This is a genomic window from Streptomonospora sediminis (genome assembly GCF_054778995.1).
On sequence record NZ_BAAGYZ010000143.1, the window covers coordinates 1 to 56,701 of the forward strand.

General features: G+C 72.3%; 51 protein-coding genes and 1 tRNA gene (1 of these 52 cut by a window edge). 28 read left to right on the forward strand and 24 right to left on the reverse strand.

All coding sequences use genetic code 11. From position 1 onward, the window contains the following. The 4 genes from ACYVD5_RS26575 to ACYVD5_RS26590 all read right to left on the reverse strand — a co-directional run. On the reverse strand, positions 1-1,379 hold a 1,379-nt coding region (locus ACYVD5_RS26575), incomplete at its 3' end, for a serine/threonine-protein kinase (protein WP_461003895.1). A 284-nt stretch (positions 1,380-1,663) separates the two neighbouring features. Next, positions 1,664-2,845: an oxygenase MpaB family protein gene (locus tag ACYVD5_RS26580; RefSeq protein WP_461003896.1), complete on the reverse strand. Its 1,182-nt coding sequence runs from the start codon at positions 2,843-2,845 to the stop codon at positions 1,664-1,666. Between the two features lie 410 nt (positions 2,846-3,255). Beyond that, a complete protein-coding gene (gene gndA / locus ACYVD5_RS26585; RefSeq protein WP_461003897.1) occupies positions 3,256-4,698 on the reverse strand; it encodes an NADP-dependent phosphogluconate dehydrogenase in 1,443 nt (480 codons plus the stop codon). 240 nt (positions 4,699-4,938) lie between these two features. Beyond that, positions 4,939-5,670, reverse strand: a complete 732-nt coding sequence (locus ACYVD5_RS26590; protein WP_461003898.1) for a sugar isomerase domain-containing protein — start codon at positions 5,668-5,670, stop codon at positions 4,939-4,941. 454 nt (positions 5,671-6,124) lie between these two features. On the opposite strand from ACYVD5_RS26590, the gene ACYVD5_RS26595 reads away from it, so the two are divergent. Beyond that, on the forward strand, positions 6,125-6,796 hold the full coding sequence (locus ACYVD5_RS26595) for a class I SAM-dependent methyltransferase (RefSeq protein ID WP_461003899.1): 672 nt from the start codon (positions 6,125-6,127) through the stop codon (positions 6,794-6,796). Positions 6,797-6,935: 139 nt separating this feature from the next. Beyond that, complete coding sequence (locus ACYVD5_RS26600; protein WP_461003900.1) at positions 6,936-8,294, forward strand: hypothetical protein; 1,359 nt, start codon at positions 6,936-6,938, stop codon at positions 8,292-8,294. Positions 8,295-8,402: 108 nt separating this feature from the next. Here ACYVD5_RS26600 and ACYVD5_RS26605 read toward each other — a convergent pair whose 3' ends face one another. Continuing rightward, entirely contained in the window at positions 8,403-9,587 is a 1,185-nt protein-coding gene (locus ACYVD5_RS26605) for a multidrug effflux MFS transporter (RefSeq protein ID WP_461003901.1), read from the reverse strand. 427 nt (positions 9,588-10,014) lie between these two features. On the opposite strand from ACYVD5_RS26605, the gene ACYVD5_RS26610 reads away from it, so the two are divergent. The 3 genes from ACYVD5_RS26610 to ACYVD5_RS26620 all read left to right on the forward strand — a co-directional run bounded on the left by ACYVD5_RS26610 (position 10,015) and on the right by ACYVD5_RS26620 (position 12,150). After that, positions 10,015-10,224, forward strand: coding sequence for a DUF2795 domain-containing protein (locus ACYVD5_RS26610; RefSeq protein WP_461003902.1), 210 nt, complete (start codon positions 10,015-10,017; stop codon positions 10,222-10,224). A gap of 135 nt (positions 10,225-10,359) precedes the next feature. Continuing rightward, entirely contained in the window at positions 10,360-11,211 is an 852-nt protein-coding gene (locus tag ACYVD5_RS26615; protein ID WP_461003903.1) for an SDR family oxidoreductase, read from the forward strand. Between the two features lie 105 nt (positions 11,212-11,316). Further along, a complete protein-coding gene (locus tag ACYVD5_RS26620; RefSeq protein ID WP_461003904.1) occupies positions 11,317-12,150 on the forward strand; it encodes a hemerythrin domain-containing protein in 834 nt (277 codons plus the stop codon). On the opposite strand, the gene ACYVD5_RS26625 is transcribed toward ACYVD5_RS26620, so the two are convergent. The 3 genes from ACYVD5_RS26625 to ACYVD5_RS26635 all read right to left on the reverse strand — a co-directional run bounded on the left by ACYVD5_RS26625 (position 12,119) and on the right by ACYVD5_RS26635 (position 15,161). Next, positions 12,119-13,144, reverse strand: a complete 1,026-nt coding sequence (locus tag ACYVD5_RS26625; protein WP_461003905.1) for an SDR family NAD(P)-dependent oxidoreductase — start codon at positions 13,142-13,144, stop codon at positions 12,119-12,121. The two genes, ACYVD5_RS26620 and ACYVD5_RS26625, sit on opposite strands and share 32 nt — an antisense overlap. Positions 13,145-13,230: 86 nt before the next feature. Further along, on the reverse strand, positions 13,231-14,427 hold the full coding sequence (locus ACYVD5_RS26630) for a zinc-dependent alcohol dehydrogenase (RefSeq protein WP_461003906.1): 1,197 nt from the start codon (positions 14,425-14,427) through the stop codon (positions 13,231-13,233). A 143-nt stretch (positions 14,428-14,570) separates the two neighbouring features. After that, positions 14,571-15,161 carry a TIGR03086 family metal-binding protein gene (locus tag ACYVD5_RS26635; RefSeq protein WP_461003907.1) on the reverse strand — a complete coding sequence of 197 codons (591 nt, stop codon included), beginning with the start codon at positions 15,159-15,161 and terminating at the stop codon, positions 14,571-14,573. 341 nt (positions 15,162-15,502) lie between these two features. Here ACYVD5_RS26635 and ACYVD5_RS26640 point away from each other — a divergent pair, with 341 nt between their 5' ends. The 4 genes from ACYVD5_RS26640 to ACYVD5_RS26655 all read left to right on the forward strand — a co-directional run bounded on the left by ACYVD5_RS26640 (position 15,503) and on the right by ACYVD5_RS26655 (position 20,740). After that, the gene (locus ACYVD5_RS26640; RefSeq protein ID WP_461003908.1) at positions 15,503-16,492 is read left to right on the forward strand and encodes an LLM class flavin-dependent oxidoreductase; all 990 of its coding nucleotides are present in this window, start codon (positions 15,503-15,505) and stop codon (positions 16,490-16,492) included. Positions 16,493-16,803: 311 nt separating this feature from the next. Next, positions 16,804-19,113 (forward strand): ATP-binding cassette domain-containing protein, encoded by a 2,310-nt coding sequence (locus ACYVD5_RS26645; protein ID WP_461003909.1) that lies wholly within the window; start codon positions 16,804-16,806, stop codon positions 19,111-19,113. Positions 19,114-19,375: 262 nt separating this feature from the next. Next, a complete protein-coding gene (locus ACYVD5_RS26650) occupies positions 19,376-19,699 on the forward strand; it encodes a hypothetical protein (protein WP_461003910.1) in 324 nt (107 codons plus the stop codon). 213 nt (positions 19,700-19,912) lie between these two features. Next, entirely contained in the window at positions 19,913-20,740 is an 828-nt protein-coding gene (locus ACYVD5_RS26655; protein WP_461003911.1) for a nucleotidyltransferase domain-containing protein, read from the forward strand. A gap of 152 nt (positions 20,741-20,892) precedes the next feature. Here the strand turns inward: ACYVD5_RS26655 and ACYVD5_RS26660 are convergent, their stop codons facing one another. Next, entirely contained in the window at positions 20,893-21,756 is an 864-nt protein-coding gene (locus ACYVD5_RS26660; protein ID WP_461003912.1) for an SDR family oxidoreductase, read from the reverse strand. Between the two features lie 91 nt (positions 21,757-21,847). On the opposite strand from ACYVD5_RS26660, the gene ACYVD5_RS26665 reads away from it, so the two are divergent. After that, entirely contained in the window at positions 21,848-22,615 is a 768-nt protein-coding gene (locus ACYVD5_RS26665) for a TetR/AcrR family transcriptional regulator (protein ID WP_461003913.1), read from the forward strand. Positions 22,616-22,872: 257 nt separating this feature from the next. Here ACYVD5_RS26665 and ACYVD5_RS26670 read toward each other — a convergent pair whose 3' ends face one another. The 3 genes from ACYVD5_RS26670 to ACYVD5_RS26680 form a co-directional block, all read right to left on the reverse strand. Next, positions 22,873-23,583 (reverse strand): RDD family protein, encoded by a 711-nt coding sequence (locus tag ACYVD5_RS26670; protein ID WP_461003914.1) that lies wholly within the window; start codon positions 23,581-23,583, stop codon positions 22,873-22,875. 265 nt (positions 23,584-23,848) lie between these two features. Further along, a complete protein-coding gene (locus ACYVD5_RS26675) occupies positions 23,849-23,953 on the reverse strand; it encodes a methionine/alanine import family NSS transporter small subunit (RefSeq protein WP_461003915.1) in 105 nt (34 codons plus the stop codon). Then, complete coding sequence (locus tag ACYVD5_RS26680; RefSeq protein ID WP_461003916.1) at positions 23,953-25,503, reverse strand: sodium-dependent transporter; 1,551 nt, start codon at positions 25,501-25,503, stop codon at positions 23,953-23,955. The genes ACYVD5_RS26675 and ACYVD5_RS26680 overlap by 1 nt, the downstream gene beginning before the upstream one ends. Before the next feature lie 754 nt (positions 25,504-26,257). On the opposite strand from ACYVD5_RS26680, the gene idi reads away from it, so the two are divergent. The 3 genes from idi (at position 26,258) to ACYVD5_RS26695 (ending at position 28,615) form a co-directional block, all read left to right on the forward strand. Beyond that, positions 26,258-26,824 carry an isopentenyl-diphosphate Delta-isomerase gene (idi, locus tag ACYVD5_RS26685; protein ID WP_461003917.1) on the forward strand — a complete coding sequence of 189 codons (567 nt, stop codon included), beginning with the start codon at positions 26,258-26,260 and terminating at the stop codon, positions 26,822-26,824. Between the two features lie 107 nt (positions 26,825-26,931). Beyond that, complete coding sequence (locus ACYVD5_RS26690; protein ID WP_461003918.1) at positions 26,932-27,930, forward strand: alpha/beta fold hydrolase; 999 nt, start codon at positions 26,932-26,934, stop codon at positions 27,928-27,930. A gap of 67 nt (positions 27,931-27,997) precedes the next feature. Further along, positions 27,998-28,615: a TetR/AcrR family transcriptional regulator gene (locus tag ACYVD5_RS26695; protein ID WP_461003919.1), complete on the forward strand. Its 618-nt coding sequence runs from the start codon at positions 27,998-28,000 to the stop codon at positions 28,613-28,615. A gap of 73 nt (positions 28,616-28,688) precedes the next feature. Here the strand turns inward: ACYVD5_RS26695 and ACYVD5_RS26700 are convergent. Continuing rightward, positions 28,689-28,762: transfer RNA gene (locus ACYVD5_RS26700), tRNA-Ile, on the reverse strand. A 322-nt stretch (positions 28,763-29,084) separates the two neighbouring features. On the opposite strand from ACYVD5_RS26700, the gene ACYVD5_RS26705 reads away from it, so the two are divergent. Then, positions 29,085-30,074, forward strand: coding sequence for a malate dehydrogenase (locus ACYVD5_RS26705; RefSeq protein ID WP_461003920.1), 990 nt, complete (start codon positions 29,085-29,087; stop codon positions 30,072-30,074). 240 nt (positions 30,075-30,314) lie between these two features. On the opposite strand, the gene ACYVD5_RS26710 is transcribed toward ACYVD5_RS26705, so the two are convergent. Genes ACYVD5_RS26710 through ACYVD5_RS26720 form a run of 3 tightly spaced genes read right to left on the reverse strand, consistent with a single transcriptional unit; the run spans position 30,315 to position 32,585 of the window. Beyond that, positions 30,315-31,016, reverse strand: coding sequence for a class I SAM-dependent methyltransferase (locus ACYVD5_RS26710; protein WP_461003921.1), 702 nt, complete (start codon positions 31,014-31,016; stop codon positions 30,315-30,317). A gap of 55 nt (positions 31,017-31,071) precedes the next feature. Beyond that, positions 31,072-32,334, reverse strand: coding sequence for a styrene monooxygenase/indole monooxygenase family protein (locus ACYVD5_RS26715; protein WP_461003922.1), 1,263 nt, complete (start codon positions 32,332-32,334; stop codon positions 31,072-31,074). Further along, the gene (locus ACYVD5_RS26720) at positions 32,331-32,585 is read right to left on the reverse strand and encodes a hypothetical protein (protein ID WP_461003923.1); all 255 of its coding nucleotides are present in this window, start codon (positions 32,583-32,585) and stop codon (positions 32,331-32,333) included. Before ACYVD5_RS26720 ends, ACYVD5_RS26715 begins: the two co-directional genes overlap by 4 nt. 758 nt (positions 32,586-33,343) lie before the next feature. On the opposite strand from ACYVD5_RS26720, the gene ACYVD5_RS26725 reads away from it, so the two are divergent. Next, complete coding sequence (locus ACYVD5_RS26725; RefSeq protein ID WP_461003924.1) at positions 33,344-35,857, forward strand: DEAD/DEAH box helicase; 2,514 nt, start codon at positions 33,344-33,346, stop codon at positions 35,855-35,857. Positions 35,858-35,899: 42 nt separating this feature from the next. On the opposite strand, the gene ACYVD5_RS26730 is transcribed toward ACYVD5_RS26725, so the two are convergent. From ACYVD5_RS26730 to ACYVD5_RS26765, 8 genes are all read right to left on the reverse strand, one after another. Then, entirely contained in the window at positions 35,900-36,403 is a 504-nt protein-coding gene (locus ACYVD5_RS26730; RefSeq protein WP_461003925.1) for a deaminase, read from the reverse strand. Next, positions 36,400-37,116 carry a RibD family protein gene (locus ACYVD5_RS26735; protein WP_461003926.1) on the reverse strand — a complete coding sequence of 239 codons (717 nt, stop codon included), beginning with the start codon at positions 37,114-37,116 and terminating at the stop codon, positions 36,400-36,402. The genes ACYVD5_RS26730 and ACYVD5_RS26735 overlap by 4 nt, the downstream gene beginning before the upstream one ends. A gap of 155 nt (positions 37,117-37,271) precedes the next feature. Continuing rightward, a complete protein-coding gene (locus ACYVD5_RS26740) occupies positions 37,272-38,732 on the reverse strand; it encodes an aldehyde dehydrogenase family protein (RefSeq protein ID WP_461003927.1) in 1,461 nt (486 codons plus the stop codon). Between the two features lie 205 nt (positions 38,733-38,937). Next, on the reverse strand, positions 38,938-39,771 hold the full coding sequence (locus ACYVD5_RS26745; protein ID WP_461003951.1) for an ABC transporter ATP-binding protein: 834 nt from the start codon (positions 39,769-39,771) through the stop codon (positions 38,938-38,940). Positions 39,772-39,876: 105 nt separating this feature from the next. After that, positions 39,877-40,701: an ABC transporter permease gene (locus tag ACYVD5_RS26750; protein ID WP_461003928.1), complete on the reverse strand. Its 825-nt coding sequence runs from the start codon at positions 40,699-40,701 to the stop codon at positions 39,877-39,879. Next, positions 40,698-41,555: an ABC transporter permease gene (locus tag ACYVD5_RS26755; RefSeq protein WP_461003929.1), complete on the reverse strand. Its 858-nt coding sequence runs from the start codon at positions 41,553-41,555 to the stop codon at positions 40,698-40,700. Before ACYVD5_RS26755 ends, ACYVD5_RS26750 begins: the two co-directional genes overlap by 4 nt. Next, positions 41,545-42,510, reverse strand: coding sequence for an ABC transporter substrate-binding protein (locus tag ACYVD5_RS26760; RefSeq protein WP_461003930.1), 966 nt, complete (start codon positions 42,508-42,510; stop codon positions 41,545-41,547). Before ACYVD5_RS26760 ends, ACYVD5_RS26755 begins: the two co-directional genes overlap by 11 nt. A 70-nt stretch (positions 42,511-42,580) precedes the next feature. Next, positions 42,581-43,714: a 5-methyltetrahydropteroyltriglutamate--homocysteine S-methyltransferase gene (locus ACYVD5_RS26765; RefSeq protein ID WP_461003931.1), complete on the reverse strand. Its 1,134-nt coding sequence runs from the start codon at positions 43,712-43,714 to the stop codon at positions 42,581-42,583. Between the two features lie 463 nt (positions 43,715-44,177). Here ACYVD5_RS26765 and ACYVD5_RS26770 point away from each other — a divergent pair, with 463 nt between their 5' ends. From ACYVD5_RS26770 to ACYVD5_RS26830, 13 genes are all read left to right on the forward strand, one after another. Further along, positions 44,178-44,993, forward strand: a complete 816-nt coding sequence (locus tag ACYVD5_RS26770) for an IclR family transcriptional regulator (protein WP_461003932.1) — start codon at positions 44,178-44,180, stop codon at positions 44,991-44,993. A 234-nt stretch (positions 44,994-45,227) separates the two neighbouring features. Further along, positions 45,228-46,052: a CoA transferase subunit A gene (locus tag ACYVD5_RS26775; RefSeq protein ID WP_461003952.1), complete on the forward strand. Its 825-nt coding sequence runs from the start codon at positions 45,228-45,230 to the stop codon at positions 46,050-46,052. Next, positions 46,049-46,834 (forward strand): CoA-transferase subunit beta, encoded by a 786-nt coding sequence (locus ACYVD5_RS26780; RefSeq protein WP_461003933.1) that lies wholly within the window; start codon positions 46,049-46,051, stop codon positions 46,832-46,834. The genes ACYVD5_RS26775 and ACYVD5_RS26780 overlap by 4 nt, the downstream gene beginning before the upstream one ends. Positions 46,835-47,131: 297 nt before the next feature. Further along, positions 47,132-47,980, forward strand: a complete 849-nt coding sequence (locus ACYVD5_RS26785) for an RRXRR domain-containing protein (protein ID WP_461003934.1) — start codon at positions 47,132-47,134, stop codon at positions 47,978-47,980. A 28-nt stretch (positions 47,981-48,008) separates the two neighbouring features. Beyond that, entirely contained in the window at positions 48,009-49,184 is a 1,176-nt protein-coding gene (locus tag ACYVD5_RS26790) for a thiolase family protein (RefSeq protein ID WP_461003935.1), read from the forward strand. 141 nt (positions 49,185-49,325) lie between these two features. Beyond that, positions 49,326-50,075 (forward strand): protocatechuate 3,4-dioxygenase subunit beta, encoded by a 750-nt coding sequence (gene pcaH, locus ACYVD5_RS26795; protein WP_461003936.1) that lies wholly within the window; start codon positions 49,326-49,328, stop codon positions 50,073-50,075. Further along, a complete protein-coding gene (pcaG, locus tag ACYVD5_RS26800) occupies positions 50,075-50,641 on the forward strand; it encodes a protocatechuate 3,4-dioxygenase subunit alpha (protein WP_461003937.1) in 567 nt (188 codons plus the stop codon). The genes pcaH and pcaG overlap by 1 nt, the downstream gene beginning before the upstream one ends. A 103-nt stretch (positions 50,642-50,744) precedes the next feature. Continuing rightward, positions 50,745-52,145, forward strand: coding sequence for a 3-carboxy-cis,cis-muconate cycloisomerase (gene pcaB, locus ACYVD5_RS26805; RefSeq protein ID WP_461003938.1), 1,401 nt, complete (start codon positions 50,745-50,747; stop codon positions 52,143-52,145). Between the two features lie 175 nt (positions 52,146-52,320). After that, complete coding sequence (gene pcaD / locus ACYVD5_RS26810) at positions 52,321-53,142, forward strand: 3-oxoadipate enol-lactonase (protein WP_461003939.1); 822 nt, start codon at positions 52,321-52,323, stop codon at positions 53,140-53,142. Positions 53,143-53,155: 13 nt separating this feature from the next. Next, positions 53,156-53,611: a 4-carboxymuconolactone decarboxylase gene (gene pcaC / locus ACYVD5_RS26815; RefSeq protein ID WP_461003940.1), complete on the forward strand. Its 456-nt coding sequence runs from the start codon at positions 53,156-53,158 to the stop codon at positions 53,609-53,611. A gap of 178 nt (positions 53,612-53,789) precedes the next feature. Further along, positions 53,790-54,983, forward strand: a complete 1,194-nt coding sequence (locus tag ACYVD5_RS26820) for a 4-hydroxybenzoate 3-monooxygenase (RefSeq protein WP_461003941.1) — start codon at positions 53,790-53,792, stop codon at positions 54,981-54,983. 228 nt (positions 54,984-55,211) lie between these two features. After that, complete coding sequence (locus ACYVD5_RS26825; RefSeq protein ID WP_461003953.1) at positions 55,212-56,105, forward strand: TetR family transcriptional regulator C-terminal domain-containing protein; 894 nt, start codon at positions 55,212-55,214, stop codon at positions 56,103-56,105. Then, positions 56,102-56,701: the 5' portion of a beta-keto acid cleavage family enzyme gene (locus ACYVD5_RS26830; RefSeq protein ID WP_461003942.1), read on the forward strand. Its footprint extends 300 nt past the window's final position; the window shows 600 of its 900 coding nt (coding positions 1-600); its start codon is at positions 56,102-56,104; its stop codon lies off the right edge, out of view. The genes ACYVD5_RS26825 and ACYVD5_RS26830 overlap by 4 nt, the downstream gene beginning before the upstream one ends.

Consider the following 56,701-nt stretch of genomic DNA (forward strand, 5'->3'; position numbering starts at 1 on the left):
GCGCCCGCTGCTCCGGCACCGCCCGCCGCACCGGAGGTTCCGCCCGCGGTTCCGGCGCCGCCGGCCGCTGTGCCCGCACCGGCGACCGCGCCCACTCCGGCGGCTGCCACGGCCGCCGCACCGGTGCCTGCGGCCGCCGCCCACAACTCGGGGCTGTGCCAGCCGGCGTCGACGTTGCGCCAGTGCTCCCGCAGCAGCGCCCGGAGCCGCTCGGCGGGCGGCGCCGCCCCGAACGCAGTCTCAGCGGTCCGGCCGGGCTCGCCATCGGGCGGGCCGTCATGGCCGTCATGGCCGTCCGGCCGGACGACGCTGCCGGCGACCGCAGCGCCCCGGTCCCGCACCCGGGAATCGGCCGCCGCCGCTGCCTCCGCGCCTGCGCCCGCGCCGACCAGCTCGGCGAAGGCCTCCAGCGCAGCCGGCCGCTGCCGCGGTGTCTTCGCCAGCGCCCGTTCGACCAGCGGCAGCAGGTCGGCGGGCACCCCGTCCAAGTCGGGCCCTGCGTTGAGCACCCGTTCCTGCAGCTCGGCCGGTGTCCCCTTGCCGAAGGGCTCCCGGCCGGTCGCCGCCATGGCCACCAGGCAGCCCCACGCGAAGACGTCGACCGCCGCGGCGGGCGCGGCGCCGCGGTAGCGCTCCGGCGCGATCCAACCGGGGGTGCCGTAAGAGGCGGAGGGGTCGTCGGTGGGGTCCTCATCCGCGGCGGCGGCGATTCCGAAGTCGACGACCTTGGGGCCGTCGGGGGCGAGGATGACGTTGCCCGGTTTGATGTCGCGGTGCACGATGCCGACCGCGTGGAAGGCCGCCAGCGCCTCGGCGGTACCGGCGGCGAAGGCCCGGAGCATGGGTCCGCGCAGCGGGCCGATCTGGCGGATGTGCGTGCGCAGGTTGCGGCCGGGGATGAAGTCGAAGGCCATCCACGGGCTCGGCGCCTCGGGGTCGGCCGCGTGCACCGCCGCGGTGCAGACGCCCCCGGCCCGGCGCAGCAGGTCGACCTCGCGGGCGAACCCGGCGCGGAAGCCGGGGTCGGCGGCGTGGCGGGCGTGCACGGTCTTGACCGCCAGGCAGCGCCCGCGCTCGTCCAGCCCGCCGTAAACAGCGCCCATGCCGCCGGCGCCGAGCCTGCCCACGAGGCGGTAGGGGCCCACCGTGCGCGGGTCGTCGCCGTGCAGCGGGCCCAGTTCGGGCGGCAGCGGCGGCGCGCCCGCCGGGCGTGCGGGGGCCGCGGGGTCGGCGGGTTCGGCCGGTACTGCGGGTTCGGTGCTTCCGGCGGGCCGGACCGGGCGGGTGTCCTGCGGCCCGTGCGGCCGCTCGGGGTGCCGGGGCCGCCGACCGTGCCCGCTGCCGGCGGTCGCGCCGCCGGTGTCGTCTGCGCCCTGCACGACGCTCGCCCTCTCGTGATGGCCGGTGCCGGCTGGTTGCCGCCGCATGTGCCCGCCGCGCTGTGCTGCGCCGTCCGCACCCGGGACGGGCGCGGACGCGCACAACGGCGGAACCGGGCGGGCGCGGGCCGGAGGTGCGCCGCCGGATGGACGGAATCCGGCGGACGCACCCCAGCGCTGCCCGCCGCCGCCCCGATAGGCGGGACGGCCTGCAGCGCAACGCTAGATGACCCTGCTGATCGGCGTCGCGCCGGTGGCCGGAGGCGGCCAGCCGATCGGCCCGTTCAGTCGTCCGCGGCGACCGCGCCGCGGTACTCGGTACCGGGCAAATGGGCGAATTCGGTGCGGCGGTACTCGGTGTGCTCACGCAGCGCCAGTTGCCACGACTCATCGGTGGACCGCTCCCAGCGGCGCACCTGGGCGTTGGCCATGGCCAGCAGCGGAACATAGGGGGCGGGGTCCTCGGCGCGCAGCCCGAGCGCTTCGGCGGCCGCGTCTCCGTGGAACAGCCGGGTGATCGCGTGGAGCAGGCGCTCGACGTCCTCGCCCGGCAGCGGCAGCGCCTCGCCGGCCAGCGCGCCGGCCAGCGCGTCCAGCAGGGCGTGCACGAGAGCGCGCGCACCCTCGTCGGGCTCGCCGTTGGCGGTCTCTACCAGTGCGAGCAGCCGCCCGGCCGAGGCGTGGTCGACCACGTCGGTGTAGAAGCGCGGGTCCAGCCCCATCAGCGCAGCGACGCTGTGCCAGTACCGGTACAGCTCGCGCTCCTCTTCGGCGCCGAGGGTGATGCCGACCTTCTCCAACGCCTGAAACGGCACGATGGTGAAGTCCAGCCAGGTACGTGCCACATCCACCTGGTTGATGGGCACGCCCCACTCTGCGGTGTCCCAGCCGCGCCGCAGCGTCCCCGCGCGTACGCGGGCGTGCAGCAACCGCACCTGGACGGTGTCGGCGTATCCGGGCGCGCCCGGCAGCAGGCCGCCGGGCAGGACGGCGTTGGCGCGCCACAGCCCGGTCTCGGCCAGCCGCCGCCCGGCGGCGGTGGTGAGCTTGCCGGTGCCGGTGAGCACCCGGGCGATGGCGGGGGCGCTGTAGGTGTGCACCAGCGACCCGAGCCCGAACGCCATCCGGCTCCAGAAGGGGTCGGCGGCGATGGTGGCGATGTCGCCGCGCTCCAGCAGTTGCCGGTCGGCGCCTGCCACGGCGTCCTCGGATTCCCGCAGCAGCGCCGCGATCCCCGCGGGCGCAGCGGTCAGGGATGCGGCGCCGCCGCGCAGCCCGGCGGCGAGCGTGCGGCGGGCGCCGGCGCCTCCGGCGGCCAGATCGGCGAATGCGGCGTCGGCAGTCGGGTCGCCGGTGTGCAGGCCCTCGACCAGGAGCGCGAACCGGGAATCGCCGTGGTCGCGGGCCGCCTGATCGGGTCGGCGCACCCGCCGCGGAGGGGTGGCGGATGCGGTTTCGTGGGACATCCGAGCCTTTCTGACGATTGCGTCATTGGCGGTGTGCGGCGCATCCGCGCGGGACCGCGGGACATCCGGGCTGCGGAGCCGCGCAGGAACCTTACCCACGGCGCCGCGCGAACGGTCACCGGATCCGGTTACCGGTACGAGCGGGCCCCGCCGACCCGCCCGGTACCCCCGGTGGCGATGCCTCTGCCGCAGGGCCCCGGGCCGATGCGGGCGGGGCGTTCCTGCACGACACGTGAACGGTTTTGCTGCGCGAGACCGCTCCGGCCGCGGACCGGCCGCGCACCGAAGTGGCCATGCAGAAATACCCAGATTTCAATGCTCAGACGGGCATTGCTGCAGGGTCACCTCCAGCTGCGCCCTCCCCCGGCCCGGCCTACCGGGCCGGCAAAGGGCGCAGTGCCGCGGGCGGCTCAGCCGGCGTTCTCCTCGGAGCGGTCGCCGCCCCAGAGGGTGTGGAACACGCCGTCGCGGTCGGTGCGGCGGTAGGTGTGGGCACCGAAGAAGTCGCGCTGGGCCTGGGTGAGGGCGGCCGGCAGCCGGTCGGCGCGCAGCGCGTCGTAATAGGCCAGCGCGGCCGAGAAACCCGGTGTGGGGATGCCGTGGCGGGTGGCGGTGGCAACCACCGCGCGCCAGTCGCCCTGGGCCCGGCCGATCTCGGCGGAGAACCGGTCGTCGGCGATCAGCGTGGGCAGGCCGGGATCGGCGGCATAAGCGGCGCGGATGTGGTCCAGGAACACCGCGCGGATGATGCACCCGGCCCGCCAGATGGCCGCGACCGAACCCAGGTCGATGTCCCAGCCGTACTCCTCGGCGCCGGCCTGGATCATGTTCCAGCCCTGCGCGTAGGAGACGATCTTCGAGGCGTACAGCGCCTGCTCGACCTGGTCGGCGAAGTGCGCGGCGGCGTCGGTGTCCATCGCCTCGGCCCGGGGGCCGGGCAGGTCGGCGGCAGCCGCGCGCAGCCGGGCGTGGCCCGAAAGCGAGCGGGCGAACACGGCCTCGGCGATCCCCGATACCGGCACGCCCAGTTCCAGGGCGGTCTGCACGGTCCAGCGCCCGGTGCCCTTCTGCTCGGCCTGGTCGGCGACCACGTCGACGAACGGGGCGCCGGTCTCGGCGTCGGTGTGGGCCAGGACCTCGGCCGAGACCTCCATCAGGTAGGAGTCCAGCCGCCCGCCGTTCCAGGTGCGGAACACCTCGGCGATCTGGGCGGGCGAGTAGCCGGCGACGTCGCGCAGCAGGTTGTATGCCTCGCCGATGAGCTGCATGTCGGCGTACTCGATGCCGTTGTGCACCATCTTCACGAAGTGGCCCGCGCCGTCGCTGCCCACGTGGGTGGTGCAGGGGGTGCCGTCGGGGGCCTTGGCGGCGATGCTCTCCAGCATCGGCCCGAGCGAGGCATAAGACTCCGCCGACCCGCCGGGCATGATGCTGGGCCCGTGCAGCGCGCCTTCCTCGCCGCCGGAGATGCCCGCACCCACGAAGTGGATGCCGCGTTCGCGCAGTTCGCTCTCGCGGCGGCGGGTGTCGGCGAAGTGGGCGTTGCCGCCGTCGATGATGACGTCGCCCTCCTCCAGCAGCGGGGCGAACTCGGAGATGACGGCGTCGGTGGCCTTGCCCGCCTTGACCATGATCACCAGGCGGCGCGGGCGCTCCAGCGCGGCGACGAAGTCCTCGGGCGACTCCGCGGGAAGGAAGGTGCCCTCGGCACCGAACTCCTCGACCAGGGCCCTGGTTTTGGCCGGGCTGCGGTTGTGCACCGCGACGGTGTACCCGTTCCGGGCGAAGTTGCGGGCGAGATTGCTCCCCATCACAGCCAAGCCGGTGACACCGATGTCGGCCGATTTGCTCATACTGCTGCTCCCGTAAACGTGTGCGCCGGTCCCGCGCTTCGGAGACCGAGCCGTGCTTGCACAGTAGGCGCTGCCCGCCCGATGCGCCGGGATGCACCGGGCGTTGCGCTGTGTGTCTGGGCACACCGCCGCCGAGCGGCTGCGCGCAGTATGCGGGCGGTGCCGCCCAGTGCCCCCCGATACCGCGCAGTGTGCGGACGGTTCCGCGCGGTGCCCGCCGACGCCCGCCGGCGCGCCCGGTTACTCCAGTTCCGGGATGCGGGGCAGGTAGTGCTCCAGCAGGCCCGCATTGGCGTCGTCGCCGCCGGGCATGTTGGAGGAGCGCCACAGCGGCAGGGTGCACTCGGCCCGGTCGGCGCGCGAGTACAGCTCGGCCAGCAGCAGGTTCCACAGGTAGGTGTTGGCCAGGCTCGACATCGCCCCCGTTTCGGGCCGCTGCGGCGGGTAGGCGACATCGCCGGGGCGCACACCGGTGTCGAGCACGTGGTCGGCCTCCGCGGCGAGGGTGCTGCCGGCGCGCCGGGGCGCGGCGGCGTTGCACTCGGGCGAGGTGACCGCCACGACGGGGATCCTGCGGTCGGCGGCTTCGCGCGCCAACTCGACCGGGTAGAAGTTGACGCCCGATGTGGAGAAGACGAACAGCACGTCGTCGGGGCCGGGTTTGCTGCGGGCCAGGACCTCGGCGGCCAGCCCGGAACGGCGTTCCGCGGCGGTGCTGGCGGAGGCGCCGTTGACCGGCAGCAGCTCGGGCGCATACAGCGGTTTGACGGTGGCCAGCCCGCCGGCGCGGTAGAACGCTTCGGCCACGGCGTTGAAGGAGTGGCCGGCTCCCGCTGCGAGGATGATGCCGCTGCCCCGCACCACCCGCTCCATCAGTATGTCGGCGACCTCGGCCAGGGCCGCCGCGTTGCGGTCCTGGACCAGCGCGAGTTGTTCGCGCATCAGCGCCCCGAAGTCCGCTTCGTTGGTCATTGTGTCCTTTCAGCGTGCAGCGTCCGCATCCGCGCACCGGCCCCGGCCATGCCCGGCCGGGCGCGCGGTCCGGTCTGCCCCGGTTCGCTGCTGTTGACTGCGGTACGGTCCGGTCTATACCAGCCTGGCGCGGTGGTGTTCACCCCGTCAATGAACTCCCGCACATTTCCGCGGATCCGGACCGGGGACCGGCTCCGGCGGCCCCGGCAGGCGCGCGCCGGACGAAGCCGCCTATCCGCCGGCGCGCCGAGCGGGCGCCGCCGGCCCCGCCTGCGCCCGCGTGGTGGTTCTGCCGGTGCCCGGCCGGCGGGTTAGCGTCCCGGTCGGGGCGGGTGCGGGGTGCGAACCGCGCGCGGAACGCCTGCGCCGGTCCAGGCGTTGTCCGAAGCAGGGGTTCAGCCGGAGGGCGGTCGGGCGGCCGCTTCCGGCTCAGACGAACAGGATGGAACCGGCCATGTCGCAATCCCACTCGCAGCATTCGCCCCAGCCCGACGACCCTGCCGCGCCCCTCGAAGCGATGCGCACCCACTGGGACGGCCAGGCCGCCGGATACGACCGGTCGATGGACCGCGTGGAGCGCCGCATCATCGGCGACGGCCGCTCCTGGGTCTGCCGCCAAGCGCGCGGACGCACCCTGGAGGTTGCCGTGGGCACCGGCCGCAACCTGCGGCTCTACGGCGACGACGTCGAACTCACCGGCATCGACCTGAGCCCGCGGATGCTCGAGATCGCACGGCGGCACGCGCGGGGCCTGGATCATGTGGCCGAACTCCGCGAGGCCGACGCCGAGCACCTGCCCTTCCCCGATGGCCGTTTCGACACCGTCGTGGCCACCCTTTCGCTGTGCTCGGTCCCCGATGTCGGCGCCGCCGTCGCCGAGATGCGCCGGGTGCTGCGCCCGGGCGGCCGGCTGCTGCTGCTCGACCACGTGCGCCCGACCTTCCCGCCGCTGCGCTGGGGGCTGCGCGGCCTTGAGTGGCTGACCTCGCGCACGCAGCCGGCGAGCGGCGAGCGTTTCCTGCGCCGCCCGCTGGAGCAGGTGCGCGAGGCGGGTTTCGCCATCGAGGCCAGCGAGCGGTTCAAGGGCGGTGCCGTGGAACGCCTGAGCGCGCTCAAGTCCGCCTGACGCGCGGCTGGTATAGCTGGTGCAGGCGGTGGCCGGTCGCGGTGACCGGTGGCCGGTGACGGTACCGCCGCGGGCCGGGCGCAACCTCCCTCCCGCGGGCGGCGGTCGCAACCCGCACGGAAAGCAGAGGTGGTCCGGAGTGGTCGCGCAGGCGCCCGACGTCTTCTTCGCCGAGTGGCGCGACCGCGGGCCCGGCAGCCGCCGCGACATCCCGCGCGCCGCCGAACTGCTGGCCGCGCTCGGCCTGCCCGACCCCGCCGCGCCCGCGCTGGGGGTCGTGGGCTCCAAGGGCAAGGGCACCTGCGCCACCTACGCCTCGGCCGCCCTGGCGGCCGCCGGCGCCGATGTGGTGACGGTGACCAGCCCGGGCATCCGGGGACCGCGCGACCGCATCCGCTTCAACGGCGCGGCGATCGGCGGTGCGGAACTCTCCCGCCTCGCCGCCGAACTGGAGACGGCCCGCCGCAAACTGCCGCCGCCCCGGAACGGCTACCTCTCACCCAGCGGCCTGTTCCTCGCGGCGGGCGCGCTCTACGGGCGCGAGCGCGGCGCGGACCTGCTCGTGCTGGAAGCGGGCATGGGCGGCCGCAGCGACGAACTCAGCCTGTTCGCGCCCGCAGGGGTCGCGCTCACCGGAGTGTTCGGCGAGCACCTGGGCGTGCTCGGCGACACTCCCGCGCAGATCGCCGCGGAAAAGGCCGGCGTCGCCGGTCCGGGCACGCGCTTTTTCGTGCACGCCCCGTTGGAGGCCGCTTCCGAGGCCGCCGCACACGCCGCTCTTGCCGCCCGGACCGCCGGCCGGGTGCGGCCGGAGGTGCTGCCGGAGGCGCCCGAGGATGCGCTGCCGGTGCCGTCTGTGCTGCCCGCAGGGCTCGGCCGGCCGGCCGCCGCACTCGGGTACGCGGCGGCCCGGCGCCTGCTGGAGGCCACCGGACGCGCCGAACCCGGGCCCGACCGCCTGCGCGAGGTGCTGTCCACCGTCCGGCTGCCCGCCCGGCTCTCCCACCACCGGCTCACCGGCGGCGGGGCGCGGGACGCTGCCCGAGGCGACCAAGCGGATCAGCCCGATCAGCCCGATCAAGCCGATCGCGGCAGCGGAGGGGGCGCAAAGGGCGGGCGCAGCGCGGAAGGCCCCGGCACCGAACTCATCGTGGATTCCGCCGTGGACCGCGTGGGCGCGGCCGCGGCGCTCGACCATGCGCGGCGCCGCTGGGGAGGCGTCGACCATGTGGTGGTGTGCCTGCCCGACCACAAGGATGTGGCGGGCGCCATCGGCGTGCTCGCCGGGCTGCCGGTCACCGCGGCTTCGCTACCTGATGCGCACCTGCGGTTCTCCGCGGCGCTGCCCGGGCGGTGGGGGCGGGTGCGCGCCGAGGAGGTCACCGCGGACCTGCTGGCCGGTCTGGGCCGGCGGATCCTGGTGCTGGGCACGGTGTACTTCACCGGCAGGGTGCTGGATGCGATCGGCGCCGACACCGAAGCGCTGTTCACCCGCTGAAGCGGCCCGCGCGTTCAGCGGGTCGGACATGGTGCTGCGCCGGTGCGGGCCCCTGTGTGCCGCACCGGCGCCGTCGGCTGCAGGCCGCCGCTGCGTCCTGCGCCCGGTTCAGGATGCCGCCGCGGCCCGTTGGGCGGTGCGGCCCCGCAGCAGCGACACCACGAGCAGGGCCAGGGCGACCACCGAGCCGCCCAACATGGTCAGCGCCATGGCCGGCCCGTCGTTGCCGAGCACCCCCACCAGCGGGGCGATGAGCGCGCCCAGCCCGAACTGGGCCGCGCCCAGCAGCGCCGCGGCCGTCCCGGCCGCCTCGCCGTGGCGCGACAGCGCCAGCGCCGGCGCGTTGGGGATCACGAAGCCGATCGAGGCAAGTACGAACCACACCGGCACCATGAATCCGGCCAGACCGCCGAAGCCGGTGACCTGGCACAGTGTCAGCACCACACCGGAAACCACGGCCGCGATCAGCGAGTACAGCACGATCCGCTGCGCCGTCAGCCGGTTCAGCAGCAGCACGTTGAGCTGGGACGCACCGATGACGGCGACCGCGCCGATACCGAACACGATGCCGAACTGCTGCTGGTCCAGCCCGTATTGGCCTTGGAGCACGAACGAGGAACCGGACACGTAGGAGAACATCGCCGACATGCCCAATGCCGCGACCAGGACCATCACCACGAAGTCGCGGTCGGTCAGCAGCGCGCCGTAGGTGCGCAGGACCGGCAGCACCTCGCCGGCGCGGCGGCGCTCCGGCGGCAGGGTTTCGCGCAGCGCGACCGCCGCCACGATCAGCAGCACCACGGCCAGGCCGGCCAGCGCCGCGAACACGCCGCGCCAGTCGCCGGTGAGCAGGATGGCGCTGCCCAGGCTCGGCGCGAGGATCGGGGCGGCGCCCATGACCAGCATCAGCCGGGACATGGCCGTCGCCGCGGAGCGCCCGCTGAACAGGTCGCGGACCACGGCCAGGGCGACCACCATCGCCGCGGCCGCGCCGACTCCCTGCACGACGCGCAGCAGGCCGAGCACCGCGATGTTGGGTGCGATCAGGCACAGCAGGGACGCGCAGATGTGCAGTACGGACCCGCCGATCAGCGGGATCCGGCGGCCCAGCGTGTCCGACAGCGGGCCGATGAGCAGTTGCCCCAGGCCCAGGCCCAGGAGCGTTCCGGTGAGGGTCAGCTGCACCGCCGAGGAGGACGCCTCAAGGTCCGTGCCGATGGCGGGCAGCGCGGGCAGGTAAAGGTCGATGGTGAGCGGGGCGAGCGCGACAAGCGCGCCCAAGACGAGGATCACGCGGAGCCGCTGCAGCCCCGTCGGTTCCGCAGGCGCCGCTGAGGGCGCAGCGCCCGTTGAGCCGTGGTCGCTTTGGGTGGAGGACGTGCTGGATGCCGCCACTTTCTCGTTCCGGCCTTCCCGTAGGTCGAGCAACGTATCGCGAGCAAAAGAAGACGTTTGTCGGAGTTCGACGCGGGCTTCAGCACGGCCGGCCCTCGATGTGTTCCCGCCGCGGCCGCCAAACCCGGTGTGACGCCCGCGACAGCACCCGAGCGCGACGGCCCCATCGCCCAGCGGAACACGGCACCGGCCCGTTCCCGGGCCGCCGCCGTCCGCGGCCCTCCGCTCCCGGCGGCCCCCGAACCATCCGGGTGCCCGGCGCCCGGGCATGGACCCGCAGATCAGGGGTAGCGCGCCCCCTGTCCGCAATCCAAAGGAGGCCGCCGTGGCACAGCCGACGTTCATCGAGGTGCAGAAAGCACTGGCCGGCGCGGAGTACCCGTCCTCGCGCGACGAACTCGTCCAGCACGCCAAGACCAAGCAGGCTGACCGGGGCGTCGTCGACGCACTGCAGAACCTGCCGCGACAGCAGTACGGCGGGCCCGACGAGGTGAGCCGCGACATCTCCGAGGTGACCGGGGAGTCCGCGGGCTGACTGCCGGCGCGGGCGCCGGCCCGGGCGCATCCGGTTCCCGGACGCATCCGTGCCGGCGTCCACCGCGGACCCTGGCACGCCGGCCGCGCCGGCCGGCGGCGCGGGGAGCCGACCACACACTGCAGGGAGCCGAGTATGAGCCAGCAGCCACCCGCACAGCAGCAGCCCTATCCCGGCACGACCGCGCCGATGCGGCCCCGGCCCCGCGACGAGATGGCCGACTACACCGGACGCGACCTGCTCGCGGACAAGAAGGCACTGGTCAGCGGCGGTGATTCCGGTATCGGGCGGGCGGTGTGCGCCGCCTTCGCCAAAGAGGGCGCCGACGTGGCGATCGGTTACCTCAGCGAGGACGCCGACGCCGAGCACACCGCGGAGCTGGTGCGGCGCCAGGGCCGGCGCAGCCTGCGGATCCGCGGCGACGTGGCCGACGAGCAGCACTGCACCGACCTGGTCGAGCAGACCGTACGGGAGTTCGGCCGCATCGACGTACTGGTGGCCCACGCCGCCACCCAGGAACCGGTCGCCGACTTCGCCGAGCTGACCACCGAGCAGCTGCGCCGCACCTACGACGTCAACGTCTTCGGCGTTTTCTGGACCCTGCGCGCGGCTGTGCCGCACCTGGCGCCGGACGCCTCGATCGTCATCACCGGTTCGGTAAACGGGCTGCGCGGCAACAAGTCGCTCATCGACTACGCGACCAGTAAGGCCGCCGTGCACAACCTCACCTATTCGCTGGCCCAGCACTACGTGCGCGACGGCATCCGGGTGAACTGCGTGGCGCCGGGCCCGGTGTGGACGCCGCTGATCCCCTCGACGCTGGACGAGGACTCGGTGCAGGGCTTCGGCGGCCAGGCACCCATGGGCAGGGCCGCCGACCCCGACGAGATCGCGCCGTCCTACGTGTTCTTCGCCAGCAACCGGCTGTCGTCCTATTACACGGGCGAGGTACTGGCGCCCACGGGCGGCGAGATCCAAGCCGGGTGAGCCGTGCAACCGCGCCCGGTTGGCCGGGGCCATCGGGGGCAGTGGGCCCCGCGGCGCAGGGCGCGCCGCAACGATGCAACGTTCGGATACCCCGAGGGAGCGACGATGGCAGAGAGCGGGCAGAGCAACAACCTCATCGAGGTGATCATCTCCGACCACCGCGCGGTCGAAGGGATTTTCAGCCAGCTGGAGCAGGGCGCGGGCGACCCCGCGCAGCGCAAGGGGCTCGTTGACCACGCGATCACCGAGCTGGTCCGCCACTCGGTGGCCGAGGAGCAGTTCATGTACCCGGCGGCGCGCAGGACGCTGCCGGACGGCGACGAAATCGCCGACCACGAGATCAGCGAGCACGCCGAGGCGGAGCGGGTGATGAAGGACCTGTCCGGGCGCGACCCGGGCGACCCGCAGTTCGAGGAGCTGCTCAACACCTTGATGTCGGACATCCGCCACCACGTCGAGGACGAGGAGAACGACCTGCTGCCGCGCCTGCGCGACTCCTGCAGCCGGCAGGAACTGGAGGACCTCGGCGGCAAGATCCTGCGGGCCAAGGAGTCGGCGCCCACGCGGCCGCACCCGAGCGCCCCTGACACCCCGCCGGCCAACCGCATCCTCGACCCGGGCGCCGGCCTGGTGGACCCGCATGCGCGACGCGCTGTCGGCGCGCGCCAGGTAGCGGGCAGCCGAGCGCGGGTTCTCTCCGGACCGGTGCCCGGGGAGAGCCCGCTTCCTCTTCGGCCGCGGCCGGCGGCTCCGTCGGCTCCGCCAGGGAAAACGAAAACGGGGAAACGGAGCGGCACGGCCGTCTCGCAGTCGGCCCCGGCCTTGCCTGCCCCGTGCTCCCAGGCGCCGGCGGACGGGTGCGCGGCGGTTTCTGCGGTGGAGCGGCGGCGGATCGGCGGCGAGTCGGTCAGTCCGGCCGCTGCCGGGCGCACTGGTTGAAGCGCCGGGAGGCGGCGTCGTTGAGTTGCGTCAGCACTCCCGGCAGCGCGCCGGTGTCCTGCCGGGCCGCTGCCCCGGTGCGCGCCCCTTCGCCGCGGTCGCGCGGCAGCAGCCGCGCGCTGACCCGAAGCGCCGTCTGAACGAGGCCGGGGGCGACGCCGTCCGCGATCAGCGCGGCGCGCGCCGCCGGTGTCAGCACCAGGTGCCGCCGCCCGCGCAGGCCGGCGGCAACGATCGCGCGCGCCGCGCGCTCGGCGTCCATCGACAGCAGCGGCAGGCTCGACGCGATCGCGAACCAGGTGTACTCCCGGATCGGCGCGCCGGTGAACTCGGCACCGATGTGGGAACCGGTGCGCATCAGGCCCGGCACCACGGTCGTGAAGCGCACACCGCTTCCGGCTTCCTCGGCGCCCATGCCGCGGGAGAACGCGACCGCGGCGAACTTGGCGCAGGAGTAAGGCAGCAGGTGGGGCACGCTGATCCTGCCGCCGATCGAGGTGATGGTGATGACGTGCCCGCGGCGCTCGCGCAGGCCGGGCAGCAGGGCGCGGGTCAGCCGGTACGGCCCCCAGAACATGGTGTCGGCGGCCTGGACGAAATCGTCCTCGGACATGGCCGCCGCGGGTCCGACACGGATGATGCCGGCGTTGTTGACGAGGACGTCGACGCCGCCGAACTCGCCGTGCACCCGTGCTGCCAAGTCCGCCGTGTCGCCCGCGCGGCTGAGGTCGCAGGTCAGGCCGTGGGCGTCGATGCCCTCGCCGCGCAGGTCGCGCACCGCGTTGTCGAGAGTCGCGGTGGTGCGTCCCACGATCAGTACGCGGCCGCCGGCCCGCCCCAGCTCGCGGGCGATGAGCAGGCCCAAGCCGCGCGATCCACCGGTGACCAGCGCGGTGCGTCCGCTGATCCGGGGCGCGGATAGCATGCGGCGCCACGCGGCGCCGCCGGCAGCGGTCGCGGCGGCCGCGGCGGCCGCTGCTGTACTCCAGTGCACAGTGCCTCCCGCGTTCTCGGTCGGTCGGGTCGGTCGGGTCTGTCGGGTCTGTCGAACCGCGCGGGGAGCCGGGGGCGGTCAGCCGGTCAGACCGGCTGGGGCCGCAGCACCATCTTGATCGCACCGTCGCGCTTGTGCTGGAAGGCTTCGTAGGCGTCGGCCGCCTGTTCCAGCGGCATGACGTGGGTGGCCAGGTCGTCGACGCCCAGCGGATCGGAGCCGGGGTCGGTCAGCAGCGGCAGGATGTCGTCGGTCCACCGGCGCACGTGCGCCTGGCCCATCCGGATCTGCACGCCCTTGTCGAACAGGTCCATCATCGGCATCGGGTCGGCCTGTCCGCCGTAGACGCCGCTGATGGACACCGTGCCGCAGCGCCGCACCAACTCGAAGCAGAGGTGCAGGGCGGCCAGCCGGTCGACCCCGGCGCGTTCGGTCAGCTTCTCGGCCATGCCGTCGGGCAGTATCCGGGCCATGGCCTGGGCGGCCTTGCCCAGCGGCGCGCCGTGGGCCTCCATGCCCACCGCGTCGATGACCGAGTGGGGGCCGCGGCCGTCGGTGCGGTCGCGCACCAGGGCGACCGGGTCGTCCACGGTCCCGGTGTCGACGGTGGTGATGCCGTTGCGTTCGGCCATCGTGAGCCGCTCGGGCACCCGGTCGAGCCCGAAGACCTCGCCGGCGCCCAGGTGGCGGGCGATGCGCGCCGACATCTGGCCGATGGGCCCCAGGCCGACGACCGCCACCGAGCCGCCCTGCGGGATGTCGGCGTAGGCGACGGCCTGCCAGGCGGTGGGCAGCACGTCGGAGAGGAACAGGAAGCGCTCGTCGGGCGGGCCCTCGGGCACCCGGATCGGCCCGAACTGCGCTTGGGGGACGCGCACGTAGTCGGCTTGGCCGCCGGGCACGTGGCCGTAGAGCTTGGTGTAGCCGAACAGCGCGGCTCCGTTGCCGTACTCGCGGACCTGGGTGGTCTCGCACTGGGCGTAGTAGCCGGCGGCGCACATGTGGCAGTGGCCGCAGGAGATGTTGAACGGCATCACCACCCGGTCGCCGGGGCCGATTCCGGAGACCTCGGAGCCCACTTCGCGCACCACTCCCATGGACTCGTGGCCGAGGATGTCCCCCGCCTCCATGAACATGCCCAGCGGCGAATACAGGTGCAGGTCCGAGCCGCAGATCGCGGTGGAGGTCACCTCGACCACCGCGTCCGTGGGCCGCTGGATCTGCGGGTCGGCCACGTCCTGTACCCGCACGTCCGCCACGCCCTGCCACGTCACTGCCCGCATGGGCCCTCCCCTCGTCGTTGCCGTCGCGGGTCCACTGGCCCGCCCGGCGCCCCTGAAACGCGGGAAGCGGACCGGGCGCAACGGCAGCGGCGGCCGGGTGGGTGGGCTGGGCCGCGGCGTGTGGTGCGGGGCGGACCGCGGGATCAGGGCAGCGGCGGGGTCCAGTCGGGGTGGCGGCCGCTGAGCCCCAGCACGCGGTCGAGCAGCGGCGCCTCCTCGGGTACCGGTACGACCGGCCCGAACAGTCCTGCGCGCGCGTTGCGGTCGTCGGGGACCTCGGAGACGAAGGCGTAGCCCGCCTCAACACTGGCCGGGTCGCCGAGGTAGGACTGGTCGGTGGCCCGCGCCAGGTCCCAGCCGTGCAGCAGCAGTTCGTTGAGCGCCACCGTGCCCGCGTCTTCGCCGCTGAGCTCCACTCCCCCGGCGGCGGTGCTGCCCTGCCAGGCGGCGGGGTCGCGCCAGGCCGCCACCAGGGCGTCCAGGCGCCGGTCCAGTTCGCCGCGCCAGTCGGCGGGCAGGTTCTGCGCCGAGGGCTCGGGCGGGGTGGTGCCGGGGACCGCGGTCTTCTCGGCCGCGTGGCGGAATGCCTCGCTCAGGGTGAGGATGTGGTCGAGCAGGGCGCCCACCGTCATGTCCTCGCAGGGGGTGGGGGCGTCGAGGTCGCCGTCCCGCACTCCCCGCGCCGCCTCTTTCATGCGCTGCGCTACAGGTTCCAGGTCCGCACCGGTGCTCATTGCTTCTCCTCTGCGCGCGGGGCGCCGTCGTCGTCGGTTTCCGCGCCGGCCGCGGCCGGCGCCTGTCTGCCGTCCTACCGCATTCCGCGGCGGGACGGCAGCACGCCCACCTGCCCGTGTCCCGATCGATGGCTCGGTTTTCCGCGCGGCGGACGGCCGCGCCGCACGCGCGGGCCGCCCGGGCCGCTGTCCCGCACGCGCCCGCGTTGCACACGCCGGCACCCCGGAGCGGAACAAACCGATCGATCCGTGCTGTTTCCTTCCAAGTGACGAGGTGGACCGAACCACCCGGGCCCGGTGCCGCCACCGGGCGCCCCACCGCCGCGACGAAAGGCCGACCCGTGTCCGTCCCGATCTCCCTGCTCGACCTGGCGCACATCACCGAGGGCATGACCGTCCGCGACAGCCTCGACGCCAGCCTGACCCTGGCCAAAAGCGCCGACGAGCTGGGATACCGGCGGATCTGGTATGCCGAGCACCACAACATGGCGACCATCGCCTCTTCGGCCACCAGCGTCCTCATCGCCCACATCGCCGCGCACACCGAACGCATCCGGCTCGGCGCCGGCGGGGTCATGCTGCCCAACCACGCGCCGCTGACCATCGCCGAACAGTTCGGCACGCTGGCCACGCTGCACCCCGACCGCATCGACCTCGGGCTCGGCCGCGCACCCGGCAGCGACCAGAACACGATGCGGGCGCTGCGGCGCGACCCCTCCTCCGCCGACACCTTCCCCAAGGACGTGCAGGAGCTGCAGGGCTACCTGGCCGGCGAGAGCCTCATCCCCGGTGTCAACGCCGTGCCCGGCAAGGACACCAACGTGCCGCTCTACATCCTCGGCTCCTCGCTGTTCGGCGCCAAGCTCGCGGCCGTCCTGGGCCTGCCCTACTCGTTCGCCTCGCATTTCGCCCCCGCAGCGCTGGAGGAGGCGGTCGGCGCGTACCGGCGCGAGTTCAAGCCCTCCGAGCAGCACAGCCGGCCCTACGTCATCGCCGGGGTCAACGTCACCGCCGCCGACACCTCCGAGCAGGCGGCCGAAGAGTCGCGGCTGGCCAAGCGGCGTATGGCCCAGCAGCTGCTGGGGCGCGGCCGCACCCTTTCCGCGGCCGAGGCCGATGCCGCGCTCGACTCCCCCGCCGGGCGGCAGGTGATGCAGATGGCCACCTACTCGGCGGTGGGCCAACCGCACGAGGTCAGGGAGTACCTGGACTGGTTCGCCGACCACGCGCGCGCCGACGAGCTGATCATCGCCCCGCAGGCCGGCACGATCGACGGCCGGCTGCGCACCCTGAACCTGACCGCCAAGGCCATGGAGTCCGCGCCGGCGTAACGCGCCAACCGGTCTGCAGAACGCCCGAGGGCCGGGCGGGGGCCGCGGCCCCCGCCCGGCCCTTGCTTGCCGGCCCGCTGGGAAATCCGCCGCCGCGGCGCGGCAGCAGCGCACCCGAGCCGGGCCGGGTGCGCCGCGACGGTGGTCAACGTTTCCGCATTTTCGCAGGTCAGCGAAACATGAACGTACGGTTCGCGTTTGCTTTCCGCGGCGCCCTGTGCCCAAAGTGGGGGTCTTCCGCCTTCTTTGCCCGCCGAGGAATGTCCTCGGTGCGCGGCAGGATGTCCGCGACCACCCTGAGGAGCCCCCCAATGGTCCTGCCCGTCTCTTCCCACTCCGGTGAACCAGCGGCGGCGATGGCGGCCGACACCCCGCAGCCGATCGTCGTCCAGGGCGCACGGGTGCACAATCTCAAGGACGTATCCGTCGAAATCCCCCGCAACCGGATCGTCGTCTTCACCGGCGTGTCCGGTTCGGGCAAGTCGTCGCTGGTCTTCGGCACCGTCGCCACCGAGGCCCAGCGCCAGCTCAACGACACCTACCCGCTGTTCATCCGCGGCCAGCTGCCCAAGTACGAGAAACCCGAGGCGGACCGGGTCGACAACCTCTCGGCGGCGATCGTCGTCGACCAGAAACCGGTCGGCGGCGACTCCCGGTCCACCGTCGGCACGATGACCGACATCCACCCGCAGCTGCGGCTGCTGTTCTCCCGCATGGGCGCGCCTGCGGCCGGGATGTCCTCGGCCTACTCGTTCAACACGCCCGCCGGTGCCTGCCCAGAGTGCCACGGCCTGGGCCGCACCGTGGGCATCGACAACGACGCGTTCTTCGACATGTCCCGGCCCCTCAACGGCGGCGCCGTCCGGTTCCGGCTGATCGAGGGCGGCATGTGGTCGGGGGTCTTCGACGGCGACAAGCCGCTGGCCGACTTCACCGAGCGGGAGTGGCGGACACTGCTGCACGGCGGACCCGACGCCCCCGGCAAGATGCCCGTCGAGACCGGCAACGGCACCTACCACATGAACTTCGAGGGCCTGGCCGACCGCTTCACCCGCCTCTACCTCAAGCGCGACCTGTCGGGCATGAGCAAACGCACCCGCGAGGCGGTCCAAGAGGTCATCCGCGAGGGCCGGTGCCCCGAATGCGCGGGCGGGCGGCTCAACCGGGCCGCGCTGGACTCCCGCATCGGCGGCCGCAACATCGCCGACTGGGCGGCCATGGAGGTCGACGACCTCATCGGCGTGCTGGAGGAGATCGACCACCCGCAGGGCACCCCCATCGCCGCAGCGGCCTGCGCCGCGCTGCGCCGGCTCAGCGACATCGGGCTGGGCTACCTCAGCCTCGACCGCGAGACGCCCACCCTCTCCGGCGGCGAGGCGCAGCGGATCAAAATGGTCCGCCACCTCGGTTCGGCCCTGGTGGGCATGGTCTACGTCTTCGACGAGCCCAGCACCGGCCTGCACCCGCACGACGTGGGGCGGCTCAACTCCCTGCTGAGGGCGCTGCGCGACCGCGGCAACACCGTGCTGGTCGTCGAGCACGACCGCGACGTCATCGCGGTCGCCGACCACGTCATCGACATGGGTCCCCGGGCCGGTACCGGCGGTGGACACGTGGTCTACGAGGGGGCGGCCGCCGGGCTGGAGGCCGCCGACACCCGCACCGGCCGCTGCCTGCGCCGCGGCACCGCGCTGAAGGAGGCGGTGCGCGCCCCGCTGGGTTGGCTCCAGGTCCGCGGCGCCCGCCGGCACAACCTCAAGGACGTGTCGGTCGACATCCCCACCGGGAACCTGACCGTGTTCACCGGGGTGGCCGGCTCCGGCAAGAGCACCCTGGTCACCGACGTCTTCGCCGGGGCCCACCCCGAAGCCGTGCTGATCGGGCAGTCGGCGATCGCGGCCTCCACCCGGTCCACGTCGGCGTCCTACCTGGGCATCATGGACGCGCTGCGCAAGAGTTTCGCGGCAGCCAGCAGCGTCGAAGCGGGCATGTTCAGCTTCAACTCCAAAGGCGCCTGCACCGCCTGCGGCGGGCGCGGCGAGACCACCACCGACATGTCGTTCATGGACCCGGTCACGATGGTGTGCGAGGCGTGCGAAGGGCGCAGGTTCGACACCTCCGTCCTGCAGTACCGGCTGCGCGGCCGCAACATCGCCGAGGTGATGGCGATGACCGCCGAGGAGGCGGCCGCGTTCCTCACCGACTCCAAGGCGACCGCCCAACTGGGCAACCTCATCGACGTGGGGCTGGGCTACCTCACCCTGGGCCAGGAGCTCAGCTCGCTGTCGGGCGGCGAGCGGCGCCGGCTGAAACTCGCCACCCACCTGTCCAAGCGCGGCGGGCTCTACATCCTGGACGAGCCCACGACCGGGCTGCACATGGCCGACGTCGACGCCCTCCTGGAGCTGCTGGACCGGCTGGTCGAAGCGCGCAACACCGTAGTGGTCATCGAGCACGACCTGGACGTGGTCAAGCACGCCGACCGGGTGATCGACCTCGGCCCCTACGGCGGCAAGGACGGCGGGCAGGTGCTGTTCGCGGGTACCCCGGCCGAGCTGGCCGGCCACCCCGACTCGCTCACTGCGCGCCACCTGCGCGCGTCGCTGCCCGGATCGGGCTGAATCCGGGGGCCGAACCGGGGTGGGACAGCGGCACAGGCGAGGAGCGGGTGGGCGGCTGCGGAAGGCCGCGCACCCGCGCCCACGCGCCCGGGTGCGCGGCCCGGTGTGCCCTGGAACGTGCGGTGTGCTTCAATCGCGGCAGCCCGCATCCGATTCCGGGATCGGCTTTTCCCTGTCCCCGAGGCGCTCGGTCCCGCAGTCCCCGCACGGCCTCGCGGCCGGGCCGTGCCCGAGGAGGCAACGGCCCGATCCGAGGGGCGCCATGATCCGCAACACGGTCCAGCGGCTGTTCGCAGCGCTGCTGCTCGTCTCCATCGCCTGGATCTTGGGCGTAACCGCGCTGGGCGCAGGAAACCTGCTCGGCTACTTCACCATGGAGCTGCTCCCGCTGGGCTGCGCGCGCGAGTTCGCCAGCTACCCCGCCCAGTACGACTGCACCGACGCGGGGCTGCTCGGTGCGTTCTCCGCCTGGGCGCTGGTCGCCTCCTGGCTGACCGTCGCCGGTGTCCTGGCGGTGGCCTCGCTGACACTGGCCCGGCGCACCCGCGCAGCGCACAACCGCAACGAAACCGGCGCCGAGGACTGAACGGGCGGGCCGGCACCGCACGGCGTCCGACTCCGCCTGCGGCACCCGGCCGGGCCCGGCGAACCGGCATAAAGAACTGGCACCGCGCCTCCCCGTTCGGCAGGCTGGGCGCAGCGCCCCATCCCGCCGAGGCCGCTGAAACCGCAGCGGCCGACGGGCGCCGGCGCCCCTCCCCCTCGCCCACCCGCCACCGACCGGAACGGGCCGGCCCCCATGAAGCACTCCAGCGCCGAATCCGCGCGTATCGCCGAACAGGGCACCATCCTGCGGTGCCAGGTCGGATCGGGCGTGCACGGCATCACCGCCGCCGATCCGAACGATCCGAGCGACCAGCGCGGTCAAGGCGACCGCGACGAAATGGGCATCTGCGTGGAACCGCCGGAATACGTGATCGGCCTGGGCTCCTTCGAACAGTACGTCCACCGCTCCCGGCCCGAGGGCGTGCGCTCCGGCCCCGGCGACCTGGACCTGACGGTGTACTCGCTGCGCAAGTGGATGCGCCTGGCGCTGGACGGCAACCCCACGGTGCTGCTGCCGCTGTTCGTGCCCGAACACGAGATCGTGGCGGTCACCGACCTGGGCCGCGAACTGCGGGGCGCCGCCGACCGGCTGCTGTCCCGCCGGGTGGGCCACCGCTTCCTGGGCTACCTGCGCGCCCAGCGCGACAGCCTGCTGGGCCGGCGCGCCGGCCGCCACACCAACCGGCCCGAACTGGTCGCGGTGCACGGGTTCGACACCAAGTTCGCCTACCACATGGTCCGGCTGGGCGTTCAGGGCGTCGAGCTGCTGGAGGACGGGCGGCTCACGCTGCCGATGGCCGACCCGTGGGCAACCTGGCTGCGGGAGCTGCGCCGGGGCGAACACTCGCGCCAGGAGGCACTGGATGCGGCGGCCGAACTGGAGGACCGGCTGACCGGCCTGCTGGACACGACCGCGCTTCCGGAATCGCCGCAGCACACATGGGCCGACACCTGGCTGGTCGATGCCTACCAGCGCCACTGGCGCCGCCTGCCGGCCCAGGAGGCTGCCACCGCGACCTGAGCAGCGGTGCTGCGCTTCCGCCGCCCGCTGCGGCCGCCCATCGCAGGAACGGGAGAAGCCGGAGGAAAAGGTCGAGTAGGGATCACTCCGCTCGCGGCCGAGCGGCCGGGCAGGCGCCCGCGCGCTCGGCCGCTCGGTTGCCGGGCCCGGTGTCAGCCCGCGGCCTGCTGCTCGCGCAGGAGTGTTTCCACGGTGATGGGGGCGCGGCCGATCAGTTTTTCCAGTGTCGGGTCGACGGCGGCGAACTCGCCGGCGCGGCTGGCCGCGAAGATGCCCAGGACTTGTGCTGCGGCCTCGGCCGGGACGCCGTTGGCCACCATCTGCTCGCGGTAGCGGTCATCGGGTGCGGTGGTCCTGGTGATCGTGCGGCCGGTGGCCGCCGAGGCGATGCCGGCGATGTCGTCGAAGGTCAGCGCCTGGGACGCGGTGAGCGGCGGCGTGGGGCCGTCGAAGCGGCCCTCGTCCGCCAGGATGGCGGCGCCCGCCTCGGCGAGGTCGGCGTGCGCGGTCCAGCTGACGGGCCCGTCGGCGGGAAGTACGACCTCGCCGGACTCCAGGGCGGGGCCGAGGAACCGCAGCGCGTTGGCCGCGTGGAACCCGTCGCGCAGCGAGGTGAACGGTACGCCGCAATTGCGCAGGGCCTCCTCGGTGGCGGCGTGGTCGCGGCAGGCCGCGAAGTGCGATGAGGCTGCGGCGCCCATGTGGCTGGTGTAGAGGATGCGGCGGGCGCCCGCCGCGACCGCCCCGTCGATCGCGGCGCGGTGCAGGTGCACGGCCTCTTCGCCCAGCTTGTCGACGGAGACGATGAGCACCTGGGTGGCGTCCTCGAAGGCGCGGGCCAGGCTGCCGGGGTCGGTGAAGGTGCCCTGCCGGACGCGCACACCCTGGTCGGCGAGGTCCTGTGCTTTTTCGGGGTCGCGGACGCTGACGCCGACCTGGTCGGCCGGCACGCGTGCCAGCAGCCTGTCGGTGATCTGGCGCCCGAGCTGTCCGGTGGCTCCGGTAACGATGATCATACCGCACTCCAATGAGCTGGTTCCAATGGAATCATGGATACAGTAACACTGATAATTTCAATGGAACCACCAACCTTGGTATCGTTGATTCATGCCAGCACGTTCACCCGGCGGGACCGGCGATACCGGCACCGGATCCGACACCGCATCCGCCGGTCGCGAGCAGCCCCGGCTGCGGATCCTCCAGGCCGCCATCGACCTGCTGGAGCGCGAGGGCCGCGACGCGGTCACCACCCGCGCGGTCGCTGTCGCGGCCGGCCTGCAGCCGCCCGCCATCTACCGGCTGTTCGGCGACAAAGAGGGGCTGCTGCAGGCAATGGCCGAGCACGGCTTCGCAACGTTCCTCGCGGCCAAGCGCACCGACCCCGATTCCGAGGACCCCGTCGAGAGCCTGCGGGCGGGCTGGGATCTGGCGGTCGAGTTCGGGACGGCCAGTCCCGCGCTGTACACGCTGATGTACAGCGAACCCGCGCGCGAGACCTCGCCGGCCTTCAAGACCGGTATGGACGTGCTGCGGGGCCGTATCAGCCGCCTGGCGGCCGGCGGGTGGCTGCGTGTCGGCGAGGAGCTCGCGGTCACGATCATCCACGCCACGGCGCGCGGCGCGGTGCTGACCTGGCTGTCGCTGCCGGAGAACCACCGCAACCCGGCACTGCTGACCGCGCTGCGGGAGTCCATGGTCGCCGCGGTCACCTACCGGCGTCCTGCCGTACCGGAGGAGCCGGGTCCGGCCGGCGCCGCCCGCGCCCTGCGTGCCTCGCTGCCGGAGCAGACGGCCCTCAGCGACGCGGAGCGGCACCTGCTGCAGGAGTGGCTGAACCGCCTCGCCGCCGACGGCGGCGGGCACGGGAGCGAATGAACACCGGGGTGGCCGTGCGCCCGTTATGTCGGTTTTCCGGCGATGATCATGCAGGAATGCCGGTCTCAGCTTTTTTGGGCATTTCCGCAGGATCGGTGCGTCGCCCGCGGCCGTTGCCGCTGCTTTTCATCCCCAGGCCACCTGTTGCCGGCCGCGGGCAAGGCCGCCGAGCGGACCCGTGTCGGGTAACCCGGTCCCCGAACGCACTGGTCGCCATGGCCGGGCCGCCACCGGTGCGCGGGTGCGGGCCGGCTTCTTCAGTACCAGCCGCCCGCCCCCGGCGGTTGGCCGTCGTAGGGCGCTGCGGGGGCGTGCTGCTGGGCGTCGGCGCCGCGGACCCTGATGACGCGGGTGTTGACCGCCTTGTCGTGGATGGCCTGGCGGTAGGGCTCGTCCCACAGCGGCCACAGCAGGTCCACCAGCGAGCCGATACAGGTCGCCGAGCCCAGCAGGATACCGATGAGCTGGCGGCCCGCCGACTGCCCCAGCGAGGGCGGCTCGCCGGTGTGCAGGTGGATCAGTTTGATGCCCAGCGCCCGCTTGCCGAGCGTCTGCCCGCTGCGGGCGTGCGGGATCCACATGTAGCAGAACGACGCGACGGGCGCGACGATCATGAATATGAACGCGATCATGCCGAAGACCACCGCCTCCGGTGAGTCGTCGTCCGGTTGCAGCAGCACACCGGCCGTGACCACGGGGCCGTAGAAGAGCACCATGATGATCAGCATCATCAGGAAGGTATCGAGGAGGTAGGCACCGGCCCGCGCTCCCCAGCTCGCGGGCGGCGGGAACACGGGCGCCTGCGGACCCATGTGCGGATGGCCCTGGCCGTAGGAGCCGGGCGGTGGCGGCGGGGGCGGCGGCGCGAAGCCCGGCGGGGGCTGCTGAGCGCCGGGCGCGCCCGGCGAGTGGTGGCCGCCGTAGCCGTACTGGGGCGGGTACGACCCGGGGCCGTAAGGGTTGCTCATGTGGGGGGTTCCTCGTGGGGAGCGTCGGATGCGTGCAGTGCCCCTGCGGTCCTCCGCCGGGGCACCCGGTATGCGGGGCGGCGTTCGGCGCTCCGGATTCTGCCACAGGTCCGGCCGGGGCCCCGGTCGCCCGGACCGCACCGCCGCATAACGACCGCCGGCCGCCCCGAACGCCCCTCGGGCGCCGGGACGGCCGGCGTGTGCTGACCGCGGGTGCCGGCGGCGGGCGGCGCAGCATGGCCGCCACCCGCCGCGGGCACCGCGGCTAGTTGTCGTCGGGGCTGCGGCGCAGATTCAGGATTGCAGCCGCCAGACCGCCCCAGATGATCACGGCCGAGATGATCAGCATCACGATGGCGCCGGTGGACATCACTGCCCCCTTCCGCTGTCGTCGGTCGCCGCAGCGACGGTGACGTTGCTGTCGTCCTCGTCACCCGTGCCGCGTTTCCACGGGATGAGCGAGATAAGGACGCCGATGACGATGGCGCCGACCGCGACTCCCCAACCCGCCGAGTTGATGAACCACGACGGGTAGTCCTCGTAGTTCTGCGCGAACTCGGCCTGCAGGCTGCCCCACATCATCCAGCCGAGCACGATCGGCGTGACCACGGCCAGCGTGACGGTCCACCACAGGCGCAGCGGCACCGAGGAGGTGGCCTCGGCGTGCCGGCGCAGCATCGGCAGGCGACGCAGCGCCCAGGCGACCACGACGACGATGACCAGCCCGGCAAGCGCGATTCCGTACTGGTTGATGAAGTGGTCGGCCGTGTCGAGCAGGTACATGCCCTGGTCGGTAGGGAACACCGCGATCGACACGACGGCGATGGCGCCGCCGACACCCAGCACCGCGGGCATCCGGCGCATGCCGGTGCGGTCGCGCACCGCCGAGATCACGACTTCGACGATGCTGATCAGCGAGGTCAGGCCGGCGATCACCAGCGAGACGAAGAAGAGCAGGCCGAACAGCCCCGGCGCGATCGGGATGTTGTTGATGATCTGCGGGAACGCGACGAACGCGAGACCGATGCCGTCGGTGGCGACCTCGCCGACGGGCACGCCGGCCGCGGCGGCCATGAAGCCCAGGGTCGCGAAGACGCCGATGCCCGCCAGCAGCTCAAAGGAGCTGTTGGCGAAGCCGGCGACCAGTGCCGATCCGGTGAGGTCGGACTTGCGCCGCAGGTAGGACGCGTAGGTGATCATGATGCCGAAGCCCACCGACAGGGAGAAGAAGATCTGCCCGTAGGCGGCCACCCACACGCCGCCGTCGGTGATCGCCGACCAGTCGGGCGCGAAGAACGCGTCGAGGCCGGACATGGCCCCTTCCAGGAACAGCGACTGGATCACCAGGATCAGGAAGAGGACCGCCAGCAGCGGGATGAAGATGCGGTTTGCCCACTCGATACCGCGGCGCACGCCCATCGCGAGGACCACCAGGACCACGATCCACACGCCGATCAGCGGCAGTGCGACACCGGGGACATAGGCGCCGATACCGCCCGGCGCCGGAGCGACGTTCAGGAAGTCCTCGAACAAGAAGGCTTCGGTGTCTTCGCCCCACTGCTGGGTGAGCGAGAAGCCGGCGTAGCGGACACCCCAGGCCACGATGACGGCGTAGTACACGGAGATCACGAAGCAGATGGCGACCTGCCACCACCCCAGCGGCTCGGCCGGACGCGACAGCCGCCGGAATGCCGCCGGCGGCGACGCGCGGTACCGGTGTCCGAGCGAGTACTCCAAGATGAGCAGGGGGATGCCGGCGGTCAGCAGCGCGACGAGGTAGGGAACCAGGAACGCGCCGCCGCCGTTGTCGTAGGCAACGTAGGGGAACCGCCAGATGTTGCCCAGGCCCACGGCCGAACCGATCGCCGCGAGCAGGAACCCGGTCCGGGTCCCCCACTGCTCGCGGTTCTGTTGTGACATCGCTAGTGCCTACCTTTCTGGCCGGGTTTCGACAGACCGCCCATTCTCCCGCTGCTCTTATGGAGGGAGCGGGTATGGGCGGCGCTGCGCCACCCTATAGCTCTACCTGCCCACCGGCTTGAACCGGCTGGTACCCGCGCGGCGGCCGGGCTAGTCATCGGACCTGCCCGCGGCCGTGCAGGACCCTGGGGGACCGCCGCGAGACCGCCGGGAGCGGCGCCGGATCCGGCGCGGGCGGCGGCGGGCCGGCAGCGCGCCGCGGGGCGCCGCCCGGGCATGGGCGCGGTTCACCGCCGCCGCGACTGCGGGTCGTGGTTGCGGCCCGCAAAGGGGCGTCGCGGCGGCGGCTACCTGTCCACGGACACACGGAAATCCGCGGTCGGCGAAACCGCAGGGCGGGCGGAAAAGGCATCGGCCGGCGGGCGCCGGAGCGCCGTGGAACCGACCGCCCTTCCCGATACCGCCCTACGATAGGGAAAGCGCTTTCCCATAGCCAGGGAATCTACCCACCGCATCGGGGAGCGTCAATCCCCCGAATACGGATCCCCCGAAACCGGCCCCGGAACCGCAGGTGACCGACCTGCCCCGGCCCCGGTCCGGTGGTGCAACCGCACGGGGACCGGACCGGCCACCCCGTCGGCAGCGCACCGCAAAAAACGCGATTTCCGGATATACCGCTGTTTTCAGAATTCTTGTTTTGCCAAAATCTTTCTAGTACGTTCCGATGGACGAATTTCCAGGTCCGGGAGGGTACGTGCCAGATACAGCAGGATCCGCCGACCCCGCCGACCCGCCGGCGCGCGAGCGCGTGGTGCTGCTGGACGAAAACAGCCACCACCCCGTGGGAACCGAGGACAAGCGGCTGGTGCACGGCCCGAACACGCCGTTGCACCTCGCGTTCTCCTGCTACGTGTTCGATGCGGCCGGGCGGCTGCTCGTAACACGCCGGGCCCTGAGCAAGGCCGCCTGGCCCGGGGTGTGGACCAACTCCTTCTGCGGGCACCCGGGGCCGGGCGAACCGGTGGAGGAGGCGGTGCACCGGCGGGCCCGTCAAGAGTTGGGCGTCACCGTCGAGGACATCGCCGTACTGCTGCCCGAGTTCGCCTACCGGGCCGTGGACTCCTCGGGGATCGTCGAGAACGAGGTGTGCCCCGTCTACCGCGCCACCGCCGGCGGAACCGCCCTGGCGCCCGACCCCGCCGAGGTCGCCGAGTGGGAGTGGGTCGACTGGGACGTGTTCGCCACACTGGCCCGCCGCGCACCGTGGGCCATCAGCCCGTGGGCGGCCCGCCAGGTCCCGCTGCTGCCCGCACCCGGCTGATACGGGCCGACCCCGGCCCGGAACCCCCGCCCCGCCCGGTCACTCGATTGACCCTGACTTACCATGCGGTTAGTCTGCTAACCAATCGGTAAGTTGAGAGGGTTCCGATGGCCGAAGACAGCACCGCCTCCGCCTCCGCTCCCGTCTCGCCCGGGAAACGCCGCCGCCGCTGGGTGGTGCTCGTCATTGCCGCCGGGCTGGTCCTGGCCGGGTCGGCCGTCCCCGATGGAGCGCCCGTCGGGCACTTCACCTCCGCCGGCGCCCACGACGACTACATGGCGGCCTACGACCGGGCCATGGCCGAGCTCCCCGAGCCCGATGCGGCCTTGGACCTGCGCACCGACCACGGGATCGTGCGGGCCTACCGCTTCGACGGACCCGCTGAGGGCGCGCCGCTGGTGCTGCTGCCCGGCACGGCCTCAGCCTCTCCGGTCTGGGCCGACAACCTGCCGGCGCTGCTGGGCGTGCGCGACGTCTACACCCTCGACCTGCTCGGCGAACCCGGGAAGAGCGTGCAGAGCCGTCCCATCGGCACTGCAGCCGACCAGGCGCGCTGGCTGCACCAGGCCCTGCAGGCCCTGCCCGCCGACCGGGTGCACCTGCTGGGCCTGTCGATCGGGGGCTGGACCGCCGCGAACGCCGCGCTGCGCAGGCCCGAGGGGATCGCCACGCTGACTCTGGTCGACCCCGTCTTCGTGTTCGACGGCATGCCCCTGGAAACCGTTGTGCGCTCGATCCCCGCATCGGTGCCCTGGCTGCCCCGGAGTTGGCGCGAGGGATTCAACTCGTGGACGGCGGGGGGCGCACCCGCCGGCGACACCCCGGTGGCCCGGATGATCGAATCGGGGATGCGCAACTACGCGCTGAAGCTGCCGGCACCGGCCCGCATTCCCGAAGACCGGCTCGCCGGGGTGCGGCCGCCGGTCCTCGCGTTCATCGCGGGCGAGTCGGTCATGCACGACCCGGCCGAGGCGACCGCAACGGCGAGGCGCGCGCTCGGCGACGAATCCGTCCGGGTCTACCCGCAGGCCTCGCACGCCATCAACGGCGAGTACCCCGACCGGATCGCCGCCGACCTCGCTGACTTCCTGGGCTCCGCGGCTTGAGGGGCCCGAGTAGCCCACCCAGCCCACCTGGCCCAATGGCCCGAGTGGCCCAAGTGAAAGGACACCGATGGCCGACCCCGGCCCCTTCCCCGCGCCGGCCAAGCCGCTGAGCTTCACCGAACGCGCCCGCCGCGAGCAGCTCGTCGGCGTGACGATCCGGCTGATCGCCGAGCGCGGGTACGCCGCCACCTCTCTGGCCCGCATCGCCGAGGCCGCGTCGATCTCCAAGGCCGCGGTGCTCTACCACTTCTCCACCAAAAGCGCAGTCATCGCGGCGGCCTACCGCAAGGTCACCGACGGCATCGCCGAGCACGTCGGTGCGCGCATCGAGTCGGCGGCCGGGCCGCAGGAGGCGGTCGAAACCTACGTCGCGGCGATGATCGACTACATGGCCGACCACCCCGACCACGTGCGCCTGCTGGTCGAGGCGCTGCAACCGGACAACGCCACCGGTATCACCGACTCGCCCGCCTCGCCGGCGCGGTGGAGCGACCTCGCGGGCCTCATCGAAAGGGCGCAGGCGGCGGGCGAGCACCGCGGCTCGGTCGACGCGCGGACCCAGGCCATCATGGTCAACGGCGCGATCGACGCGGTGGTCGCCGAGTCGCTGCAAGATCCGGGGTACCCGCTGCGCGAAGCCCGCGAAGCCGTAGTGGACCTGGTCCGCCGGGCCGCCCGGGACTGAACCGGCGGGCTCGCCATGTCGCCGCCGACCTGTTCACACCAGGTCAGCGGCGCTGAGTCCTACTCGGGACACGTAGGGCGGGCGGGGCTCGAACCCGCGACCCAAGGATTATGAGTCCTCTGCTCTGACCAGCTGAGCTACCGCCCCGCCACGGGGCGGGATTGCGTCCCGCCGATGGCTGCCCGGCCGGGTGCTCGGTCGGGAACGCCGTCATCTTAACAGCACCGCGCGCATCCCATTCTGCCGGAAACGAGTAGGGACGGCCGAATGCGCAGCGGCGCCGGCAGCGGCCGCCGCCGCACCCGGTGGGGCGGGGCGCAAGCCGGGATCGCGGCCGGGCTAGGGTGGGAGGCCGCGGCGCCGTTCACCAGCGCCGGCGGGTGCCGTGTGCGGGGAGCGGGGGCGCCGGGCGGCCGCGGGGCGGGGATAGCATCGCGGGTCGCACAACCGTCATCAGGAGAAGAAGGTCATGGCCCAAGTACCTGTCAACGTCACCGTCACCGGGGCAGCCGGTCAGATCGGCTACGCGCTGCTGTTCCGCATCGCCTCGGGTCAGCTTCTGGGCCCCGATACGCCCGTCAAGCTGCGTCTGCTGGAGATCCCCCAGGCCGTCAAGGCCGCCGAGGGCACCGCCATGGAGCTGGACGACTGCGCGTTCCCGCTCCTGCAGGGCATCGACATCTTCGACGACGCGCGTCCGGCGTTCGAGGGCGCCAACGTCGGCCTTCTCGTGGGCGCCCGCCCGCGCGCCAAGGGCATGGAGCGCGGCGACCTGCTTGAGGCCAACGGCGGAATCTTCAAGCCCCAGGGCGAGGCGATCAACGCCGGTGCCGCCGATGACGTGCGGGTGCTGGTCGTGGGCAACCCCGCCAACACCAACGCGCTGATCGCCCAGGCCCACGCGCCCGATGTCCCCGCTGAGCGGTTCACCGCCATGACGCGCCTGGACCACAACCGGGCGCTGACCCAGCTCGCCAAGAAGCTCGGCGTTTCGGTCACCGATATCAAGAAGCTGGCGATCTGGGGCAACCACTCGGCGACGCAGTACCCCGACATCTTCCACGCCGAGGTCAACGGCACCAACGCCGCCGAAGCGGTCGGCGACCAGGCGTGGCTGAGCGACGAGTTCATCCCCACCGTGGCCAAGCGCGGCGCGGCGATCATCGAGGCGCGCGGCGCGTCCTCGGCGGCCTCGGCCGCCAATGCCGCCATCGACCACGTCTACGACTGGGTCAACGGCACCCCCGAGGGCGACTGGACCTCGGCGGCGTTCACCTCGGACGGCTCCTACGGCGTGCCCGAGGGGCTCATCTCGTCCTTCCCCGCGGTCTCGCGCGGCGGGCGCTGGGAGGTCGTGCCGGGCCTGGAGATCGACTCGTTCTCGCGCGAGCGCATCGATGCCTCCGTGCAGGAACTCACCGAGGAGCGCGACACCGTCCGCAAGCTCGGATTGATCTGAGCGAGCCGAGCGCGTCCGTGCCGGCCCGGGTCCGGGCCGGCACGGCTTACCGGCGCCGCTGAACCCGACGTATCGGGCCGGAGCGTCCTTGCTCGCGGCAGCCGGGGCAGCGGGCACCGCAGGTACGCGGTTGGAGCGGCTCGCCGGCTCGCCGCGGACGAAAAAGGCCCGGCACAAGGCCGGGCCCCGATCGGATGGCTCAGTCGTCCACGAGACCGGCGAAGCCGGCGCCCGAAGAGCCTACTTGGCCTTCACCTGCCACAACGCCACCGAACCGCACACCGCCAACCGCACGTCGGTGAAGCGGTCGTGCAGCACCCTCGACAAATCCGTCAGGGAGTCGCCGCTGTTGCGGAAAGCGTCCTTGGCGTTGAGGTATCTCAGCCCGGCCCGGCCTATCGCGCTGAGGCCGGCCCCGTGGCGGAGGACGGTGGCGCCGATGAACGTCCCACTGGTCGGCTTGAGCACCGCGGCGATGTTGTCGAACACCGGCGCCTTCTCCGCGATGGAAGAACCGGGCAGGCAGTGCAGCACCATCGACATCGAGACCACGTCGACACTGCCCGGCTGAAGCGGGAAGGGCTGCAGAGCGTCGTGCCGGTGCGTCGTGGGGGTGTAGCGGGCCAGACGCGCGGCGGTCGTCTCCAAGGGGCCGTCGTGGATGTCGAGCAGGTGCAGGTCGAGGTCGTCCGGGTTGAGCCGGTCCAGGAAGTAGCCGGCGCCCGGCCCGACCTCCAGCATGGTGGCGCCGGGACGGACCGCTGCGGAGTACAGGGCACCGACCCGCGGGTGGGGGCAGCCCCACAAGAACCGGTAGGTGCCGTGGACGACGAAGAGGTCGTACCGGGACATGATGCGGCGGTTCCACATCCGCTGATTGGGTGTAGCCGAGGGCGTGGCGCCGGGGGCGGGTTCAGGCGGGGTGGACGAGTGGACGGACATGGCTGGGCCTCCTGAGGGGACGGGGATCAGACGACCGAGGGGGGAATGGGGAGGGTCAGGCCGGGGGGCGGGTGACCGTGTCGAGATAGGCGCGGGCCGTCTCAGGGTCGTAGAGCCATTCGTCGTAGTCGCTCGGGTCGGCGAATCCGGCCATGAAGCGGTTGGCCACCTCGGGGTACTGGGTTGCGGCCGCCAGTACCTCGGCCATGTGGGCGGGGGCATCCGGTTCCCACATTCCGTGCAGCGCGGCGCTGAGCCGGTGGGCCGCATCGACGCCGTTGTCCCAGGACGCGGCGAAGGTCTCCCGCATCCACTCCGGCGTGAACTCCTGGTCGCCGTGGTCGCGGATGCGCTGCAGGTAGGTGTCGGCGGCCAGGCTGGAGACGGACCAGCCCTGGCCGGCCAGCGGGTCGGTGTGGACCACGGTGTCGGCCAACCCGAGCACATGGCCGCCGCCCAGTGCGGCGACGGGGGCACGCATGTGCGGGCGCACCTTGGCCACCAGCGCGGCGTGGGCGTCGATCGGCGCGGCGTTGCGCACCCGCGGCGCCACTTCGGGGAAGTGCTTGCGGAGGGTCTCGGTGATCCATGCGGTTACCGCGGCCGGTTCGGGGCGTCCGCGTGCGGGCCGCAGGTGGGAACCGTCCAAGGGCCCGCCGGGGTCGTCCATCACGCAGAGCGACGTGGCGGGCCCGTACGGGCTGAGGATCGGCGTGATGAGGATGCGGCCCAGCGGCGAGGAGATCACCTCGACGTATTCCGGGCCGGACGGGCTGGGATCGATGCCTTCGCACAGCACCTGGGTCACCACCCGCGGGTAGGAGCCCGCCCCGTCCGCGGTGATGTCGGGGAAGGTCTGGCCCAGCTCGGCTCCGCCGGTGGCGACCACGACGAGGTCGTACATCCGCGTGAAGTAGGACAGATCGCTTTCAGTGCAACCGTTGTAGACGATCTTCGCGCCGCGCTCGTCCAGGTATTCCAGCCAGTCGGCCTGCTTATGGCGGGCGTCAACCGCTACTGCGTGGCCTCCGAAGTAGCCCGAAGCCACCAGCGGCTCGGGGGTGTGGGGCGGGTACAGCTCCATGTGGGCGCCGGTGAGGCCGGGGGCGAGATCGGCGTAGAAATCCAACCCCAGCCGCTGTTCGGCCTCCCGCGCGGTCGGAAGCGAGAACTGCGTGATCGACGGGGGCGCGGTGCGGATCTCCTCGGGGGGCTGCGCCGTCATCACGGTGACCGTGTAATCCCCACTGCTCTGCAGGCCGTGGGCCAAGTGCAGGCCGGACTGCCCGGCTCCCACGATCAGGATCCTCCGTGTCACTGCGCACCTCCGTCGGCCGCCTCCGTCTGCGCGGCGGTGACGGCCATCGCCGCCGCCCGGGGCCGCGGTACGCCCGTTGCCGCAGCCGCCAGGGTGGAGTTCCGGGTGCGGTGGTCCTGCACCACCGCCGCGGCAAGAGCCTCCGCTGGTGACACAGAGTCGGTGGGAAGCAGCGTGCCGTCGGGCGCGATGGGGGTGCGGGCACGGTACGGACCTGTGCCGTTGTAAATACAGTGCGCTGATCTGGTCATGGTTGTCAGGCCTTGTCGATGTTCATAGCTGGTTTGGACAGGGTGAGGTTGCGGCCGACGCTTTTGACCAGGCGGATTAGCTGGGATCCGACGATCTTTAGGTCGGTCGCCGGGACAGTTGGCCGCGCCCCGGTCGGCGCGGCCGGACATCGACGGTTTAGGTGATGGTCCGATCGGGGAAGCGCTCCCGAGCACGGACTTCCAGCAGTAAATGGTCGAGGTCCTTGGGACGCGCCGAATGCGGTACGGCGTCAACAAGTCACGGGCCAGTAGTTCGGGCCCGGTGAGAGTAGCACGATGCCCCTTTGCCGCTCTCGAGGAGTTCGGTAGCAATTGCGGAAGATGGTGAAGCTCCCTACCCGTCGTGCGCCGAGCGGTTGAGGCCCGTGGTCGAGCCGTGGCCGACCGATTGAATCCGGCCTCCAGCGCTGCACACGCTGATCAGCGGCGCAGGCGCCGAGGCCAACGGCAGCGGCACAGCACATAGCGGCCAGATACGTTTCCATAGACCGGACATTTACCGACACATTCCTACCCCTGTACCTCCGTGCACTACCCCCTCATTTGATGCAGAAAGCCACGTTGACAACATCCGCAGCAGTACCGACCGGTCTGTCCGGTCCGGCTCGCTTCGCGGGGGAACGCCGGGACACCGGCGGCGCAGGCCTGTGCGCAGGGCATGGGCGGGTACGGCCGCGCGCAGAGGTGCGTTGGCGCCTGTGGACGAGTGGCCCGGGCGGTCGCCGGGAGCAGGCAGTATGGAATGCGTGAGTCTCATCGATCAGCTTCCCGCCCGCCCCGAACCCGATTCCCTCTTCGAAGCGTTCGCGTCGTGGGCCGAGGACCGCGGGCTCACCCTCTACTCGCACCAGGAAGAAGCCCTCATCGAGGTGGTGTCGGGCGCCAACGTCATCCTGAGCACCCCCACCGGATCCGGGAAGAGCCTGGTGGCGGCGGGTGCGCTGTTCGCGGCGCTCGGCCGCGACCACTGCGCTTTCTACACCGCGCCCATCAAGGCCCTGGTCTCGGAGAAGTTCTTCGAACTGTGCGCCGTCTTCGGCACCGACAACGTCGGCATGATGACCGGCGACGCCAGTGTCAACGCCGATGCCCCCATCGTGTGCTGCACCGCCGAGGTCCTGGCCCAGATCGCACTGCGCGACGGCGCCGAAGCCGACATCGGCACTGTGGTCATGGACGAATTCCACTTCTACGGCGATCCCGACCGCGGTTGGGCCTGGCAAGTGCCGCTGCTGGAGCTCCCGCAGGTGCAGTTCCTGCTGATGTCGGCCACCCTGGGCGATGTCACCCGTTTCGAGACCGACCTCACCCGCCGCACCGACCGGCCCACCACCGTGGTCAGCTCCGCCGAACGCCCGGTCCCGCTGTACTACTCCTACCGCACCACGCCGATGCACGAGACCCTTGAGGAACTGCTGGAGACCCACGGGGCCCCGGTCTACATCGTGCACTTCACCCAGGCGCAGGCGATCGAGCGCGCCCAGTCGCTGACCAGCATCAACATGTGCTCCCGGGCCGAGAAAGACGCCATCGCCAAGGAGATCGGCAACTTCCGCTTCACCACGAAGTTCGGCCGCAACCTGTCCCGCTACGTACGGCACGGCATCGGCGTGCACCACGCGGGCATGCTGCCCAAGTACCGGCGCCTGGTCGAACGCCTGGCCCAGGCCGGGCTGCTCAAGGTCATCTGCGGCACCGACACCCTCGGTGTGGGGGTCAACGTCCCCATCCGCACGGTGCTGTTCACCGCGCTCAGCAAGTACGACGGCCAGCGCGTGCGGCGGCTGTCCGCCCGCGAGTTCCACCAGATCGCCGGGCGGGCCGGCCGCGCCGGCTACGACACCGCCGGCAACGTGGTGGTGCAGGCGCCCGAACACGTCGTCGAGAACGAAAAAGCGCTGGCCAAGGCGGGCGACGACGCCAAGAAACGGCGCAAGGTCGTCCGCAAGAAAGCGCCCGACGGCTTCGTCGGCTGGGACCAGAACACCTTCGAGAAACTGATCTCGGCCGAACCCGAACCGCTGAAGTCGCGTTTCAAGGTCAGCAACTCGATGCTGCTGAGCGTCATCGCCCGCCCCGGCGACTGCTTCGCGGGCATGCGCCACCTGCTCACCGACAACCACGACGAACGGCCTGTGCAGCGCAGGCACATCAGCGAGGCCATCGCCATCTACCGTTCGCTGATCGACGGCGGGATCGTCGAACGGCTGGACGAACCCGATTCCAACGGCCGCGTCGCCCGGCTCACGGTCGACCTCCAGCCCGACTTCGCGCTGAACCAGCCGCTGTCCACGTTCGCGCTGGCGGCACTGGAACTCCTCGACCCCGCCGCGCCCACCTACCCCCTTGATGTGCTCACCGTGGTCGAGTCCACCTTGGACGACCCGCGCCAGATCCTCGGTGCCCAGCTCAACAAGGCCCGCGGCGAGGCCGTGGCGCAGATGAAGGCCGACGGCGTCGAGTACGAAGAACGCATGGAACGGCTTGAGGAGATCGAGTACCCCAAGCCGCTGGAGGAACTGCTCGACCACGCCTACGAGGTCTACCGGCGCGGCCACCCCTGGGTCGGCGACCACCCGCTGCGCCCCAAGTCGGTGGCCCGCGACCTCTTCGAGCGCGCCATGACCTTCACCGACTACGTGGGCTACTACGAGCTCGCGCGTTCCGAAGGCCTGGTGCTGCGCTACCTCGCCAGCGCCTACAAGGCCCTCAGCCAGACCGTGCCCGAGGACGCCAAGACCGAGGAGCTGCGCGACCTCATCGAGTGGCTGGGCGAACTCGTCCGCCAGGTCGACTCCAGCCTGCTGGACGAATGGGAGCAGCTCACCAACCCGGCCGACGACCCGACCGCCGATGCCCCGACCGAGGAACGCGTCAAACCGGTCACCGCCAACCCGCGGGCGTTCCGGGTACTGGTGCGCAATGCGATGTTCCGCCGCGTCGAACTCGCCGCGCTGGCCCGCTACGCCGATCTCGGCGCGCTCGACTCCGAGGACGGCTGGGACGCCGAGTCCTGGGAGGAGGCCATGGACGATTACTTCGCCGAACACGACGACCTCGGCATCGGCCCCAACGCCCGCGGCCCGGGCATGCTGCAGATCGAGGAACGCGACGGCATGTGGCAGGTCCGCCAGGTCTTCGACGACCCTAGCGGCGACCGCGACTGGGGCATCAGCGCCGAGGTCGACCTCGCCGCCTCCGACGAACTCGGCCACGCGGTCGTCCGGGTCATCGACGTCAACCGGCTGTGAGGCCGCGCCGCGGCTCGCCGGGCCCGCCGGCCGGCGGGCGCCCTACCCCAGCAGGTGGGCGTTGACCCGGCGCGCCTCCTGGGCAAGGGCGGTGTCCTCCACGACCGTGCGGCCCGCCCGGACCAGCAACTCGGTGCCTTCGCCCTCGACAAAGACCGCGGGTTCGCGCCAGGCGATGACGATGCGCGGGATCGGCGTGTCCAGGATGATCCGGGTGCAGGTGCGCGGCCGCGAGAACCGGCGGCTGCAGGGTTCCAGCGAGCTGTAGAGGGTCGCCGCGGCCAGCCGGGGATCGGCGGGGTCGATGCCGCGCAGCGCGGCCTCCTCGGCGTGGTCGCCGGGACTGTCGCGCCGCGAATACCCCTCGGCGACCACCTCGCCGTCGGCGTCCACCACGATCGCGCCCACGGAGAACGCGGTGTCCGAGGGCGGGCACCGGCGCGACAGGTCGATGGCCGCGCGCAGCCATCGGCGGTCGCCGCCTGCGGGTTCGGGGCCGCCGCCGGGCCGCAGTACGGTCCTGGGCGGCGATGCCGGCGGCTTCACCGGGCAACAGCCCCTTGGTCGCGGGGCTCGCGGGGCCGGTAGTGCAGCACCGCCGTGCCGCCAACGGAGCGGACCCCGGCCAGGCGCATCGGGGCGGCGGGGCCGTTGGCGAATTCGCCCGGGTCGACGAAACGCGGCGCGGCCGGGTCGCCGACGAAGAACGGTGCCACCGCCACACGCAGCTCATCGGCCAGCCCGGCGGTAAGGAAGCGGGTGTGCACGGCCGTGCCGCCTTCGACCAGCAGCCGTTCGATACCGCGCCGGGCGAGGTCGGCGAGGATGCCGGTGAGGCTGCCCGGATCGGCGGCGGCGACCTCCACCTCCGGGGCGCCCGCGCCCGCAGCGGCGAACCGGCGCGCGGCGGCGGGGTGGGCGTCGGCCCCGACGTAGACCAGCTTGGCGGCGTCGCCGGTGGTGAACACCCGTGCGGCGGGGTCCACGCCGCCGCGTTCGCTGAGGACCACCTTGACCGGGTCGGCGGTCGTGCCGGCCGCCAGCCGCCGCCGGCGGCGCTCCGGGGACCGGACGAGCAGCCGCGGGTCGTCGCTGCGGACGGTGCCGGCGCCAACGAGGATGGCGTCGCAGCCGGCCCGCAGCTCGTCGACCTCGTCGAAGTCCGCTTCGGATGACAGCCGCAGCCGGTCGGGCCCGGCGTCGTCGATGTACCCGTCGAGCGACATGGCGCAGCTCAGCAGGGTGTACGGGCGGGACATGCCTTCAGGTTAGCGCCCACGGGCGGCAGCGGGCGCACGCGACCTCAAACCGGACATGCAACGAGAAAATCACAATCAGCGCAGGCCGGGCGCAGGCGGCCGCCCGCCCGCGCCCGGCCGCTCCGCCGGGGATGCACTCGCCGTTGCGGCGGTACTTAGAACGGGTACTGCTTGATCTCGCTCTGCATGGTGACCCACTGCGTCTCGGTGAACGCCTCCTGATTGGCGCGGGTGCCGCCGAACCGGGCACCGGTGCCCGAGGCGCCCACGCCGCCGAAGGGTGCCACGGCCTCGTCATCGACGGTCTGGTCGTTGATGTGCACGATCCCGGTGGGGATGCGGTCGGCCAGTTCCATGCCGCGCATCGGGTTGCCGGTGAGGATGCCCAGGGACAGGCCGTAGTCGCTGTCCGCGGCGATGCTCGCGGCTTCGTCGGGGGTGGAGAACCGGATGACCGGCGCGACCGGCCCGAAGACCTCCTCGTGGAAGGCCGGTGTGTCTCGGGTGACGCCGTCGAGCACGGTGGGCCGGTAGAACTGGGCGTCGTAGGTACCGCCGGCCCGCACCTGCGCGCCCGCGCGGGTGCTGCGGGTGACCAGGCCGTGGACCCGGTCGCGCTGGCCCACGTCGATGATCGGGCCCAGGGCGACGCCCTCCTGGTCGGGGTCGCCCACTGCCAGGGCGTCGGCCTTGGCGGCGAGCTTTTCCACATAGGCGTCGGCCAGCGACTCGTGCACGAGGTGGCGGCCGGTGGTCATGCAGATCTGGCCCTGGTGCAGGAACGAGCCCCAGGCGCCCACGGAGGCGGCGCGGTCGACGTCGGCGTCGTCCAGCACGACCAGCGGCGAGTTGCCGCCCAGCTCCAGGTGGACCCGCTTGAGGTGGCGGCCGGCGGCTTCGCCCACCTTGCGGCCGGCGGCGGTGGAGCCGGTGAAGGAGATGACGGCGGTGTTGCGGTCGGCCACGAGCTGTTCGCCGGCCTCGGCGCCGCCGGGCAGCATCTGCAGCAGCCCGCGGGGCAGGCCGGCTTCGCGGAACACCTCGGCGACCACGGCGCCGCCGGAGACCGCGGTGCGCGGGTCTGGTTTGAGCACCACCGCGTTGCCCAGGGCCAGCGCCGGGGCGACCGAGCGCATGGCCAGGATCAGCGGGAAGTTGAACGGGGCGATGACACCGACCACGCCCACCGGCACCCGCCGGGCCAGGCTGAGCCGCGGCTGGGCACTGCGCAGCACCTCGCCGTTGGGCTGGGAGGCCAGCGCCGCGCACTCGTGGGCCTCGGTCACGGCCAGGTGGACCTCGTAGGCTGCCTTGCCGCGGGCCGAACCGGCCTCGTGCCGCAGCCAGGCGGAGATCTCCTCGCTCTCCTCCTCGAACTTGGCGGCGGCCCGCCGCATGACCGCGGCGCGCTCCTCGAAGGGCACCGCGGCCCAGTGCCGCTGCGCCTCGGCGGCGCGTTCGGCGGCTTCGGCCACGTCGGCGGCCGCGGCCGATCCGATCCGGCCCAGCTCGGTACCCGTGGTGGGCGAGGTGACCGGCGTGGCACCGCCCTGGGCGGGCTGCCAGGATCCGGTGAAGACGTTGCCGCGCCATTCGCGGTCGTTGAGCAGTGTCATCGCGCTCCTTCGTGGTCGTCCCGGTTTTTCGGTCGGCGCGGGAGGCCGCGGAGGCGGTGCGGGCCGAAACGGCGTGGCCGCCCCGCCCCAGCGGGCCGGCTCCGGCCGAAGGGGCCGGAACAGCGGGGCGGCGGCGCTGTTGCGCCACCGCCCCCGTATCTGTGTACCGCTGCGGTGCCGGCCCGAGCCGACCGCCGCGCCCGCCTTACTCGGCCTTGGCCTCCTGCGTCTGGGCAGCGGCCTTGGTGGTGGGCTCGGTGGTGGGCTCGGCGGCGGGTTGGGCCGCGTTGCGGATCTCGGCGTAGATACGCGAACGCAGTTCGGCGAAGCGGTGCTCGGCGCGGGTGCCGAGCTGGTCGCGTTCCTCGGCGAGGTCGATGGAAACGTCGTCCTGGATGACCGTCGGCGACGACGACATCACCAGTACGCGCTGGCCCAGGTAGACGGCCTCGTCGATGTCGTGGGTGACGAACAGGACCGTCATGGAGAACTGCTTCCACAGCGAGCGGATGAGGTCCTCCAGGTCCGCCCGGGTCTGGGCGTCGACCGCGGCGAAGGGCTCGTCCATCAGCAGCACGCGCGGCTCGTAGGCGATGGCCCGCGCGATGGCCACGCGCTGCTGCATGCCGCCGGAGAGTTGCCAGGGGTAGGCGCCGGCGGACTTGGCCAGTCCCACGGCCTCCAGCGCCCGGTCGCTGAGCTCGCGGCGGCGCGCCTTGGGCAGCCGCTTCTCCTTGAGCGGCAGTTCCACGTTCTCGCGCACGCGCAGCCACGGGAACAGGCTGCGGCTGTACTCCTGGAAGACCACGGCCATGTCCGGCGGCGGGCCGGTGACGGACTTGCCCGCCAGGGTGACGCTGCCGGCGGTGGGCTTCATCAGCCCGGCGATGCACTTGAGCAGCGTCGTCTTGCCGCAGCCCGAGGGGCCGACCAGGCAGGCGAGTTCGCCGTCGCCGAGGCTGAAGGTCAGGTCGCGCACCGCCTCGACCTCACCGTGCTGGCCGGGGTAGATCTTCTGCATTCCGGTGACGTCGAGCATGTCGGCCTTCTTGTGCGGGGCGGTGGTCTCTTTCTGCGGAGTACTCGGTGCGGATTCTGCGGATTCTGCGGTGTGCGTGGTCTGTGCGGTCGCCATGGTTCTCGTTCACTCCCCGCGCGCCGCTGCGCGCACGCCGTTGTACCAAGCCAGCACCTGCCGCTCGACGAGCGTGAACAGCACCGAGAGCAGGAACCCGAGCAGGCCGAGCAGCACGATGCCGCTCCACATCTCCGGGATGGCGAAGGTGCGCTGGAACTGGATGATGGTGTGGCCCAGCCCGCTGCTGCTGGCGAACATTTCGCTGATCACCATCAGGATGATCGCGATGGACAGCCCTTGGCGCATGCCGGCCATGATCTGCGGGCTGGCCGAACGCAGCACCAGTGTGGTGAGCCAGCGCCGGCCGCGCACGCCGTAGCAGCGGCAGGTGTCCACCAGCACCGGGTCGGTGGCGCGTACGCCCTCGATGGTGTTGAGCAGGATGGGCCAGATGCAGCCGGAGACGATCACCGCGAGCTTCATCGTGGTGCTGACACCGACGAACAGCATCAGCAGCGGGACCAGCACGGGCGGCGGAATCGCGCGGAAGAACTCCAGGACCGGTTCGGTCACGGCGCGGATGCGCGGCGAGAGCCCGAGCACGACGCCCAGCGCCACACCCAGCAACGTGCCCAGGGCGAAGCCGCCCAGCAGCCGGCCGACGCTGGGCAGGACGTCGGCGGCGAACCGCTCGGCACCCCAGACCTCGACGAAGGTGGTTGCGATCTCGCCGGGTGTGGGCAGGTAATAGAGGCCCGACACGAGGCTGGACACCCACCACACCGCGATGAGCACGACGGGCAGCAGCAGGACCTGCACGGCGCGGCGGGCGGCGCGGCCGGCACCGCCCGCACCGCTTCGGGTGCGGGCAGGGGTTCGGGTGGTGCTCACGCGTTCTCCTCTCCGCGGACCGAGGAGTGCCAGCGCAGGGCCCGCCGCTCCAGGGCGCGCACGCCGATGTTGACGGCGACGCCGAGGACGCCGGTGGCGATGATGAGCGCGTAGACCAGCTCGGTGGCGTTGCTGCTCTTGGCGAGGGCGATCTGCTGGCCCAGGCCCGGTGTGCCGATGACGAGCTGCCCGGTGATGGTCAGGATCAGCGCCACGGCGGCGCCCAGCCGCAGTCCGGTCAGGATGTAGGGCAGGGCCGACGGCCAGGCCACGTACCGCAGCCGGGCCAGCCGGCCCAGCCCGTAGGAGCGGGCGGTCTGCTCGGCGACGGGGTCGATGTCGGCCACGCCGTAAAGCACTTGGATGTAGATCTGCCAGAACGCGGCGTAGATGACCAGCAGCAGCGTGGCGGCCATGTCGGTGCCGTACAGCAGGATGGCCAGCGGGATCAGCGCCACCGACGGGATGGGGCGCAGGAACTCCACCGTGGACGAGGTGAAGGCCCGCAGGACCGGGACCGCCCCCACGACGAACCCGAGCACCGCGGCCGCCGCGAACGAGATGGCCAGGCCCAGGCCCCAGGTGGTGAGCGTTTGGCCCACCGCGGTCCAGAACTCGGGCAGCAGCAGCCGCTCGCCGAGCTTGGCCAGCACGTCGGAGGCCGGCGGCAGGAACCGGGCGGGTACCAGCCCCAGGCGCGGGACGGCCTCCCACAGCAGCAGGAAGGCCACGGATCCGGCGGCGCCGAGCAGGGCCCGGTCGGGCGGGCGCCATGCGGTGCGGGGGCGTCCCCCCGCCCTGGAAGGGCCGGCGGGGGGACGCGTGCTGCCGACGGTTTCAGTGTCAGCCTGCATTGTAGAAAAACTCGTTCAGCTTGGGCTCGGACTCCACGACACCGTCGTGCATGAGCAGGTCGGCGACCGCCTGGGCGGAGTCCTGGTTGTAGCCGTTGGGCCAGCGCGGCAGGCGGATCTCCTGGATGACCTTGTCGTCGATCTCGGTGTACTCGCCGAGGATGCGGCGCACCTCGTCGGGGTTCTCGTCGGCGTAGGTGAGGGACTCCTCAATGGCGGCGGTGAAGTCGGCCACCAGCTCGGGGTCCTGGTTCACCATCTGCTCGGTGGTGAAGTAGTAGGCCACCGACAGTTCCTTGTGGGCGTCGACGAAGTTGGAGGCGACCTCGGTCGCGCCGTTGTTGAGCGACGACGTCAGGAACGGCTCGACGACCCAGGCGGCGTCGACGTCGCCGCGTTCCAGGGCCGCGGGCATCTCCGGGAAGGGCAGTTCGACGAACTCGATGGTGTCGGAGTCGCCGCCCGCCTTGCGCACGGAGTTGCGCACGGTGGTGTCGCCGATGTTCTGCAGGTTGTTGACGGCGATCGTCTTGTCCGCCAACTGCTTGGCGTCGGTGATTTCGCTGCCCTCGGGCACCACTACGCCGCCGAAGTCTCCGCCCTGCTCGCCGATGCTGGTCACGCCGTTGGCCACGACCTTCAGCGGCAGGTCGTTGTCGCGTCCGATCATGAGCGAGGTGACGTTGCCGAAGGCGAAGTCGAACTCGCCCGCGACGACGCTGGGCACCGCCTCGGCGCCGCCGGAGGTGTTCTTGACCTCCAGGTCGATGCCGTGTTTCTCGAAGATGCCCTTGTCGACGCCCAGGTGCAGCGGCGCGACATCGACGATCGGGATCGCGCCGACAGTGATGGACTTGGTGCCGCCACTGTCGCCGCCACCGCTGCTGTCCTGGCCGCCTCCGCCGCAGGCTGTGCTTGCGAGCAGGGTGACCACAGCGGCCGTAGGGAGGATCATCCGGCGCATGTTGGGTCTCCTGGTGGGTGAATAGGTCGGGAAAACGCCGCGGATCGGGCGCGGTGGGGGGTTATCCCCAGACTTCGGCGGCGGTCTCGACGATCAGCCGCAGCTTGGCGACCTGCTCGTCATGGGTGAGGTCGTTGCCTTCGAAGGTGCTGGAGAATCCGCATTGCGGCGCGAGGCACAACTGTTCAAGGGGAATGTAGCGGCTCGCCTCGTCAATGCGGCGTTTGAGGTCGTCCTTGCTCTCCAGGGCACCCCGCTTGGTGGTGACCAGGCCCAGGGCCACGTATTTGCCCGGCGGGACGAAGCGCAAGGGTGCGAACCCGCCGGAGCGGGCGTCGTCGAATTCGAGGAAGTAGCCGTCGACACCGAGGGTGCCGAACAGCTCCTCGGCGACGAAGTCGTAGCCGCCCTCGGCCACCCAGGAGGAGCGGAAGTTGCCGCGGCACATGTGGGTGGTGACGCGCATGCCTTCGGGGCGGCCGGCCAGGGCGGCGTTGATCTGGGCGATGTAGCGGCGGTGCAGGTTGTCGCCGTTGTCGCCGCGCTCGTCGATCATCGCGCGCTGGTTGGGGTCGTTGAGGTAGGCGAGGCTGGTGTCGTCGAGCTGGAGGTAGCTGCACCCCATCTCGCCGATGCGGTGGATCTGTTCGGCGTAGGCGGCCGACAGGTCGCTCCAGAACTCTTCGGTGTCGGGGTAGACGGCGGGGTCGATGGCGGCCTGCCCGCCGCGGTAGTGGACCATGCTCGGCGACGGGATGGTCAGCTTGGGCGTGGCGGTGGTGGCGGTGTCGCGCAGGAAGGCGAAGTCGTCGGCGAAGACCGTGTGCTCCAGGCCGACCTTGCCGCTGATCTCCAGCGCGGCCGGGGTGAACTCGATGTCGCCCTGCGCGTTGTGGAAGGTGACCTGCATGTCGCCGGCCGCCTTGGAGATACCGCCGAGCTGGTAGATGAAATCCATGTGCCACGAGGCGCGGCGGAACTCGCCGTCGGTGGCCGACTGCAGGCCGACCTCCTCCTGCATCCGCACGACTTCGCGGACGGCTTCGTCCTCGATGCGGCGGAGCTCCTCGCCGCTGACGGCGCCCTCGGCATGCCGGGCGCGGGCATCGAGGAGGTGCCGCGGCCGCAGCAGGCTCCCCACGTGGTCGGCGCGGAAGGGGGGTTCGTGGCGGCTGCTGCTGGCGGGTCGGTCCATGGTCTCGCCGGTCCCTTCAATCCTCGGTGCGAGTAAGCGCATGCGGCCCCCGGAGCGCTCGGCTCGCGCGGGCCCTGCCCATCTACGATCGCAGCGGGCGGGGCCCAAGCGTCTGCTGCGGTGCGGCGGGTCGCGGCGGGGCCGCCGGCGGGCGGCGGTTCACCGGATCACCCGGCAACGCGGCAACGCGGCAACGCGACAAATCGGTCGAGCGCGTAGGAACCGTACCGCATTTAGGGGGCTTTGTACGAAATACGAACATGCGTGCTGCCCGCGAACTTAAGTGACGGTAATCACCCACGTCAACCCCTTGCCCCGAGACCATGAGCCCGCGATACACGCGTTCACCTGCACACTCCCTTGTTCGGTATGAGAACATCCCTCTAGGTGCATGACGCGGGGGCGTCACCGGGCCGCACCGGCGTGCGGACCGCAACACCGCAGGAACCGAAGGGGACAGATCATGAGCACGGACCTCACCGAGCCCGGCGCCCAACCAAAAGGCGAGCACTACGTGCAGTCGCTGGAGCGCGGTCTGGCCGTGATACGGGCGTTCACCGCGCACAGCCCCGCGATGACGCTGAGCGAGGTCGCCCGCGTAACCGGACTGACCCGGGCCGCGGCCCGGCGCTTCCTGCTGACCCTGGTCGACATGGGCTATGTGCGCACCGACGACCGGCACTTCTCACTGACCCCGCGGGTCCTGGAGCTGGGATATGCCTACCTGTCGTCGGCGGGACTGCCCGAGGTCGCCCAGCCGCACCTGGAGCGGCTCTCCGCCGACCTGCACGAGTCGTCCTCGGTATCGGTGCTCGACGGCGGCGACGTGGTCTACGTGGCCCGGGTCTCCACCTCGCGCATCATGAACGTGGGCATCAGCGTCGGCACCAGGTTCCCCGCCTACGCGACCTCGATGGGCCGGGTACTGCTGGCGGGCCGCTCCGCCGAGGAGGTCGACGGCTACCTGCAAAGCACCGACCTGGCCGCGCGCACGGCGTTCACGCTGACGACCCCGGGCCGGCTCGGCGCCGAGATCGAACGGGTGCGCAACCAGGGCTGGGCACTGGTCGACCAGGAACTGGAGGAAGGGCTGCGCTCGGTGGCCGCACCCATCCGCGACCGCACCGGCCGGGTCGCCGCGGCGGTCAACGTCTCGGCCCACGCCAGCCGCTCCTCGGTCGAGGACGTCCGGCGCGACCTGCTGCCGCCGCTGCTGGCCACGGCCGCCCGCATCGAGGCCGACCTGGAGATCGCCCAGCGCGCGGCGGGCCACATCTAGCGGGGCGGCGGCCGACCGCCGCCACCCGACCTCCGCCGGCCGCGGGGCGCGCGAGCGCGCCGCCCGCGGCCGGCAGGGCGGTGCGCCGCCCTTGCGCCGGAACACCGGCCGCAGGGGCGGCCGCCTTTGTTGCCCCGCCCTTGTTAACCCGCCCTTGACCCATGGGATGACTGTCGGCAATGATGTGCGTATTAAGAACATGAATTCGCCATACGAACAGATGTGGACGTACTTATGATCGTGCCGCTGGACGAGGGCGTACGTGAACTCGTCGGCGACGGAGACACGGTCGCGCTGGAGGGGTTCACCCACCTGATCCCGGTGGCCGCCGGCCACGAGATCATCCGGCAGGGCCGCCGCAACCTCACCCTGGTCCGGATGACCCCCGATGTGGTCTACGACCAGATGATCGGTGCGGGCTGCGCCTCCCGGCTCGTGTTCTCCTGGGGCGGCAACCCCGGCGTCGGCTCCCTGCACCGCTTCCGCGACGCCATCCAGTACGGCTGGCCGCGCCCCCTCGACATCGAGGAGCACAGCCACGCCGGCATGGCCAACCGCTACGTCGCCGGCGCCTCCGGGCTGCCCTTCGCGGTAATGCGCGGCTACGCAGGCACCGACCTGGTCGGCCGCACCGCCACCATCAGCACCGTCGAGTGCCCCTTCACCGGCGAGCGGCTCGCCGCCGTTCCCGCCCTCAACCCCGACGTCGCGGTCATCCACGCCCAGCGCGCCGACCGCGCCGGCAACGTCCAACTCTGGGGCATCACCGGAATCCAGAAGGAGGCGGTGCTCGCCGCCCGGCGCTCCCTGGCCACGGTCGAGGAGATCGTCGACGAACTCGAACCGGTACCCGGCCAGGTGGTGCTCCCCTCCCGCGTGGTCACCGCCGTGTGCCTCGCCCCCGGCGGCGCCCGGCCCTCCTACGCCCACGGCTACTACGCGCGCGACAACAGCGCCTACCAGGACTGGGACACCATCAGCCGCGACCGGGACGTGTTCTCCCGCTGGCTGGAGAACGAACTAGGTGCGCAGGCACCGCTGAAGGGCGGGCTGACATGACTGCAGCAGCGGACCGCACGGGCCGCACCGGCCCGGCGGACTACACCGCCGACGAGATGATGACGGTGGCCGCCTCCCACGCGCTGGCCTCCGACATGGCCTGTTTCGTGGGCATCGGCCTGCCCAGCACCGCCGCCAACCTCGCCGTCCGCACCCACGCGCCCGACCTGTGGATGATCTACGAATCGGGCACCCTCGGCACCCGGCCCGACACGCTGCCGCTGTCCATCGGCGACGGCGTCCTGGCCGAGACCGCCGACACCGTCGTCTCGGTGCCCGAGGTCTTCAACTACTGGCTGCAGCCCGGCCGCATCGACGTCGGGTTCCTCGGCGCCGCCCAGATCGACCGCTTCGCCAACATCAACACCACCGTCATCGGCGACTACGCCGACCCCAAGGTGCGGCTGCCCGGCGCCGGCGGGGCGCCGGAGATCGCCGCCTCCTGCCGCGAAGTCGTGGTCATCGCCCGGCAGAGCACCCGCGCGTTCGTGGACCGGGTCGACTTCGTGACCTCGCTCGGCCACGGCCGCGGCCCCGGCGACCGTGCCGCACTGGGGCTGCCCGGGGCCGGACCCACCCGGGTCATCACCGACCTGGGCGTGCTCAAGCCCGACCCGCAGACCCGCGAACTCACCCTGGCCCAGGTGCACCCCGGGGTCAGCGCCGACGACGCCCGCGCCGCCACCGGGTGGGACCTCGCCGTCTCCCCCGACCTGGCCACCACGCCCGAACCGACCGCCGCGGAGCTGGCCGTGCTGCGCTCCCTGACCGGCCGCGGGTAAGCGCCGATGCGCACCGGCGGGCGGCGCCGCGCCGCCGCAACGGGGAGCCGGGAAGCCCGCCGCGGCCCCCGACCTGATAAGCAATGGGCATGGCGGGCATGACAGGCGCAGCGCGCGCCGGTTCGGCCCCAACGGGACCGCCGCGGCGCCGCGCGCGCACTCGGCCGGTACTCCGCCGCCTGTACAAAGGAAGGCCAGCAGTAAAGGGATCCCGGCCCTGAAGGGCCGGGCTTTCGACCCCTGTGGTTGAGGGCTGCCTTTACCAGCACCAGCCAACACCTAAGGGAGGTGACCACGTTGGCTACGTTCCGCACAGGACAGCAGACCCACCCTTCTGTACCTCCTCAGCAGTTGGCTCTGGAACCCGACGCAGCAGACACGCCCCGGATCGGGCACGAAACGGGCGTCGAGCGCCGCCAGGCACCCGGTGCGGGACATGTGCGAGAGGAGCCCCCCGCCGCTTCACCTGGCAGCGGGGGCGCCACCCCCGACCCCGACGGGGCCGGTGAGCAGCACCGTGAGGTGCACCCGCACGTATTCATGCTCGACACCCGCCACCGCCCACTGCAGCCGTGCCATCCGGCGCGCGCCCGCAAGCTCCTGGCCAAAGGCCGGGCGGTGGTGCACCGCCACACCCCCTTCACCATCCGACTGAAGGACCGCACCGCGCAGGACTCCGAGATCGACGGTGTCGAACTCGGCATCGACCCCGGCTCCTCTCACACCGGCCTGGCCGTGTTCACCAACCAGGCCGGTGAGCGCCGGGGCCTCGACGCGCTCGCCGTGGGCAGGTTCGACACCGCCACCGAATCCGTGGCCCGGGTGCTGGTGGCGTCCTGCACCGGCCGCGGCACCCACGCACGCACCCGCCCCGACAAGCACGGGTTCCCCCGGCTCGCCATGCCACGCACCAAAACGTTCTTCGGATTCGCCACCGGCGACCTCGTCACCGCAGTCGTGCCCACCGGCAAGAACGCGGGCGCCCACACCGGCCGGGTCGCCGTGCGTTCCAGCGGCAAGTTCAACGTCACCACCGCCCGCGACGCCGTCCAGGGCATCCACCACAAATACATCCGCCTGCTCCAGCGGGCGGACGGTTACGGATACACCATCAGAAAGGAGGGAGCGGCTTCCTCCCCGGCCTGAAGACCGGGGTATCCGCCGCAAAACCCTCATGACCGACGTGTTCGTTCTGGACGCTGTGCGCACGCCCTTCGGCAAACACGGGGGCGCGCTCGCCGGGGTGCGCCCCGACGACCTCGCCGCCCACGCGGTGCGGGGCCTCGTCGAGCGCACGCCCGGGCTCGACCCCGCGGGTATCGACGACGTGTACTTCGGCGACGCCAACGGCGCCGGCGAGGACAACCGCAACGTCGCGCGCATGGCCGCGCTGCTGGCGGGGCTGCCCACCTCGGTGCCCGGAGCCACGTTGAACCGGCTGTGCGGATCGGGGCTGGAGGCGGTCATCGCCGCCAACCGCGCGGTCGCGGTCGGCGACGCCTCGCTCGTGCTGGCCGGCGGCGTGGAGTCGATGAGCCGCGCCCCCTGGGTGCTGCCCAAACCCGCCAAGGGCTTTCCCGCAGGCCACGAGACGCTGCACTCCACCACACTGGGCTGGCGCATGGTCAACCCGGCCATGCCGCCGGAGTGGACGGCGTCGCTGGGCGAGTGCACCGAACAGATCGCCGAGCAGTACGGCATCGAACGTTCCGAGCAGGACGCCTTCGCGCTGCGCAGCCACACCAACGCGGCTCGGGCCTGGGACAAGGGCGTCTTCGCCGCCGAGGTCGTGCCGGTTGACGGCGTCGACCTCGCGCGCGACGAAAGCATCCGCGCGGCCTCGGCGGACAAGCTGGCGGGTCTGAAACCGGCGTTCCGCCCCGAGGGCACGATCACCGCGGGCAACTCGTCTCCTCTCAGCGACGGGGCGGCGGCCCTGCTGATCGGCGACGAGGCCGCGGCGTCGGCCACCGGCGCCACTCCCCTGGCGCGCATCGCCGGCCGCGGAGTCGCCGCGGTGGAACCGAACCGCTTCGGCATCGGCCCGGTGGCGGCCGCCGAGACCGCGCTGGCCCGGGCGGGTATCGGCTGGGACGACCTGGCGGTCGTGGAGCTCAACGAGGCCTTCGCGGCCCAGTCCCTGGCCTGCCTGCGGCTGTGGCCGGGGCTGGACCCCGAGATCGTCAACCCCAACGGCGGCGCGCTCGCCATCGGCCACCCCCTCGGCGCTTCCGGCGCACGCATCCTGGGCTCGCTCGCCCACGAGCTGCACCGCCGCGGCGGCGGCTGGGGGCTGGCCGCCATCTGCATCGGCGTGGGCCAGGGCCTGGCCGTCGTACTGCACGCCTGAAGGACCCGACAACCCGAGGGCCCGGCGACCGCCCGGGACACCCGCCGCCCAGGACCAGCGAGTGGGACCAGCAGAGCAGTCCAGGACAACCGGAAGGAACCAATGAACGCTCACCAGGGACAGAGAGGAGGCGGCCGAGCCATGAGCACCGGCCCGGACACCGGCACCGGCGCGGTTCCACCGGCGGCGGGGTACCTGCGCGATCACGAGGTCCACCCGCCGCTGGACTACCCCGGATACGGCAGCACCGCGCTGCGCCACCCCAAGAGGCCGCTGCACCTGCTTCCGCACCTGCTGACCGAGGTCACCGGCCCGCTGCTCGGCGAAGGGCGCATCGGCGAGACCGACCACGACCTCACCCGCCAGCACGAGGACGAGCCGCAGGGCCAGCGCATCATCGTGCACGGCCAGGTCCGCGACGGCGACGGCGCCGCCGTACCGAACACGCTCATCGAGATCTGGCAGGCCAACGCCGGCGGCCGCTACCGCCACACCGCCGACAACTGGCCGTGCCCGCTGGACCCCAACTTCACCGGTGTCGGCCGCACCCTCACCGACGACCAGGGCCGCTACCGGTTCGTCACCATCCGGCCGGGCGCCTACCCCTGGCGCAACCACGACAACGCCTGGCGCCCCGCCCACATCCACTTCTCGCTGTTCGGCCGCGCCTTCACCCAGCGCCTGGTCACCCAGATGTACTTCCCCGGCGACCCGCTGTTCTTCCAGGACCCGATGTGGAACTCGATCCCCGACGAGCAGGCCCGGGAGCGGCTGCTGGCTCGGTTCGACTACGCCAACACCGCGCCGGAGTGGGCGCTGGCCTACGAGTGGGACATCGTGCTGCGCGGGCGCGAGTCCACCGTCTTCGAGTCGGAAGTGGACGAGGACTGATGAGCACAGCCGAGCAGACCACCCCCTCCCAGACCGTGGGCCCCTACCTGCACATCGGGCTGCCCTGGGCCGACGGCCCCTTCGCCCTCGCCGAGGGCGCCCCGGGCGGCTGCTGGATCCGCGGCACCCTCTACGACGGCGCCGGCGCGCCCATCCCCGACGGCCTGATCGAGACCTGGCAGGCCGACCCCGAGGGCCGCTTCGACCATCCCGACGATGCGCGGGGGGCGCGGGCCTGGCCGGACTTCCGCGGCTTCGGCCGCAGCGCAACGGACTCCGCCGGCGAGTTCAGGATCTACACCCTCAAACCGGGTGCGGTGCCGGGGCTGGGGGCCGCGCTGCAGGCGCCGCACATCGACGTATCGGTGTTCGCCCGCGGGATGCTGAACCGCACCGTTACCCGCATCTACTTCCCCGACGAGGCCGCGGCCAACGCCGCCGATCCGGTGCTGTCCGCGATCCCCGAACCCGAGCGCGCCACCCTCGTCGCCCAACCCGCCGAGGACGGCTACCGCTTCGACATCCGCCTCCAGGGCGAGGGCGAGACGGTGTTTTTCGACCTCTGACCGGCCGGCGCCTGCCGGCAGGCCGGGCAGGGCGCAGATACGGGCAGGTTTTCGAACAGGGGTCGGCCCGCGGGGCGGACCCGACGACAACGAGCGAGGACCGGTGAGCGAGGACAGCGGTGCGGCGGACGCTGCGGGCGGCCTTTACGGCGGGATCTTCGGCCGCGGCGGAGCCGCCGCCGAGACCGGCGACCGGGCGTGGCTGCAGGCGCTGCTGGACGCCGAAGCGGCGCTGGCCCGCGCCCACGCCCGGATCGGGCTGATCGCCCCCGAGCACGCAGCGGCCATCACCGCCGCCTGCGTAGCCGAGAACTTCGACGCCGCGGCGCTGGGGGCGGCCGCCGCGGGTTCCGGCAACCCGGTGGTGCCGCTGGTGGCCGAGTTGACCCGCCGGGTCGGCGGCGACGCGGCCCGGCACATCCACCACGGCGCCACCAGCCAGGACATCATGGACACTGCCGCCATGCTGATCAGCCGCCGGGCGGGCGCGGCCATCACCGCCCGCACCGATGCGGCGGCCGAGCGCCTGGCGGCGCTGGCGGCCGAGCACCGCGGCACGGTGATGGCCGGGCGCACCCTGCTCCAGCAGGCGCTGCCGACCACGTTCGGGCTCGTGGCGGCCGGGTGGCTGGAAGGCCTCGACACGGCGGCGCGGCGGCTGGAGGACACACTGCGCTCCGGAGCCGCCGCACAGCTGGGCGGCGCCGCCGGCACACTGGCCTCACTGGGCGGCGACGGCCCCGCGGTGGTGGCGGCCTTCGCCGAGGAGACCGGGTTGGCCGAGCCGCTGCTGCCCTGGCACACCGAGCGCGGCCGCGTCGCCGAAATCGCCGCGGGCCTGAGCCGGGTGTGCGGCGCCGCGGGCAAGGCCGCCGGCGACATCGTGCTGCTGGCCCAGACCGAGGTGGGCGAGGTCGAAGAGGTCGGCGGGTCGGGCGTGGGCGGCTCCTCGACGCTGCCGCACAAGCGCAATCCGATCGCCGCGGTCTCGGCCGCCGCCTGCGCCGAACAGGCTCCCGGCCTGGTCTCGACGCTGATGGCCGCCCAAGTGCAGCAGCACCAGCGGGCGGCGGGCCCCTGGCACGCCGAATGGCCGGCGCTGACGCAGCTGCTGGGCGCGACCGGGTCGGCCGCCGCCTGGCTGCACACCTCGCTGGAACGGTTGGCCGTGCGCCCCGAAGCGATGCGCGCCAACCTGGCGGCGTCGGGCGGGTTCCCCATGGCCGAACGGGTCACCACCGACCTCGCCGCAGAGCTGGGCCGCTCCCGCGCCCACCAGGAGGTGCGCGACGCCTGCGCGCTGGCCGCCGACAGCGGCCGGGAGCTGGCCGCCGTGCTCGCCGAGCGGTTCGGCGACCGCCGCAGCAGGGCCGAGATCGACGCTCTGCTCGACCCTGCGGGCTACTTGGGCTCGGCCCCTGTACTGGTGGACCGGGCCCTGGCGGCCTACGCCCGCCGGCGGCGGCCGGGCGGCGGGCGGCACGGTTTGGGAGACCGGCGCTGATGCCCGGCGCCGCCACCGAAACCGGTACGGGTACCAGCAGTGGCCTGTGCGCCGGGGCCGGCACCGCCGCCCCGCGCCGGGGTGGCGGATGCCGCGGGCGGGCGCTGCGCCGCGCGGCCCGCAGTCCCGCGGCGGGTACGCCGCAAGCGAGTGCACCGAACGGATGGAGGACAGGTTGAGCGTCGACGTGCACCACACCGCCGAGGGGCCGCCCGATGCGCCCCTGCTGGTGCTGTCGGGGTCGCTGGGCAGCACGCTGGAGATGTGGCGGCCGCAGGTCGGGGCGCTGGCCGACCGCTTCCGCGTCGTCTGCTACGACACCCGCGGCCACGGCCGATCGCCCGTTCCGCCGGGCCCCTACAGCCTGGCCGAGCTGGGCGGCGACGTGCTGCGGCTGCTGGACCGCCTCGGTGCCGAGCGCGCCCACTTCGCCGGGCTGTCCCTCGGCGGGATGACCGGCATGTGGCTGGCCGCCCACGCCCCCGACCGCATCGGCCGGCTGGCACTGCTGTGCACCGCACCGAAGATGGCGCCGGAAGGCTGGAAACAGCGCGCGGCAACAGTGCGCGAGCAGGGTACCGGCGCAGTCGCCGCCTCCGTCGTGGAGCGCTGGTTCACCCCCGCCTACGCCGAGCGCGAGCCCGCAACCGCCGCCGACATGCGCCGGATGGTCGCCGGAACCCCTGCCGAGGGCTACGCCGGGTGCTGCACCGCCATCGAACACATGGACCTGCGGCCGGACCTCGCGCACATATCCGCTCCCACGCTGGTGGCCGCCGGTTCGCAGGACCCGGCCACCCCTCCCGCGGAGGCCGAGCGGATCGCGGCGGCCGTGCCGGGGGCGCGGCTGCACGTGCTGGACGGCGGCGCCCACCTCGCCAGCTGGGAATGCGCCGCGCAGACCAACGAACTGCTGCGCGCGCACTTCTGCGCCGACTCCCCGCCCGGCGGCGCCGGCAGCGGGGCCACCCCGCCCGCAGGCAACGGACCGCACTAAGGATGGCCGACCGATGAGCACCGGACAGACACCCGCAACCGGCGGCACCGGCGGCGATGCCGTCCGCAGCGCAGCCGGCATGCGCGTGCGCCGCGAGGTACTGGGCCAAGCCCATGTCGACCGCGCCGAAGCCGCCAAGACCGGTTTCACCGAACCGTTCCAGGACCTGATCACCCGCTATGCCTGGGGGGAGATCTGGACGCGCGAGGGCCTGGACCGGCGCACGCGCAGCTGCATGGTGCTGACAGCGCTGACCGCCAACGGGCACTGGGACGAACTGGGTATGCACGTGCGCGCCGCCGTGCGCAACGGACTCTCCCGCGACGAGATCGCCGAGGTGTTCCTGCAGGCGGCGGTCTACTGCGGCGTGCCCGCCGCCAACAAGGCCTTCGGCATCGCCCAGCGGGTGCTGGACGACATCGCAGAGACCGAGCGGAGCGAGGCGGCCGGAGAACCGGACGGGCACTAGCCGCCTGCTCCCGGTCCCCGGAGCCCTGACCGCACCCGCCCCAACAGCACTCCCCTGTACCCAACCGCTGCACCCTGCCCCACCCCGTCCCCGAATTAGAGCTTTCTGCCGAAGGGAGGCACGCGGCGCGGCGGTACCGGCCCGGCGGGCCGTTGCCACCGCGCCGCGGGAGAAGACCATGCGCACCACAGTCGGAATCATCGGAGCCGGTCCCGCCGGGCTGTTCCTGTCGCACCTGCTGCATCTGCACGGCATCGAGTCGGTGGTGCTGGAGCGGCGCGACCGCGCCTACTGCGAACGCCGCCAGCGCGCCGGCGTCGTCGAGCACGGGGTCGCCGAGGCGCTGCGCGCCACGGGACTGGGCGAGCGCATGGACCGCGAAGGCTTTGTGCACGACGGCATCGAACTGCGCTTCGACGGGCGCGGGCACCGCATCGACTTCCCGGACCTGACCGGACGCAACGTGCTGATCTGGGCGCAGACCGAGATCGTCAAGGACCTGATCGCCCGGCGCCTGGCCGACGGCGGCCGGCTGCTGTTCGAAGCCGAGGCGAACGCGGTCGAGGGGACCGGCACCGACCGCCCGCGCATCCGCTTCACACCCGCCGGGGCGACCGGGTCGGCGGGCGGCGAAGAGGTGCTGGAGTGCGACTACGTGGTGGCCTGCGACGGTTTCCACGGCATCGGCCGCACCAGCCTGCCCGCCGACGTGGTGCGAACCTACGACAAGAACTACCCCTTCGCCTGGCTGGGGATCCTGGCCGATGTGCCGCCCTCCTGCGACGAGCTGATCTACGCCCGCCACGAGCGCGGGTTCGCGCTGCACAGCATGCGCTCGGAGACGGTGAGCCGGCTGTACCTGCAGGTGCCCGCCGACACCGACCCCGCCTCCTGGTCCGACGACCGCATCTGGTCGGAGCTGGCCACCCGCTTCGAGCTGAGCGAAGGCGGTTGGAAACTGGAGACCGGGCCCATCACCGACAAGAGCCTGACCCCGATGCGCAGCTTCGTCACCGAGCCCATGCGCCACGGGCGCCTCTTCCTGGCCGGCGACGCCGCCCACATCGTGCCGCCGACCGGCGCCAAGGGGCTGAACCTGGCCATGCGCGACGTCATGCTGCTGGCCGAGGGCCTGCGCTCGCGGTATGGGACCGGTGACGAGGCCGGGCTGGCGGCCTACTCCGATACGGCGCTGCGCCGGGTCTGGCGTGCCGAGCACTTCTCCTACTGGATGACCTCGCTGCTGCACCTGGATCCCGAGTCGACGCCGTTCGACCGCCGCCTCCAGCTCTCCTACCTGGAGCACATCGCGGCCTGCCGGCCGGCCGCCGCGCAACTGGCCGAGAACTACACCGGGCTGCCGGAGGTCTGACCGGCCGGCGCCGCCCGGCCCGGTGGCGGGCCGCGGGGGCACCGCAACGCGGCACCGCCGCAGCGCCCCGACGTCGCAAGCCGACCCGCTCCAATTGAACAACGAGTCAGGACGGACCGCGCTATCGCACGTCCAGAGGGGGTTGGCGTTGCGATTATCGCTAGAGCCCTGATACCGTCGCCAACCGTGAGCGGCACAATCGACCTGGGCGACGGGCCGGACAACCCGATGGCGGGCCTGCGGCAGCGGGTCCGCGAACTCATCCTGCGCTCGGGGTGGTCCCAGCGCGAGTTCGCCGACACGATGAAACTGGAACCGTCCAAGCTCTCCAAGTCACTGAAGGGAACCCGGCGCTTCTCCGCAGCAGAGCTGATCAGGATCGCCGACGCCGCCGACGTGACGGTGAACTGGCTGCTCAACGGGCGCGACGACGCGGCCACCGTGGTCGCCATCCCTCCGGCGCAGCGGACACCGGCCGAGGCCGAGGGGCGGCGCACCGAACCCGGCAACGGCGCCGCAGGCGGACGTTCCGGATCGAGCGAGCGCAGGCGCCAGATCGTCGAGGCCGCCTGGCAGCTCATCGCCGAGAACGGCTACCACTCGGTGCGCACCGCCGACATCGCACGGGCGTGCGGCACCTCCGGCGCCACCATCCACTACCACTTCCCCACGCTGCGCGACCTGCTCGACGAGGCGCTGCGCAGCTCGGCCAAGCAGGCGTTCGACCGGCAGGTGGCGGTGCTGCACTCCATCCCCCATGCGCGGGAGCGGCTGGACCGCCTGATCGAACTGCAGCTCCCCCACTCCGGGCACCTCACCCGCGAATGGTCGATCTGGATGCAGGTGTGGACCGAGTCCACCCTCCACCCCCACCTGCGCGAACTGCACGCCGCCTACTACCAGCGCTGGCACGACACCGTCGCCCAGACCGTGCGCGAAGGCATCGCCGAGGGCGTGTTCTGCGAGTGCGACCCCGAGGCGGTCGCCATGCACCTCACCGCACTCATCGACGGCCTGGCCATCCAGGTGCTGACCCAACGCCCGGGGCGCACCGTGCAGCGGATGCGCGAAACCTTGCGCGACTTCGTCGCCACCCGCATCGAAGGAGTCACACAGCAGTGAACGAAACCATGAACACCGACGTCATCCTCACCGCGGCGCTCACCGGCGCAGGCGACACCGTCGGCAGGAGCGAGCACGTACCGGTCAGCCCCAAGGAGATCGCGGCCTCGGCGGTCGCGGCAGCGGAGGCCGGCGCCAGCGCCGTGCACATCCACGTCCGCGACCCCAAGACCGGTGCGCCCTCGCGCGACAACGCCCTCTACCGCGAGGTCGTCGAGCGCATCAAGGAGACCGGCACCGACATCGTCATCAACCTGACCGCGGGCATGGGCGGCGACCTGGTCATCGGCCAGGACGACCCGCTGGTCCCCGACGAGGGCACCGACCTGGTCAACGGCCTGGAGCGGCTGCCCCACGTCGAGGAGCTGCTGCCCGACATCTGCACGCTCGACTGCGGAAGCGTCAACTTCGGCGACGGCAGCCTGGTCTACATCTCCACCCCCGACATGCTGCGGGCCGGCGCCAAGCGCATCCAGGAGCTGGGGGTGCGCCCCGAGCTGGAGATCTTCGACACCGGGCAGCTGTGGTTCGCCAAGCGGATGCACGCCGAAGGGCTGATCGACGACCCCTCGATGTTCCAGCTCTGCACCGGTATC

Coding starts and splice junctions, on each gene's coding strand:
- pcaC (WP_461003940.1), top strand. CDS start 53,156: ATGAGCACCGGACAGACACCCGCAACCGGCGGCACCGGCGGCGATGCC.
- ACYVD5_RS26745 (WP_461003951.1), bottom strand. CDS start 39,771: ATGCTCGACGTCACCGGAATGCAGAAGATCTACCCCGGCCAGCACGGT.
- ACYVD5_RS26690 (WP_461003918.1), top strand. CDS start 26,932: ATGGCCGAAGACAGCACCGCCTCCGCCTCCGCTCCCGTCTCGCCCGGG.
- ACYVD5_RS26735 (WP_461003926.1), bottom strand. CDS start 37,116: ATGTCCCGCCCGTACACCCTGCTGAGCTGCGCCATGTCGCTCGACGGG.
- ACYVD5_RS26710 (WP_461003921.1), bottom strand. CDS start 31,016: ATGTCCGTCCACTCGTCCACCCCGCCTGAACCCGCCCCCGGCGCCACG.
- ACYVD5_RS26650 (WP_461003910.1), top strand. CDS start 19,376: ATGATCCGCAACACGGTCCAGCGGCTGTTCGCAGCGCTGCTGCTCGTC.
- ACYVD5_RS26665 (WP_461003913.1), top strand. CDS start 21,848: ATGCCAGCACGTTCACCCGGCGGGACCGGCGATACCGGCACCGGATCC.
- ACYVD5_RS26695 (WP_461003919.1), top strand. CDS start 27,998: ATGGCCGACCCCGGCCCCTTCCCCGCGCCGGCCAAGCCGCTGAGCTTC.
- ACYVD5_RS26820 (WP_461003941.1), top strand. CDS start 53,790: ATGCGCACCACAGTCGGAATCATCGGAGCCGGTCCCGCCGGGCTGTTC.
- ACYVD5_RS26590 (WP_461003898.1), bottom strand. CDS start 5,670: ATGACCAACGAAGCGGACTTCGGGGCGCTGATGCGCGAACAACTCGCG.
- ACYVD5_RS26660 (WP_461003912.1), bottom strand. CDS start 21,756: ATGATCATCGTTACCGGAGCCACCGGACAGCTCGGGCGCCAGATCACC.
- pcaH (WP_461003936.1), top strand. CDS start 49,326: ATGAGCACCGGCCCGGACACCGGCACCGGCGCGGTTCCACCGGCGGCG.
- ACYVD5_RS26670 (WP_461003914.1), bottom strand. CDS start 23,583: ATGAGCAACCCTTACGGCCCCGGGTCGTACCCGCCCCAGTACGGCTAC.
- ACYVD5_RS26620 (WP_461003904.1), top strand. CDS start 11,317: ATGGCAGAGAGCGGGCAGAGCAACAACCTCATCGAGGTGATCATCTCC.
- ACYVD5_RS26720 (WP_461003923.1), bottom strand. CDS start 32,585: ATGACCAGATCAGCGCACTGTATTTACAACGGCACAGGTCCGTACCGT.
- ACYVD5_RS26780 (WP_461003933.1), top strand. CDS start 46,049: ATGACTGCAGCAGCGGACCGCACGGGCCGCACCGGCCCGGCGGACTAC.
- ACYVD5_RS26775 (WP_461003952.1), top strand. CDS start 45,228: ATGATCGTGCCGCTGGACGAGGGCGTACGTGAACTCGTCGGCGACGGA.
- ACYVD5_RS26655 (WP_461003911.1), top strand. CDS start 19,913: ATGAAGCACTCCAGCGCCGAATCCGCGCGTATCGCCGAACAGGGCACC.
- ACYVD5_RS26760 (WP_461003930.1), bottom strand. CDS start 42,510: ATGATCCTCCCTACGGCCGCTGTGGTCACCCTGCTCGCAAGCACAGCC.
- ACYVD5_RS26595 (WP_461003899.1), top strand. CDS start 6,125: ATGTCGCAATCCCACTCGCAGCATTCGCCCCAGCCCGACGACCCTGCC.
- ACYVD5_RS26630 (WP_461003906.1), bottom strand. CDS start 14,427: ATGCGGGCAGTGACGTGGCAGGGCGTGGCGGACGTGCGGGTACAGGAC.
- pcaG (WP_461003937.1), top strand. CDS start 50,075: ATGAGCACAGCCGAGCAGACCACCCCCTCCCAGACCGTGGGCCCCTAC.
- ACYVD5_RS26635 (WP_461003907.1), bottom strand. CDS start 15,161: ATGAGCACCGGTGCGGACCTGGAACCTGTAGCGCAGCGCATGAAAGAG.
- ACYVD5_RS26825 (WP_461003953.1), top strand. CDS start 55,212: ATGGCGGGCCTGCGGCAGCGGGTCCGCGAACTCATCCTGCGCTCGGGG.
- ACYVD5_RS26615 (WP_461003903.1), top strand. CDS start 10,360: ATGAGCCAGCAGCCACCCGCACAGCAGCAGCCCTATCCCGGCACGACC.
- ACYVD5_RS26645 (WP_461003909.1), top strand. CDS start 16,804: ATGGTCCTGCCCGTCTCTTCCCACTCCGGTGAACCAGCGGCGGCGATG.
- ACYVD5_RS26765 (WP_461003931.1), bottom strand. CDS start 43,714: ATGGACCGACCCGCCAGCAGCAGCCGCCACGAACCCCCCTTCCGCGCC.
- ACYVD5_RS26580 (WP_461003896.1), bottom strand. CDS start 2,845: ATGTCCCACGAAACCGCATCCGCCACCCCTCCGCGGCGGGTGCGCCGA.
- ACYVD5_RS26705 (WP_461003920.1), top strand. CDS start 29,085: ATGGCCCAAGTACCTGTCAACGTCACCGTCACCGGGGCAGCCGGTCAG.
- gndA (WP_461003897.1), bottom strand. CDS start 4,698: ATGAGCAAATCGGCCGACATCGGTGTCACCGGCTTGGCTGTGATGGGG.
- ACYVD5_RS26755 (WP_461003929.1), bottom strand. CDS start 41,555: ATGCAGGCTGACACTGAAACCGTCGGCAGCACGCGTCCCCCCGCCGGC.
- ACYVD5_RS26770 (WP_461003932.1), top strand. CDS start 44,178: ATGAGCACGGACCTCACCGAGCCCGGCGCCCAACCAAAAGGCGAGCAC.
- ACYVD5_RS26675 (WP_461003915.1), bottom strand. CDS start 23,953: ATGTCCACCGGCGCCATCGTGATGCTGATCATCTCGGCCGTGATCATC.
- ACYVD5_RS26740 (WP_461003927.1), bottom strand. CDS start 38,732: ATGACACTGCTCAACGACCGCGAATGGCGCGGCAACGTCTTCACCGGA.
- ACYVD5_RS26790 (WP_461003935.1), top strand. CDS start 48,009: ATGACCGACGTGTTCGTTCTGGACGCTGTGCGCACGCCCTTCGGCAAA.
- ACYVD5_RS26680 (WP_461003916.1), bottom strand. CDS start 25,503: ATGTCACAACAGAACCGCGAGCAGTGGGGGACCCGGACCGGGTTCCTG.
- ACYVD5_RS26725 (WP_461003924.1), top strand. CDS start 33,344: ATGGAATGCGTGAGTCTCATCGATCAGCTTCCCGCCCGCCCCGAACCC.